Origin of the sequence: Polynucleobacter sp. AP-Titi-500A-B4 (assembly GCF_018688095.1) — a bacterium.
GTDB lineage: Bacteria > Pseudomonadota > Gammaproteobacteria > Burkholderiales > Burkholderiaceae > Polynucleobacter.
In genome coordinates this window covers 778,890-836,560 of the sequence record NZ_CP061311.1, presented here as the reverse complement: position 1 = coordinate 836,560, position 57,671 = coordinate 778,890, and the positions used below count along the sequence as shown (strand labels likewise).

Below are 57,671 nucleotides of genomic sequence, written 5' to 3'. Positions count from 1 at the left end.
TAAAGTTTGCCCAGGTTTAACGATGACCTTTTGGGCGTCACCGATTAATAAGGTAAATGTTTTAGTAATGCTGCCGCTAGCCCAATTCAGATTCACCAAGAGATCTAAGAATGGATCATCCGTCATGGGAACTGAGTTCACCGTTTCAACCAGGACCACGAGTTGTTCAGCGCGATTGCGATACACCATCGCCTGAGGATTAAGATCCAGAATCTTTTGTGAGGCACCTAAACGCTCATAAGCAGCTTTATTGGGTAATGCGACTTTGAGGGAATCTAGAGCGCCCTGCTCATCTGCACTGATGCGAATCGGTATCTCTACTCGCAACGGTTCACCAGGGCGAGACTGTAGTTGAGGCGAGCCGAGTGATACTGCCCAGGCTGTGCATGCCGAACTTAGCCAAACAAAGCAAAGCGCTTTTAAGAAGCGAAGTTGGGTGGCGCGCAACATCAGTGGGTTTTAGCTCTCGAGCAAAATGCGTAGCATGCGACGCAATGGCTCAGCTGCACCCCATAACAATTGATCGCCAACCGTAAATGCACCAAGGTACTCAGGGCCCATTGCCAATTTATGCAAACGACCAATAGGCACAGTCAATGTCCCGCTCACTGCCGCGGGTGACAAGTCACGCTCGGTCGTTTCACGATCGTTTGGCACTACCTTGACCCACTGGTTATCGTTAGCCAAGATCGTTTCAATTTCCTTAAGTGAGATATCTTTCTTGAGCTTCACAGTTAAACCTTGTGAGTGGCAGCGCATTGCACCAACACGCACACAGAGACCATCAATTGGAATGCTGCCAGGGGTACGGAATGCCGGACGACCCAAGATCTTATTGAACTCAGCGCCACCCTTCCATTCTTCTTTGGTTTGGCCATTTTCAACTGGCACATCGATCCATGGGATCAGGCTGCCAGCCAAAGCGGTGTTACGGAAATTCTTTTTCGGAAAATCAGGAGAACGCAATGTCTCAGTGACTTTACGATCAATATCTAAAATCCAAGAAGAAGGATCCGCTAACTCTGTAGCAACGCTGTCACGCAATGCGCCCATTTGCAAAAGCAACTCACGCATATTCTGCGCACCAGCACCAGAAGCCGCTTGGTAAGTCATCGCGCTAATCCACTCAACCATGTCAGCCTTTACCAGGCCACCCATCGCCATCATCATCAAACTGACTGTGCAGTTACTACCAATCCAGTTCTTACCACCAGCAGCCAAGGCTTTATCAATCACTGGTCGATTGACCGGATCCAGAATTAATACTGCATCGTCTTTCATGCGTAATGCGCTCGCAGCATCAATCCAGTGACCAGCCCAACCTGCTGCACGCAGCTTAGGGAAGATCTCATTGGTGTAGTCGCCGCCTTGGCAAGTCAAAATAATGTCACAGCGGGACAATGCCTTGATGTCATTCGCATCTTGCAAAGTGCTTTCACTCTTGGTGACTTTTTTGCCGTTGAGTAAAGGTACTTCACCACCTGCTTGACTGGTGCTAAAGAAAACAGGCTCAATCAGATCAAAATCTTTCTCGGCGAGCATGCGCTCCATGAGAACGCTACCAACCATTCCACGCCAGCCAACTAAACCTACCAATGGTGTCTTTGTATTTGCCATGATTTAACTATTTAATGAATATATTTACGAAATGATTAAGCAAGTGCCGCAACTACTGCATCACCCATTTGTACTGTAGATACCTTTTGGGTGCCCTCGGTATAAATATCAGCAGTTCGCAACCCTTGTGCCAATACCTTTTGGACCGCTTGTTCAATACGATCTGCTTCTGCAGGCATGCCTAAGGAATAACGCAACATCATTGCTGCAGACAGAATCGTTGCCAAAGGATTCGCAATCCCTTTACCAGCGATATCCGGTGCCGAACCGTGGCTCGGCTCATACAAACCTTTGTTGTTCTTATCCAATGAAGCAGAAGGCAACATACCGATGGAACCAGTCAGCATCGCCGCCTCATCAGACAAGATGTCGCCAAAAAGATTGCCAGTCACCACAACATCAAACGCCTTAGGCGCTTTAACCAATTGCATTGCTGCGTTATCCACATACATATGGGATAACTCTACATCTGGATAGTCTTTGGATACTCGAATCATCACCTCACGCCAAAGCTGTGAAGTCTCTAAGACATTAGCCTTATCGACGCTACATACTTTTTTACCCCGCTTGCGGGCCGCTTCAAAGGCAACATGACCAATGCGCTCTACTTCTGGCTCGCTATAGTGCATGGTGTCAAAACCCTCTCGAGCACCTTTGAACAATGGCAACTCTGAAGTGCGAATACCACGTGGTTGACCAAAGTAAATATCACCGTTCAGTTCACGTACGATCAAAATATCTAAGCCGCCAATAATTTCTGGTTTCAGGCTTGAGGCTGAGGTGAGTTCTGGATAGCAAATGGCTGGTCTAAAGTTGGCAAACAACTCTAAGTGTTTGCGCAGCCCTAAGATGGCCTGCTCAGGACGCAGCTCACGAGCCAAGGTGTCATATTTCCAGTCGCCGACTGCGCCAAACAAAATGGCGTCTGCTTTTTTAGCTAACTCTAGAGTTGCTGGTGGCAATGGGTGACCAGCCACGTCATAAGCAGCCCCACCAACGGGGGCCTCTTCTAAATCAAACTTTGGGCCAAGCGCTTGAAGTATGCGAACGGCTTGAGCAACGATTTCCGGGCCGATCCCATCGCCCGGGAGAACTGCAATTTTCATGAAAGGCCTTTAAATCTACAAAATTACGGCAATTGAGTTGCAAGCCAAGGCATCTTGAGGATGCGCTCAGCTTCATAAGCCTTAATTTTATCTGCATGACGCAGAGTTAAGCCAATATCGTCCAGACCATTGAGGAGGCAATACTTCCTAAATGGGGCTACATCGAAGCTATAAGCCGTGCCATCGGGGGTGATGACCTGCTGTGCCTCCAGGTCAATAGTCAACTGATAGCCATTAAATGCCATGGTTTCATTGAAAAGGTGGTCAACCTGAATTTCCGTCAAAACGATCGGTAAAAGGCCGTTTTTGAAACAGTTGTTGTAGAAAATGTCAGCAAAACTCGGAGCAATTACCGCTCTAAAGCCAAACTGATCCAATGCCCAAGGGGCATGTTCACGGGAACTTCCGCAACCAAAATTTTTGCGGGCCAAAAGAATGCCGGCACCTTTATAGCGAGGCTGATTCAGCACGAAGTCAGGATTAATTGGGCGATTACTGCAATCTTGACCAGGCTCGCCATGATCTAAGTAACGCCATTCATCAAATAAGTTTTGACCAAAACCTGTCTTCTTAATCGACTTCAAAAACTGTTTTGGGATGATGGCGTCGGTATCCACGTTCTCACGATTTAACGGAGCAACCAAACCTTTGTATACCGTAAATTTTTCCATGATTCTGCTTTGACTCTAAATGTACTGTTGGTTTACTTCACAGGAGTAACGACAACGTCCTTACCCTTCGTTTGAGATTGATTCTGCTGAGTTGAATTTGCACCAGATCCGCCCATCGCATTACCCATGGTTTGCAAATCTTTTCCCATACCCTCCATAGTGCTAGTGCATGCAGAAATAATCAAACCTACAATAGCAACAAGGGCTAATCTAGAAATCAATGAGACTGAAGAAAATTTCATCTTGCTTACCTTTATGAAATCTTGCGAATGTCAACAAAGTGACCTTCAATTGCAGCGGCGGCTGCCATTGCTGGACTCACCAAATGGGTACGACCGCCATTACCTTGGCGACCTTCAAAGTTCCGGTTAGAAGTGGACGCACAACGCTCACCAGGTTCTAATCGATCGGCATTCATCGCCAAACACATGGAGCAACCAGGCTCACGCCATTCAAAGCCAGCGGCCTTAAAAATGCGATCTAAACCTTCACGCTCAGCTTGGGCTTTGACCAAACCAGAGCCAGGCACTACTAATGCCAACTTCACATTAGCCGCTACCTTTTTACCAATGCGATCCACCACTTTGGCAGCAGCACGAATATCTTCAATCCGACTATTTGTACATGAGCCAATAAATACTTTGTCTACAGAGATACTACTCAGCGGTGTATTTGGAATGAGATTCATATACTCCAAAGCACGCTCCATAGCTGAACGTTTATTTGGATCGCGCTCTTTTTCTGGATCAGGAACACGGTCACTGATCGAAAGTACCATCTCAGGAGATGTTCCCCAAGTTACTTGTGGCGCAATTTCTTCTGCGCGCAATTCGACTACAGCATCAAACTTCGCGTCCGCATCAGAATGCAAGGTTCTCCAGTACTGCATTGCTTGCAATAGCGCTGGGCCTTTCGGTGCATATGGACGACCTTGAATGTATTCAATTGTGGTTTCATCAACTGCGACTAAGCCAGAACGTGCGCCCGCTTCAATCGCCATGTTGCAGAGGGTCATGCGACCTTCCATAGATAAATTACGAATCGCTTCACCAGCAAACTCAATGGTGTAACCCGTTCCGCCTGCAGTTCCAATCTTGCCGATGACCGCTAAGACAATATCTTTTGCAGTAGAACCTGGCTGCAAACGACCGTCTACGCGTACCAACATATTTTTGCTCTTTTTCATGAGCAATGTTTGGGTTGCTAGAACATGCTCAACTTCCGATGTTCCAATACCAAAAGCCAAAGCACCGAAAGCACCGTGTGTGCTGGTATGCGAATCACCACAAACCACAGTCATACCAGGCAAGGTCGCACCCTGCTCTGGTCCGATGACGTGAACAATCCCTTGGCGGGTATCGTTCATCTTGTATTGCGTAATACCGAATGCATCGCAGTTTTGATCCAAGGTATCAACTTGCAACTTTGATATAGGATCCGCAATACCCTCTGAGCGATCTGTTGTTGGTACGTTGTGATCAGACACTGCCAAGTTGGCAGAGATACGCCAAACTGGACGACCAGCCAAATTTAAACCCTCAAATGCCTGAGGGCTGGTTACCTCGTGGAGCAACTGACGGTCGATATAGATCGTGGCTGTGCCATCCTCTTCGGAGTAAACAACGTGGTCATCCCACAATTTGTCATAAAGCGTACGAGACATGCGTGTCCTTAAAACCCTTATTTACGAACGGAAATATTGGGAACCTTACGTGTGGTTTCACCAACATACAACTGACGCGGACGTCCAATCTTGTACTCAGAATCGGTAATCATTTCTTCCCACTGAGCAATCCAGCCTACTGTTCTTGCCAAAGCGAAGATGCAGGTAAACATTTCGGTTGGAATGCCAAGCGCGCGCTGAACGATACCAGAGTAGAAGTCTACGTTTGGATAGAGTTTACGGCTAACGAAGTATTCGTCTTCCAAAGCAATCTTTTCAAGTGTCATTGCCAATTTAAACAATGGATCATCTTGCAGACCAAGTTCGTTCAATACTTCATAGCAAGTTTCACGCATGAGTTTTGCACGTGGATCAAAGTTCTTATAGACGCGGTGACCAAAGCCCATTAAGCGAACACTAGAGTTCTTATCTTTGACTTGAGCGATGAACTCACCAATTTTCTCCACTCCTCCATTTGCTTGGATTTGATTCAACATATCTAAGCAAGCTTCGTTTGCACCACCGTGGGCTGGGCCCCAAAGGCAAGCGATACCAGCAGAGATTGCCGCAAATGGGTTTGTGCCAGAAGAGCCACACAAACGGACGGTTGAAGTAGAAGCATTCTGTTCATGGTCAGCATGCAAAATAAAGATGCGATCCAATGCGCGAACCAATACTGGATTTACTTTGTAAGGCTCACACGGCGTTGCGAACATCATGCGCATAAAGTTAGCGGTGTATGACAAAGAATTATCAGGGTAGATAAATGGTTGTCCTACTGAATACTTGTAAGACATGGCTACCAAGGTAGGCATCTTTGCGATTAAACGAATTTGCGCCACTTCACGAGCATGTGGATCGCTGTAGTCAATTTCATCGTGGTAGAAAGCTGCCATTGCGCCCACTAAGCCTGTCAATACAGACATTGGATGCGCATCACGACGGAAACCACGCAAGAAGAATTGCATTTGCTCATGAACCATGGTGTGGTGCATGACCATATTTTCAAAATCTTTTTTCTCAGTCGCGTTTGGTAACTCGCCATTGATCAAGAGATAGCAAGTTTCCAAGAAGTCGCAGTTGTGCGCTAAGTCTTCAATGGGATAGCCTCGATAGAGCAACTCACCCTTATCGCCATCGATGTAGGTAATTTTGCTATTGCATGAGGCAGTAGAAAGGAAACCGGAGTCATAAGTGAACTTACCAGTCTGACCATAGAGCTTACGAATGTCGATTACATCAGGACCGACTGTCCCTTTGTAAATTGGCAGATCAATATCTGGTGTTCCATCCGAAAACGAGAGTTTTGCCTTGATGTCCGATTCAATCATTTCTAATCCTTAGTCATTCAAAATTATGATTACAACGCTATTCGATCACATACCTGCGCTACTAATGCACCAAAAGGCTGAATTACTTCTCTCTCAGCTTTTGTAAAACTGTTTTAAAGGAGTCAGACTGCATCTCCTTCTCCTGCCCTGCCACAGATTCCTTGCGGCCAATCAACAAATCCATCAGGTCATTGTCATCTAAGGCCAATAACTGACTTAATACTTTTCCTTCTTCTGCGCTTAACTGAGCGCCATAACGCTCAAAAAAACGTTGCAGAATCAAATCGTTCTCCAGTAAGCCCCTGCGGGCATCACTCTTTAAACGATATAACTCTGCGTTACCGAGGGTCATACTGCCCTACGAACCATCAGCTCCTTGATCTTGCCAATCGCCTTCGTTGGGTTCAAATGCTTAGGACATACATCCACGCAATTCATGATGGTATGGCAACGGAACAAACGATACGGATCTTCTAAGTTGTCCAAGCGTTGATTGGTTTCTTCGTCGCGGCTATCAGCAATAAAACGATAGGCCTGCAATAAACCGGCTGGGCCAACAAACTTATCAGGGTTCCACCAGAATGATGGGCATGAAGTTGAGCAAGATGCGCACAAGATGCACTCATACAAGCCATTTAACTCTTCACGCTCTTCAGGACTCTGGAGTCGCTCTTTTTCTGGAGGTGGATTGTCATTCACCAAGTAAGGCTTGATAGACAGGTATTGTTTGAAGAACAAAGTCATGTCAACGATCAAATCACGCACGACTGGCAAGCCAGGTAGCGGGCGCAATGTGATGACCTTAGGCAATGTCAACATATTGGTCAAGCAAGCCAAGCCATTTTTACCATTGATGTTCATCGCATCTGAACCGCAGACACCTTCACGGCATGAACGACGATAAGAAATCGTTTCGTCTTGTTTCTTCAAAGAAATCAACGCATCTAACAACATACGCTCGCCAGTAAGCTCTAATTCATAGCGCTGCATGCGTGGAGCTGCATCGACGTCTGGATCGTAGCGGTAAATTTCAAATATACGGATATCACTCATTCTCTATCTCTCTTGCTTAGAAAGTACGTTCTTTTGGAGGAACTGAATCAACAGTCAATGGTTTCAGTTGAACTGGTTTGTAGTCCAAACGATTGCCTTCGCTATACCAAAGAGTGTGTTTCATCCAGTTGTCATCATCACGATGTGGGTGATCATCGTGTGAGTGAGCACCACGACTTTCTTTACGAGCTGCCGCAGAAATCATCGTTGCATTTGCAGTCTCAACTAAGTTAGCCACTTCCAAAGCTTCAATACGGGCAGTATTGAAAATCTCTGACTTATCTTTAACCCACAAGTTCTTCGCACGCTCAGTCAACTTCGCCATTTGACGAACACCTTCATCCATCAACTCTTGATTACGGAACACGCCAGCGTATTTCTGCATGCACTTACGGATATCGTTTGCAACGTCTTGTGCGTATTCGCCAGAAGTCGAGTTATCCAACTTCGCAATACGCTCCAAGGTTTGCTGACCAGCATTCTTTGGCAATGGTTTGAATTCGCGATTCTTGAGATTCAAGCCAACAATATGATTACCTGCAGCACGACCAAACACCAAGAGGTCGAGCAAGGAGTTTGTACCTAAGCGGTTTGCACCGTGCACAGATACACATGAGCACTCACCAATGGCATATAAGCCATTGACGATTTCATTGGGCTTACCGTTGCCTGGGACAACCACTTGACCATTGATATTGGTTGGAATGCCGCCCATCTGATAGTGGATTGTTGGCACAACTGGAATTGGCTCTTTGGTCACGTCAACGTTTGCAAAGTTAATACCAATTTCATACACAGAAGGCAAACGCTTCATGATGGTTTCAGCACCAATGTGTGTCAGATCGAGCACCACATAGTCACCATTAGGACCGCACCCGCGCCCTTCTTTAATCTCTTGGTCCATTGAGCGAGAGACGAAATCGCGTGGGGCCAAATCTTTTAAGGTTGGTGCATAACGCTCCATGAAACGCTCGCCATCTTTATTACGCAAGATACCGCCTTCACCGCGGCAACCTTCTGTCAATAAGACACCAGCACCAGCCACGCCAGTTGGGTGGAACTGCCAGAACTCCATGTCTTCTAATGGAATGCCTGCACGAGCTGCAAGGCCCATACCGTCACCAGTATTAATAAATGCGTTAGTGGATGCATCCCAAATACGACCTGCACCACCGGTAGCCATCATCACAATCTTGGCTTCCAAGATATACACCTGACCGGTTTCCATTTCGAGAGCAGTCACACCAACAACATCACCCTCATCATCACGGATTAAATCGAGTGCTAACCACTCAACAAAGAAATTGGTTTTGGCGCGCACGTTACGCTGATACAAGGTATGCAACATCGCGTGGCCAGTACGGTCTGCTGCAGCACAAGCGCGTTGTACTGGCTTCTCGCCATAGTTTGCAGTGTGGCCGCCGAATGGACGCTGATAAATCGTGCCATCTGGGTTACGGTCAAACGGCATACCGAAATGCTCTAACTCATAAACAACTTTTGGAGCTTCGCGACACATGAATTCGATCACGTCTTGGTCGCCTAACCAGTCAGATCCTTTGATGGTGTCATAAAAGTGATAGTGCCAATTATCTTCACTCATATTGCCCAATGAAGCACCGATACCACCTTGCGCAGCAACTGTATGTGAACGTGTTGGAAATACCTTTGTTAATACGGCAACGTTCAAGCCAGCCTCAGCTAACTGCAGTGAAGCACGCATACCTGAACCACCCGCACCAACAATCACCGCATCAAAACGGCGGCGTGGCAATGATTTTTGAATCGCAGTCATCGAATTACACTTTCCACAAAATTTGAACGGCATAAGCCGCACAGGCTACGAGATACAAAACGGTTAACACTTGTAGTGTTAGACGAATACTGACTGGCTTGATGTAATCCATCCAGATGTCACGCACGCCAATCCAAGCGTGGTAGAACAAGCTAAAGAAAGCCAAGAAAGTCAGCAACTTCATGAACTGGTTACTAAAGAGACCAGCCCAACCTTCGTAAGTAGCGCTGCCGGCAATGCAATAGTCAACCAACAAGACGATCGTAAAGACCACCATCACAATTGCAGTAACGCGTTGAATGATCCACTCTTTAAGACCGTAATGAGCACCTACTACTAAGCGCTTTGGTCCGATTTGATAAATAGGCATGAAATTTCCTTCAGTGATGTGCGCTTAGTACAAGCCAAATAATTTAAGACCGACTACTGCAGTCAGTGCGATGCCAACTACTAATACGATGATGGCTGAACGATTGGACTCGGACTTCTCTACGCCGATTTCTAGATCAAGCAGGAGATAACGGATACCAGCACAAAAGTGGTGCAAGAAAGACCAGATCAAACCAAGGCAGATTATTTTTACCAAGACATTGCTAGTGAATGCTTGGAATTTTTGATAGCTCATCTCAGAGGCAAGGCTCTGATCGAAGAGATACAAGATAAATGGCAGTAAGAGGAACAAAACCGCCCCACTGATGCGGTGAAGAATTGAAACTTTTCCAGCCCAAGGAAGGCGGTACTTAATCAACTGGGCTAGACCAATGTTGCGGTAAACCGGTCTATCTTTTTTTACATTTTGCTGTGCTTCAACCATGGGTAATCTCTATCTTTGGGTGGAGGTTCAGTTTGATTTTGTTGTGTCGCAACATATTCTATTGGAAACCTTGAGGCTAGTGGGGGTTTTTAAGGGTTTATAGGGGTTATAAAGGGGTTTTACGGATAAGTTCAGTCAATTTCATCAGTTCAATTTGTTTTCATAATGCTGCTCAGAAGTGTCGTATCTAGCATGCCGAATTTCTACTGGTTTATTCCCGTAGGTAAAGGCCACCCGCTCTACTGAGAGCAAAGGTGCGCCTACTGTCAATTGGAGGTGGTTGGCCAATACTTCATCAGCAGCTACTGCTTTGATTTTTTCCTCTGCACGCACCATGTGGGTGGCGTACTGGCTCTCATATAAGGCGTAGACTGGACCATGCCAGTCATTTAGAGTCTCTAGATCGAGACCCTTAAAACGCGTACCAGGAAGCCAAATCTCTTCAAAAACAATGGGTTGCCCAGCAAAGCTCTGAACACGGTCAATATAGATAACGGGGTCACCTGCCTTTAATTTCAGCAAGTTAGCAACGTAGGTGCTTGCCTTGGTCTTTTGGCAAACCAAGAAACGGTTGATAAGGTGGAATTTTTCACCAGAATCAGGGGCGAGTCGAAGAAAGCGGTACTGCCAATCATCTTCTTGGTGAGTCGCAACAAAAGTGCCTTTACCCTGCCTTCTGACTAGGAGATTTTGAGCTGCAAGTTCATCAATTGCCTTGCGAACCGTGCCTTGGCTTACGGCATAACGGGCCGCAAGCTCCATTTCACTGGGAATAGCGGCGCCTGGAAGCCACTCAGAGGCCTGTAGGCTTGCCAAAATCATCGCCTTAATCTGTTCATACAGAGGGCTAAATGAGGCAATAGGCAAATTTACTTCTGACAAATTAACTCCACGGGAATGCAATTGGATAAAATTCAGTGTAATTCTAGTCTTATATAAGACAGCATTGACAGTGTAAAGCTAAAGTCCCTACACTTGAATGGATAATAGAAAAGTTTTCATTAATCAACCCTCTTAACCTTCCTCTGGAGTTATTAGTAATGGCAAAAGCCCCAATGCGTGTCGCCGTAACCGGTGCAGCCGGTCAAATCGGTTATTCCCTTCTATTCCGCATCGCCAATGGCGACCTTTTGGGCAAGGATCAGCCCGTGATTCTGCAATTGCTTGAAATTCCAGACGAAAAAGCTCAAAAAGCCCTTGCCGGCGTGATCATGGAGTTAGAGGACTGCGCATTCCCATTATTGGCTGGCGTTACAGCTCACTCTGATCCATTGACCGCATTTAAAGATATCGATGTTGCCCTCTTGGTTGGCGCACGTCCACGCGGTCCTGGCATGGAACGCAAAGATTTGCTCTCCGCTAATGCCCAAATCTTCACCGCTCAAGGTAAAGCATTAAATGCCGTTGCGAAAAAGACTGTCAAAGTCCTAGTTGTTGGTAACCCAGCAAACACCAACGCTTACATCGCCATGAAATCTGCTCCAGATATTCCTGCGAAAAACTTTACCGCGATGTTACGTCTTGACCACAACCGTGCGCTCTCACAATTGGCTACGAAGTTGAATAAACCTGTTGCTGGCATTGAGAAGTTAGTTGTTTGGGGCAACCACAGCCCAACAATGTACCCTGACTATCGTTTTGCTACTGTTGACGGCAAGTCTGTTAAAGACTCCATCAATGATGCCGCATGGAACAAGGATGTCTTCATTCCTACCGTTGGTAAGCGTGGTGCAGCAATCATCGATGCGCGTGGTTTGTCCTCTGCTGCTTCTGCAGCGAATGCAGCAATCGACCACGTACATGATTGGGTTCTTGGAACCAATGGCAAATGGGTCACCATGGGCATTCCTTCTAAAGGGGAATACGGCATTCCAGCAGAAGTGATTTATGGCTTCCCTGTAACATGTGAAAACGGTGAGTACAAAATGATCGAAGGCTTAGAGATCGATGAGTTCTCACGTGAGCGCATGACACATACTTTGAATGAATTGCTTGAAGAGCAAGCTGGCGTTAAGCACTTACTCCCTTAATCCATTTAGGAAAACTTGTACATGAATAAATCTCTTCTCACTATTAGCCTTGCAGTTGCTTCCCTTTTGGGCGCCGCAAATGCGAGCGCTAATGAGGAAGTATTTACTTGGACTTGCAGTGAAAGCAAACAGTTCAAAACAACTGGCACTCTCGAGAAAGTTCGCTTAACTTGGGAGGCGAAGACGTATGATTTGGATCGTCAAACTTCATTGCCTGGTAGCTTGCGCTACAAAAATACCAACACTGGTCACGACCTGGTAGTGCTTGGTAACAAAGCAATGCTGTTCAACATTAAGACGGGTAATCGCCTGGCGGATTTCTGCCAAACAGCGGAAATGAAGGCTGGTAAGTTGCCTCACCTATTTGCTGGCGCAGAGCCATTTATTCAAAACTAAGTTTCAGCAATACTCAATAAAAAAGCCGAGAGATTCTCGGCTTTTTTATTTCTTGTCATTTATTAATGAAACAGGGGCTGTTGGGTTGGAGTGTCCTCTGGCATCTCTGCGTGCACTGCTTCACCAGATCGATCCGGAAATAACGGTGCGCCACAATCATCACAGAGCTCTGGATCAAACAGCATCGCATGACGGAAGACATCCTCTACACCCGCATCATGCAAGGCATCGCAAATCTTTTTAATCGGACTCTCGTCATCTGATAAATCATTCAGTGCATCACTTGCGACACTTTCACGATCGTACAAAGGCCAGATCACACCATACATGACTTCTGAACTACCTTTTGCGCTAAAAGAGATGCGGTATTCATCGGCCTGCTCTTCGCCAAAGGCACCAACCACGCAAGATAAGCCTGCTGGCAGAATGCCTAGCGTACTTTCTAGAAAGTTCACTGCAGCACGAATACTTAATGGGCGCACATGTTTATCAGCCAAACGGCAGTTCGTGAAATACGCCTCGGGCAAGAGAAGTTCGAATTCACAACCGGGCAACATCGATGCAATAGGCTCTTGCATGGCATTTTGCCAACCAATTAAACTCACGCCCCGCTCTTGTCGTGCCGGCGATTCTTCTTGCCATTTAAAGATTGGTGTACCACTAGGGGCGCTCAACGCAGCAATAATAAAACGCGGATCAGCCAGTACTGCAATGGTTTCAGACATGTCGCGCAACTCTAGCTTGACGTCTTTTCCTGAAATTGCAGCAGTCGCCAATGCTTCGGTTAAGAGGCGCGTTTGGCAATGCGAATGTGGCATCTGATCAATACTGTAGAGCCACGGAATAATCGCCAATCGGGTTTCAGTCGCGGCAATAGAGGAGTTCAGTGCACCCGCTGTCGCCTCAATGATGCCCGATGGCAAGGGGCCAGATGGGATCTGATAACGAGTGTGGGCAACAATCGGCATCGCTAGTAACACGACATCCCAGTTCTGTCCTTCATGCTCCATCTTGAGAGATTCAGCAAGGGTTTCAGCGATGTCGGCCAATACTTCGAATGCTACGGTATTAATTCGGAAGGTTTGATCCAACGCCGCATCAATCACATTTTGATTTTGACTTTTGAGTAAACGCATTAAGCGAACATTCAAACGCTCTTCCCAAAAGCGATCTTCAACTTGACTACCGGAAGCAGCTAAAGAAATAGCATCGGCCACCAATTTTTCAACTTCCGGTGAGCTGCGTTGCGAGGGTTTAGTGCGATGTACGGCCATTATTTTTTCTCTGCCCGTCTAAAAATAGGTTTGTCTGGTTTTGATTCTGCAGCATAGTACTTGTAACCATCCAAATGAAAGCCTTTTAAATCTGCCGGATCGGTAATACGGTTCTCCACGACATATCGCGCCATTAAGCCACGAGCACGCTTGGCGTAAAAAGAAATAATTTTGTACTTCCCATCCTTACCATCCTGAAAGACTGGCGCAATGACCTGGCAACCTAATTCTTTGGGCTGTAAGACCTTGAAATACTCCTCAGAAGCCAAGTTCAGCAAAACAGGCTTCTTTTGTTTATCCAAAACCTTTTTTAGAGAATCGGTCACCCTACTACCCCAAAATGCATAAAGATCTTTTCCTCTGGCATTTTTCAGTGATGTGCCCATCTCCAAACGATAGGCCTGCATTAAATCGAGAGGCCTTAAGGCACCATACAGACCAGACAAGATCCGCACATGATCTTGGGCAAAGTCAACCGCCTTGGTATTAAGGGTTTTGACATCAAACCCATCGTAAACATCCCCATCGAATGCATAGATTGCTGGCTTGCTGTTTTCTTGAGTGAACTTTTTGGACCAATCCCGATAGCGCCCCACATTCAAGGTCGCCAGTTGGTCTGATAAACCCATCAGCTTAGCAACGTCCTGAGGGGCTAATTTCTTGAGATCGGCAATGAGCTTGGCAGATTCCGAGACAAACTCAGGCAAGGTAGGCGCCTTGACCTTAACAGGGGTCTTGTAATCTAGGGATTTAGCGGGAGAAAGTACGATCAGCATGGCACAATTTGTATATGTATTTCTTCCATTCTAGCGACTACCGAATTTATCCGCCCAAAAGCCCAACGAGGCTCTGTTAGGCTTATTTCTAAGCCCCTTCTTTAAACCATGAGCGTCCATCACAACACACCCTCTTTCCCGAGTCGATTGCCAAATGTTGGTACGACGATTTTTACGGTGATGTCTGCTCTGGCCACTAAGCATGAAGCCATTAATTTAGGACAAGGTTTTCCTGACTTTCCCTGCGATCGTCATTTGATCTCTCAAGTAAATGAAGCGATGTTGGCTAATCACAATCAATACCCGCCAATGATTGGAATTGTCGAACTTCGCAAAGGCATTGGTCAAAAGATTCAAAACTTATATGGTCATCAATATGATCCTGAATCTGAGATCACTATCACTGCTGGCGGTACACAAGGAATTCTCACCACGATTCTTGCTTGCGTGAGTCCAGGCGATGAAGTGGTCATCATTGAGCCTGCTTACGATAGCTACAGACCTTCGATTGAATTGGCCGGCGGTAAGACGATTGCCGTTTCTCTAGAGGCAGTGCGTGATGCAAATGGTCAAGTAGCTTCCTACAACATCCCATGGGATGCTCTATCAAAGGCGATCAATTCTAAAACTCGCCTACTCATCATCAATACACCCCATAACCCGACAGGCATGGTGTGGCAAAAGACAGACTTAAATCGCCTGGCTGACTTATTGAGAAATACCTCGACACTAATCTTGAGCGATGAAGTCTATGAGCACATGGTTTACGACGGCGCTCACCATCATAGCGTTGCCTCTCATCCTGAATTGGCCGCACGCAGCTTTTTAATCTCTAGTTTTGGCAAAACTTATCACGTCACCGGCTGGAAGGTAGGTTATGTAGCTGCACCTGCCTCACTAACAGCTGAGTTTCGCAAGGTTCATCAGTTCAATGTCTTCACTGTGAACACACCCATGCAATACGGTTTAGCATCCTACCTTTCTGATGCATCACACTACTTAAATCTGCCTGCCTTTTATCAAGCAAAGCGTGATTTTTTCAGAGCAGGATTAGAGAAAACAAAATTTAAGTTATTGCCAAGCCCTGGTACTTACTTTCAATGTGCGGATTACTCTGCGCTGAACATACCTGAAGCAAAATTACCTGAAGCAGATTTTTGTAAATGGCTTACCAGTGAAGTAGGTGTCGCTGCGATTCCTGTTTCTGCCTTTTATGAGCAAGTCACTGAATCTGGTGTGATTCGTTTTTGCTTTGCTAAACAAGAACAAACACTATCAACCGCCCTGCAACGTTTGCAGGGTTTATAACAAGTTAGGGGTATATGACTACTAAAAAATCAAATGCAAAAAAAGATGTTATTGATGTCTATAGTTGGCCCACTCCCAATGGTCATAAAGTGCACATCATGCTCGAAGAGTGTGGCTATCAACTAGGTCGCGATTGGATTGCACATCCAATTGATATTGGCGCGGGCGATCAATTTGATAAAGCCTTTTTGAAAATCAGCCCCAATAATAAGATTCCAGCATTAGTCGATCCCAATGGGCCAGATGGCAAGCACATTAGCATCTTTGAGTCTGGCGCAATCTTGCTGTACTTGGCAGCCAAGACAGGCAAATTTTTACCCAAGACAACACGCGGCAAGTATGAGGTCTTGCAATGGCTCATGTTCCAAATGGGTGGCCTAGGTCCAATGCTTGGTCAAAACCACCATTTCAGACTCTACGCTCCCGAGAAAATTGAGTATGCCGTCAATCGTTATACCAATGAGGCAAAGCGTCTTTATGGGGTGCTCGATGCACAACTGAAAGATAATCTCTATATTGCTGGTAAATCGTATTCGATTGCCGATATGGCGATTTATCCTTGGACGCGCAATTGGAAGAATCAAGGTATCGAGATTAACGATTACCCAAATTTCAAACGCTGGTTTGAAATGATAGGCAAACGTCCTGCAGTACAACGTGGGTGTGAAGTATTAACCGCATTACGCAAACCCTTGCACGATGACAAGGCTAGAGAGCAGTTGTTTGGATCAACCCAGTATCAAAGAAGGAAATAAGATGAAGATTCAGTCGGTAGGTGTGATTGGTGCAGGCACCATGGGTAATGGCATTGCGCAAGTCTGTGCAGTTGCTGGTCTAGATGTAGTGATGGTGGATATCAATGACGCTGCTGTTCAACGTGGTCTTGATCAAATTAGCAAAAGCTTAGACCGCCTCGTTAAAAAAGAAACCCTCACCGCTGAAGCGAAAGATGCAGCGCTGAAGCGTATCAAAGGCAGCACCTCTTATGCCGACTTCAAAGGTCTTGGTCTAGTGATTGAGGCTGCGACAGAGAACCAAGCCATTAAAGAAAAAATTCTTAAGCAAGTCGATGAGATTGTGAGCAAAGACACCATCATCGCCACTAATACTTCATCCCTTTCCATTACCAAGTTAGCAGCGCTAGATTCCAACCCAGCGCGCTTTATTGGTATGCACTTCTTCAACCCACCGCCCTTGATGGCATTGGTTGAAGTGATTCGCGGTCTACAAACTAGTGATGCAACGCATGCTGCGATTATTGAGATGGCAAAGCGGGTTGGCAAAGAGCCAATTACTGTAAAGAACTCACCAGGATTTGTGGTGAACCGTATCTTGCTACCAATGATTAATGAAGCCTTTTTTGTCTTATCTGAAGGTTTAGCAAGTCCGGAAGATATTGATGCCGGCATGAAGTTGGGTTGCAACCAACCTATCGGTCCGCTTGCTTTGGCTGATCTCATAGGTTTGGATACTTGCCTGGCAGTGATGGAAGTCTATTTTGAAAACTTTAGCGATTCTAAATATCGCCCTTGCCCACTGCTTCGTGAAATGGTTGCAGCGGGCTACTTAGGCCGTAAAACTGGTCGTGGCGTTTACACCTACGACAAATAATATTTGCTTTATGCATTTTCAACTCTTAATCTAAAACACCCGTGAACCCAACTGCTAATCCAATTCCACCACTTGTACTCAAACTTGGCTACGCTGGCTTGATTCCTTTTGTGGGTCTAGCCCTGTTGGTGCAGTTGGCGCCCACGCCCTTAAATTATTTAAGCGCAGAGTCATTGGCTGGCTATGGTGCGGTCATCACCTCATTCATGGGTGCATTGCATTGGGGTGCTAGCTTACACACCCTAGGCAAAGCGCCTACTGGTGATCGCTGGATTGACCGTAATGTTTGGATTTGGGGCGTCATTCCAGCATTAGTAGCTTGGGTGGCGCTACATATCTATATTCCAGTTGGTTTATTAATCATGGCATCCACCCTGATCATCCAGCGCAATATCGATCAGAACACATATCGTTACTATTTTTCAGATGATGCTGCTCGCTTGGCATTTATGGCCATGCGTAATCGCTTAACGTATGTTGCCGCTGCTTGCCTAACTTGGGCAGCCATTGTGATTCTTTTTATCCAAGCTTAATGGAATGAGCGGTCTTTTTGATAGCACTCCACCGCCACCCTTAGCGGAAGCGCTACGCCCAAAATCCATCGATGAAGTGATTGGGCAGACCCATTTACTAGCCGCAGGTAAACCACTCAATTTAGCTTTTGCCTCTGGCAAGCCCCACTCCATGATTCTGTGGGGGCCGCCAGGTGTTGGTAAGACAACGCTGGCGCGTTTATCTGCCAAGGCATTTGATCGTGAATTCATTGCCATCTCAGCCGTACTAGCAGGTGTTAAAGAAATTCGGGAGGCCCTCGAGCAAGCCCAACAAAATATAGCGCAATACGGTAAACAAACGATTTTGTTTGTTGACGAGATTCATCGTTTTAATAAAAGTCAGCAAGATGCTTTGTTACCCCATGTTGAGTCAGGCCTATTTACCTTTATTGGAGCCACCACTGAGAACCCTTCGTTTGAGGTGAACTCTGCACTGCTCTCCCGTGCGCAGGTTTATGTTCTTAAATCTTTAAGTGCCGATGAGCTAAAGAAGCTATTTGAGCGTGCGCAGCAGCATGCGATGCCTGACATTCAGTTTGATCCTGCCGCGATCGATATCCTCATTAATCATGCTGATGGTGATGCCCGTCGTTTACTGAACTTGGTCGAGCAAGTACGCAATGCAGTTCTTACTCCTGATTCTGAAGTGAAGGTGGTCAATCAAGCCTTTCTTGAAAATGCAATGACGGTGCAAGCGCGTCGCTTTGATAAAGGTGGTGACCAGTTTTATGACCAGATCTCTGCTTTGCATAAATCGGTTAGAGGCTCCGACCCAGATGCTGCGCTCTATTGGTTTTGCCGCATGCTCGATGGTGGTGCTGACCCCCGCTACCTAGCGCGTCGCATCATTCGTATGGCTTGGGAAGATATTGGTTTAGCTGATCCTCGTGCAATGCAATTGGCGAATGATGCTGCCTTGACCTTTGAAAGACTGGGATCGCCCGAAGGAGAGTTGGCTTTAGGCCAAGCCGTCGTGTATTTAGCAGTGGCATCAAAAAGTAATGCGAGCTACAAAGCCTTCAATGCGGCTCGCGCCTATGTTGCCAATGATCAATCTAAACCAGTACCCAATCATTTGCGCAATGCACCTACCAAACTCATGAAAGAGCTTGGTCACGGCAAAGAGTATCGCTACGCGCATGATGAACCCCATGGCTACGCCGCTGGTGAATCCTACTTACCTGAAGGGATGTCACAACCCCACTGGTATGAGCCTGTTGAGCGGGGCTTAGAGGGTCAAATTAAAGAAAAGATGGCATTTTTACGCCAACTCGATGCCGAGTATCAAAAGAAGTAATTCTGAGGAGCGAAAATACTCATGACTTCAAAGATTCCAGCGACCTTTTTCTACGACATCATTTCTCCCTTTGCCTACTTCTATGTGAAGCAAAGAAAGCGCCTCGAAGACAAACTCGATATCACTCCCATACCGGTTTTATTGGGCGGCTTACTCAGAGCAACAGAGAACGTGGGTCCAGGCGAGGTAGCTGCTAAGCGTCCTCATACTTATCAGTTTTGTGTTTGGCAAGCGGAGCGTCTCGGAATTCCATTTCGCTTTCCGGAGCACCACCCTTTTCTCACTGTTGCGCCTCAACGCTTACTCTTGCAAGAGAAAGCGGATTGGCAAATGGTAGAGCGCGCCTTTGATTATGTTTGGATTGAAGGTAAGGACCCGAACCTATCTTGGTCAGAGTTTTGTGCCTACTTGGGTTTGCCGGCAGATACTGCAAAACCAAACAGCCCAGAAATCAAAGCACAACTGACAGCAAACGGTCTGCAAGCAAAAGCAGCTGGAGCATTTGGCGTACCTGCTCTGGTCGTGAATCAGAAGTGCTTTTGGGGCGTTGATACGATTGACTGGGTACTCGACTACTTGGCTAGACCAGGCATGTTTGAAGAAGCTTCTTACGCCTATGCAGGAAGCATCCCTAACGGCTTACTTCCCTAGCAATACAATCAGATGCATCACTATTAACGAAGTCAGGAGCCAATATGCGCAAGTTGTTTACCAGCCTCATTCTTATCGCCAGCTGCTTTGCTTGTCAGGTGGCCATTGCTGGACCCAAAGTTGAATTCAAGACTACGATGGGTAATTTTGTAGTGGAGCTAGACGATGTCAAAGCACCTAAAACTACTGCGAACTTTTTAAATTATGTGAAGAGTGGTTTTTATAACGGCACGATCTTTCATCGCGTGATTGATGGCTTCATGATTCAAGGTGGTGGCTTTACTCCCGACCTCATGCAAAAGCCAACAGATGCCCCCGTTGCTTCAGAAGCGAACAATGGCCTGAAGAACAATACTTACACCATTGCCATGGCACGTACTTCAGATCCCGACTCCGCAACTGCGCAATTTTTCATTAACGTCAAAGACAATGAAGGTTTGAACTTTCCGAATGCGATGGGCAATGGTTACACCGTATTTGGTAAGGTCATCTCTGGAATGCAAACTATTGATGCCATCCGTAAAGTGCCTACGATGGTTGCACCTGCGCCACGCATGGGCAGAATGGCTGATGTCCCGACCAAGACAGTCGTGATTGAATCTGCCACCATCCTCAAGTAAACGGTCAAGTCGCCATGATTTTGCTCGATGATGCGCAAAGCACGGCGACCAATCCTAGCAGTCGGCTTTATGACGCACCATTGCAGTATTGGCGCGTACTACCTAGCGGCAATCAAGCAGATGATCGCAAGGCCATACAAGATTGTTTAACTCAAATATCACACTCTCTTAGCCAGGGGGAGTATGTGGTAGCTGCCTTTGCTTATGAGATGGGTCGATCCATTCATAAGTTGGCTCATCGACAAATCACATCTACTCCGCACCCCCTCATTGAGGCTTGGTCATTTCAGAATTTCAAGAAACTTTCTAAAGAAGAGTTAGATCAACATATCACCCAACAGATAAACAAGCTTGATCAGTCTCAACACATTGCTGGCGTCCTCGATGTACAAGAATCCATCACTAAAAAGCAATTCTCTGCCGATATTGCCAAGATTCAGGAATATATTCGCAATGGTGATAGCTACCAAATTAATCACACCTATCGCATTACTGGCAAGACCTATGGTGCTCCTCTAGCTCTATATAACCGGCTTCGAGAGCGTCAGCCTGGTAGGTTCGGAGCTTTTATCGAGCAGGGTTCTCGCTACTTATTGTCGCAATCGCCCGAACTCTTCATTGAGCGTAAAGGCGACATTCTCAAGGCGATGCCGATGAAAGGCACGGCTAGCGCCCTATCGGAAGTTGCCAGCGCTTTATCAGATGACCCTAAAAATCAAGCCGAGAACGTCATGATTGTGGATCTCTTACGCAATGACTTGAGTCGCGTATCCCTACCCAATAGTGTCAGCGTACCAAACTTGTTTGCCGTTACCAGGCACGGTGATGTTCTACAGATGACATCTACTGTGCAAGGTCAAGCTAAGCCTGATGTCACCCTGAGCGATATTTTGAATGCTGTCTTCCCTTGTGGCTCTGTCACAGGCGCTCCCAAGAAGCGCAGCATGGAAATTATTCAAGAGCTAGAGCCTGAAGACCGCGGCTATTATTGTGGCGCCTTAGGTTGGCTCGATCCAAATGGTGACTTTGCTTTTAGTGTGCCGATTAGAACCGTTGAGATTGAAAAGAACGAGGGCTCAGCACCCACCTTTACCCTCGGAGTTGGTGCCGGCATCACGATTGACTCTGATGCTAATCAAGAGTGGCAAGAATGTCGTATTAAGTCCGCATTCTTAATCAATCTCCCTAGTGCTACAGGATTATTTGAAACGATGGCCATCATCAATGGTGGGCCACAACGATTAGAGCAACACTTAGATCGAATGCAAGCTTCGGCACAGGCTCTAGGCATTCCCTTTAATCGAGATAATGCAAAAGCAAGCGTCTTCAATACTTGCGCATCGTTAGCTCAGCATTCCACTTTGAGATTACGTCTTGATCTTGCTGTGAATGGCGAACTATCCACAACTACTGGCGCACTTGAACCCTTGGCAGAATCAGTCACAATTTTCTGGGCTAAAGACATTCTGCCCACTGATTGCACAATGTTCTCTGGTGATCCCCTATTGCGCCACAAGATTAGCTATCGCGATCTTTATGATGCTGCATGGCAAGCCGCAGTCAAATTGGGTGGCTTTGATGCCTTATTTGTGAACGAACAAGGCTTTGTCACTGAAGGTGGCAGAACCAGTATTTTTATCAAGCCCAAAGGCAGTAATGAATGGCTTACTCCCCCCGTATCTGCAGGCCTGTTACCTGGTGTGATGCGAGCCGCGCTCCTAAGCGATCCCCTCATAAATGCCCGTGAAGCTAACCTGACTATTAAAGATGTTTCAATGGCTGATGAGATTATGCTTAGCAATGCCTTGCGAGGCGCTATCAAAGCCCATTTTTAGAAAGTCTGCATGAAGTATTGCCCCAACTGCGCAGCGACCTTAACTGTCAAAATTCCGGCAGATGATTCTCGTGAGCGCTTTGTGTGTGAATCCTGTGGCAGCATTCATTATCAAAATCCTCGGAACGTTGTAGGCAGCATTCCGGTGTATGGCGAGCAGGTGTTATTGTGCCGCCGGGCGATTGCACCGCGTCATGGTTATTGGACACTGCCTGCAGGCTTTATGGAGCTAGGTGAAAGTACCAGTCACGGCGCCGCTAGAGAAACACTCGAAGAAGCAGGTGCAGTGGTTGAAGTTGGACCACTCTACTCTTTACTCAATGTGCCCCATGCTGAACAAGTCCATTTGTTTTATCTCGCCACTATGACTTCAGCAAAATTTTCAGCAGGCGAAGAAAGTCTTGAGGTCGCACTCTTTCATGAACATGAAATTCCCTGGGATGAATTGGCCTTTCCAACCGTGAAACAGACCCTTGAATGGTTCTTTGCAGATCGTGCAGCTGGCGTATTGGATGGTGAGTTTCATGTGCGCAGTCGTGATGTGTTGCCATCAGAGAGAATTTAATTAGCCCTTATGAGTCAAATTTGTTGGCTTGGACCGCACGACTCCTTTCCAAATCCACTACTGGGTACCGATCCGGACCCCAGTGTTCCAGGTCTCATCGCCGTTAGCGAGCGAATTTATCCAGACCAGCTACTACAAGCCTACCAACTCGGTATCTTTCCTTGGTACTCGGACGAACAACCGGTGTTGTGGTGGTCACCCGATCCTCGCATGATTCTCAAGCCAGAGAACTTTAAATGTAGTGAATCCTTAAGAAAAAATATTCGCTTGTATTGCCAGGATGTTCAGAGCGAACTCTTGGTAGATGCCGATTTTGGCGCAGTCATTCGAGCTTGCGCTACGAGTTCGCGTAAAGATCAAGATGGCACCTGGATTACCCATGAAATTATGGATGCCTATACGACCATTCACGAACAAGGTCATGCACACAGTATTGCTCTGGTAGAACAAGGTGAGTTGATTGGCGGCTTGTATTGCGTCGCACTAGGGGGCATGGTATTTGGGGAGTCCATGTTTAGCCGCAAACCCAATGCCTCGAAAATGGCATTAGCCGCCCTGAGTGCTTGGTGCATCCAAAACCAGGTGGCGATGATTGACTGCCAGCAGGAAACCGCCCACCTAAGCTCATTGGGGGCAGCGCCGATATCCAGGGATGATTTTTTGCAGCAACTGCGAATATCATTAAATCAATCTAATATTGAAATACCTTGGAAATTTGATAAGAACATCCTGACCCACTGGCTATGACTCGGCTTAAAGAACTTCCCTTAACCGCTCTGCAGTTTTATGCAACCGCGCCCTATCCCTGCAGTTACCTGCCGAACAAAACTGCGCGCTCGCAAGTTGCCACACCATCTCACCTGATTCATGCGGATGTGTATAACGAACTCTTAAATGCTGGCTTTCGTCGTAGTGGCTTATATACCTATCGCCCTTATTGTGATGAATGCAAAGCCTGCATTGCTACGCGTATTTTGGTGGATCAATTTACACCGACTCGTAGTCAACGGCGCGCTTGGAAAAAACATTTGGGCTTGCAAGCCTTTGTTCTCAATTTAGGTTATCAAGAAGAGCATTACCAACTGTATCAACGCTATCAAAATGAGCGTCATGCAGGTAGCGATATGGATAACGATGATCAAGATCAGTACATGCAATTTTTATTACAAAGTCGGGTCAACTCTCGGATTGTTGAATTTAGAGACGGCCCACATGACGCTCATCCAGGGCGGCTGCGCATGGTGAGCATGATTGATATTCTGGAACAAGGAATCTCCTCGGTATATACCTTCTACGATACCTCTGATAGGGGTGCGAGCTTTGGTGGCTACAGCATTCTGTGGCAGATTGAACAGGCTCGGATACTCAACTTACCTTACCTCTATCTCGGCTACTATATTCAAGATAGTGAAAAGATGTCCTATAAAGCGAAGTATCAACCCATGGAAGGCTTAATTGACGATCACTGGCAGCCCTTGAGTAGATTAGCTGGTTCATAATATCTACCCATGATCGATCGTTATTCACTCTTGCGTCCTTGGCTGTTTTGCCTAGACCCTGAACAAGCCCACAATCTCACACTCACGAATTTAGATCGTGCTCAACGCTGGGGCCTACTCAAAAAGTTTCTTAGTAAACCTATTGCAGACCCGCATACTCTTTGCGGCATCTCCTTTCCGAATCCAGTAGGACTTGCAGCTGGTTTAGATAAAGATGGCAAACATATTGATGCGCTGGCTGCATTAGGTTTTGGCTTTTTAGAAATCGGTACGGTTACACCCCGCCCCCAGCCCGGCAACCCCAAGCCACGCATGTTCAGACTGTCCGAAGCCCAAGCAATCATTAATCGCATGGGCTTTAACAATGATGGCGTTGAAGCCTGTGTAGCGAGAGCGCGTCGCTCACGCTTTTGGCAAAACGGAGGTGTATTGGGCTTGAATATTGGCAAGAATGCAAGCACGCCAATTGAAGATGCGGCCAGCGACTATGTCCTGGCGATGGAAGCTGTTTATGAAATCGCCACCTACATCACAGTCAATATCTCGTCACCTAATACTCAAAACCTGCGTGCCTTGCAAGGAGAGGAGATGCTGCGTGCATTACTCGATAGCTTGGACGATGCTCGCAAGCGCTTAAGCGATCGCTTTGGAGTTCGTAAGCCACTCTTTCTAAAAATTGCACCCGATCTAGATCAAGGCGATATCAATCTGATTGCGGATCTCTTAATGGAATTTGGGATTGACGCAGTCATTGCTACGAATACAACCATTGCTCGCGATGCCGTTCAGGGAATGGAACACGGTCAGGAAGCAGGTGGTTTATCTGGAGCGCCGGTTCGCAATGCATCTAATATCGTCATCAAGGCCCTCAAAGCTAGACTTGGAAACACGCTCCCTATTATTGGAGTTGGCGGTATTTTGAGTGGCGCTGATGCTAGAGAAAAGATCATGGCAGGCGCCAGCCTGGTTCAGTTGTACAGTGGCTTGATTTATCGAGGCCCCGATCTAGTAAACGAGTGCGCCAAAGCACTCAGACACCCCTAAATTAGTCTTTTCCACTTCATGTAGGCCTTGGAATGCCCTAAGCAGGGGTAATTGCTCAAATCCTTTTTAAAATCGCATTTCATAATATGCAATATGACCTGAAATCGCTACAATATGAGGTATGAGCACAAGCAAAACTGTCAAAACCTCTAAAAATACCGGGGAAGTTGCTAAAACAGCAATTCAAGTGGTGGAGCGCATGATGAACTTGCTCGATGCACTAGCGATCCACGAAGAATCCAGCAGTCTCAAGAATCTGGCTGAAGAAACAGGCCTTCACCCCTCTACTGCTCACCGCATTCTGAATGACATGGTTGCCTGCCGATTGGTTGAGCGTGGCGATGGCGGTACCTATCGACTCGGATTGAAGCTCTTAGAGCTAGGTAACTTAGTTAAAGCACGACTATCTGTTCGAGAAGCAGCTCAAGTCCCCATGCGCACCCTACACAAAATCACTGGCGAGACGGTTAATCTTTCAGTACGCCAGGGTGATGAGATTGTGTATATCGATCGTGCCTATAGCGAACGTTCCGGCATGCAAGTGGTTCGCGCGATCGGTGGTCGTGCACCCTTGCACCTCACCTCTGTTGGCAAATTATTCCTAGCCAGTGATGATGCCAATCAAGTGCGTGCCTACGTTACCCGTACGGGCCTCTCTGGCCATACCCGAAACAGCATTACTGACTTAGCGAAGTTAGAGTCTGAATTGAATCACGTTCGTAGAGTCGGCAGTGCACGGGATGATGAAGAACTAGAGCTTGGAGTGAGCTGTTTAGCCGCTGCCATCTTAGACGACACTGGCAAACTGGTAGCAGGTCTATCGCTGAGCGCTCCAACAGATCGTATTCAGGCAGATTGGCTGAGATCATTACAAGATACGGCCCTGCAGATCTCCAAAGGAATGGGCTACAAGCCCAAGTCTGCTGAGCCAGGCACTACCGCCTAACTCAAGAAAGCTACATTAAGCGACGAATCGGTTGCGCGCCTGGCGGCATGCGCTCATACCAATCACGCACACGCACTGCATCTGCAAAACGAGACTGTGTTCCAACTGAGTCTAAGAAGACGAGCAATAGTGGCGTATTGTTTACACGCGCTTGCATCACCAAACATTTTCCAGCCGCATTAATAAAGCCGGTTTTTTGTAAGCCAATATCCATATCACCTGAACGTACCAAACGATTAGTGTTTAAGAATTTTTGTGGTCGCTTAGCAATGACCATAGTTAAATCTGGCCAAGTTGAGTACTCACGAATGAGCTTGTATTGGTATGCGGCGCTGAGCATGCGGGTCAAATCTTCAGCAGTAGCGACGTTATCACTGAGCAAACCTGTTGGATCAGCAAAATGCGAATGATCCATATTCAACTCTTTTGCTTTGCGATTCATAGCATCCACAAATGCCGGAACACCGCCTGGGTAATTTCTGCCTAAGGTATATGCAGCACGGTTCTCAGAGGACATCAACGCTAATAACAATGCCTCCTGCCGAGTTAATACTGTTCCACCCGCTAGACGTGAGGTGCGATAGATATGCACATCATCTGCATTAATAACGAGGGTTTCATCAAGAGGTAATTTGGAATCTAACACCACCATTGCCGTCATCAACTTTGTAATGGATGCAATTGGCAAGCTGACTGTTGGATTTTTTTCGAAGTAGACTTCTTTGGTATCTTGATTAACAACCATCGCCACACTGGACTTCAGACTCAAGTCATCATGTTGGCCACGTAATCCAAGTGCAGTTGCCAACGATGGAGGCGCTGCGACTACTGGACCTGCAGAACGGGTAACTGTGACGCGAACAGTTTTGGGTTTCTTGGCAGACTTAACAACCACCTTAGTCGTTTTGGTTTGCTTTTCTTTATCTTTGCTGGCGGCTATTGACGGTGCAATTTGAAGTGCGCCGCAGGCAAAAACCAAGGTTACGGCAATGAGCCAAAAACGATTCAAACGCATCCAAAAATACCTTCCAAAACTTTCAACATACGGAATGATAATTAATTTCCAAAGGAGGACTGGATTTCTACGCCCCATCTTGGTTAAACCATCCCACTTTTTACCCGCCTACTCCGCAATGGTGGCTACAGTATTTGCCTGCCGAGCATTCACCAGCATCACCCCCGTCATTGTCAAACATAGACCTAAAGCCATCATGAGCGTAAATGGCTCATCAAATAAGAGCCAAGCCATTAAAGCTGTTGTCGGTGGAGTGAGATACAGCAAGCTTGTTACTTTTGTCGCAGCACCTTTGCGGATCATCATGAAAAGCAAACTGATTGAGCCGATTGATATTGGGAAAATAGCCCATAACAAGGCACCCACTACGGATGCATTCCAAAACATGACGCCAGTTTCAAAGAAATACATGCAGAAGAAACACAGTACAGCTGAAACACTAAACTGAATCGCTGAGCCGGCGCGCAGATCAAATACAGGGCAAAATTTCTTTTGGTATAGCGTCCCAAAGGTAATAGAAAGTAAGCCAACGAATGCCAGAGCGTAGCTAGCAAGAGGAATATGAGCAAAACCAATCTTTTCAACAACCACCAGAGCAACACCTGCAAAACCAAAACAGAGGCCTATCCATTGGCGTGATGTGACTTTCTCTGAAATCCAAGCGGCAAACCAAGCCGTCAGAATTGGTTGCAGACCAACAATAATGGCTACCAATCCAGCAGTCATTCCTAGGCGGACCGCAAACCAAACACCCAAAAGGTAACCAAATTGCAGCAGCATGCCAGCCACAGCAATATGCTTAATTTGTGACCAACTAGGCCAAGTGATGCGCCACACGAGACTGAGCGCAGCCATCGCAGCAACTACGCCAGCAAAGCGCCAGAACAGAAAAGTGGCAGGCTCTACATAAGGCATCGCCATGCGCGCAATTACAAATCCTGTACTCCAAATCAATACAAATACGGGTGCAATTACGTCGTCTAAGCCTAGCTTCATGGATAACTTACTGAAAATATTGAGATTTTTTATTAATCTCTGATTTTAGGCTTTTTTGAAGACTCACCTGCATTCTTCATAATTAGCCCAATGGTTAATGCTCATGTTGCGTTGCAATATACAAACCATATAATGATGCATGAATCATCCATTGACCTTGAGGGTCAGCGAGATCATAGTGAACACAGCGAACCCACAGAAAGGGATTGAGATGAACCTAACGCCAGAACAAATCGCAGCCGCTCAAAAAGCCAATTTAGAAACTTTGAGTGGTCTGACTAATCAAGCACTCCAAAGTATTGAGAAATTAGTGGAGCTCAATTTAGCCATTGCTAAACAAAGTTTGAGCGACAGCGTGAACAATGCCAAGAAAGCATTGGAAGTAAAAGATATTCAACAACTTCTCGCCCACCAAGCAGAGACCGTTCAGCCAATTGCAGAGAAGATTATTTCTTACAGCCGCCATTTGTATGAGCTAGCCCACGAAACTCAGGACAGCTTTACCAAGTCCGCCGAGAAAGAGTTTGCTGCCGGCCAAAAGAAAATGAATGCCTTGGTGGAAGAGTGGACCAAGAATGCGCCTGCTGGTTCTGATGCTGCCGTTCAAGCACTTAAGCATGCAATTGCTTCTGCCAACAATGTTTTTGAGACTAGCCAAAAAGCTGTCAAGCATGCTGTTGATGTTGCGCAAACGAATATGAATACAGCAGCTGATGCTGTAGCAAAGACTGCTGGCGCTGCAACGAAAGCCTCTAAGAAAAAATAATTATCCCCTAACCCGTTAATGCAAAAGCCCCGATCTCTCGGGGCTTTTTGTTTACTTATTAAATTGGAACAAAAGATTCATTCCGCCTCGGAAGGGGTAAACCTTGCTGCTCAACCAGCTCCGATAAACGCTTCAGGAAGTTAAGTTGGCTCAGCGCACCTAAATCATAGACCTCCATCCAAGTTTCCCTACCCTCCTCATCCGGCTGAGGCCGCTTTAATAGATCACAGGTTAATGAAGTGAACTCGGTCGTCAATTGCGATTGAATGGACCTAACGTGAACGGCAAGCTCGGGGAAAGCAGAAGGAATTATTTTGTAATAAACGTAAATAATCATTTATTGGCTTCCATGCCGGACCATCTTGTTACCAGTTGATTATCAAGCTCAAACAAATCTAAACATCTTCCAACCGTATGATTTACCATCTCATCGAGTGATTTTGGCATGGCATAAAATGCGGGTACGGGAGGCATGATGATTGCACCACATTCTGTAACTTGAGACATAGAGCGCAAATGTCCAGCATGCAACGGCGTCTCTCTTACCATCAAGACTAAGCGGCGCCGCTCTTTAAGCACAACATCTGCAGCCCTAGATACCAAACTACTTGTTACCCCAGTTGCAATCTCGGACAGGGTGCGAATAGAGCATGGGGCAATGACCATTCCCAAACTTTTGAATGAACCCGAGGAAATTGAGGCTCCTACATTTTTTGCTGAATGCACAACATCAGCCAAGGCTTCAACTTGGGCAGGTTTGTAATTGGTTTCTGCAGACATGGTTAGCTTAGCTGAGTCACTCATCACTAAATGAGACTCAACACCGATTTCTCTCAAAGCCTCCAGAATTCGAATTCCATAGATTGTCCCGGATGCTCCGGTAATGGCCACAATTAACCGTTTATTCATGAAGAGTCCTAATTAATTCAGCTTGAGGATCGAAGAGATAGGAAATTGACGATCTAAAACGACATCTAAATCCACTTCATCTTCACCGGGAATTTTGATCTTAGTGAAAACGTGACCCTCATATACAAGCGGCTTGGTTGCATCAAATCCAAGTTTTGAGCTCATCCCTTGATAGCGGGCAGGAATAACACCATTTTGATCAACAGGAAGACTTACTGTGGTGGATGGATCAAGAACAGAACCCTGTGCATCCTCAATCATCACCAGATCGCGCTTAGCTTGAAAACGGGTTGCGATGGCCCACTCAACTTGAGATGGATCATGCACATCAACATCTTCATCAACGACAACCACATGCTTTACATCATAGTGAGAGCTAAAAGCTCCAGCAATCACATTTTTAGGAATCCCTTCATGCGTTTTCTTAATTTGTACATAAAGATGATATCTACCCACCCCACCAAGAGACAAATGGACATCCAAGACCCCAGGAAAACTTCTGCGCAAATAAGACAGGATCGTTGCCTCCCTTGGAATAGAGCCAAGTAATAAGTGCTCCAACTCCGCTGGAACTATCGTATGAAAGATAGGAGATTTTCTGTGCGTGACCATATCCACCACAATCACTTGACGCTTTTCCTGGGAGCTATAGTATTTTGGATACTCTCCGAAGGGGCCCTCAAGCTCTCTTAACTTAGGGGGAATATGTCCCTCTATAACTATTTCAGCATCTGCTGGTACTCTGACTTCATTGCTTATGCAGCGCACTACATTTAACGCCTCTCCATGCAATGCTCCAGCAATTTCTAGCTCATCAAAGTCAATTGGCGCTATAGCCTGCGATGCCAGCAACGTTAGGGGATCAACGCCAATGACTACTGCTACTGGCAGTGGTTGATTCAGCTCTTCGGCAGCCTGTTGAAATGCGTGGAGATGTCTCGGTAATATCAACACAGCCATGTGATCTTTAGAATTTACTTGAATTCGATTGATAGATACGTTTTGAATTCCTGTTTTAGGATTTCTAGCGATCACCAATCCTGCAGTGATGTAGGGACCACTATCATGTTCACTATGTGTGGGAACAGGCAATAAGGTGCGCATATCGAAATCTTGGTGCCTTACCTCTTGACAGGGGGCATTCTCTACCAACTTACAGGCTATTGGATTATCGGCAGCCTTACGAAACTCATCAAGCAACTTTGCTTCATCAATACCCATTGCCTCAGCGATCCAAGACCTAGATGACATAAAACCCGATACCACTGGAATGTGATGTCCATCAGGATTCGGAAAAAGTGTTGCACTCTTTCCATCAAGCTTCTTTGCAATTGCAGCAAGTTGATGACGTAGCGACACATTCTCATGTGTAGCCACTAAGCGATTTGTCTCAGCCAAATGCGCTAACCAAGAACGCAGTTGCTTGTATTTATTCATCTCAAGGCATCCTAGTAAAAAAACTACTCTGGAGTAATCCCAGCTTGTGCAACTACTTTTTTCCAGATTTCCATCTGCTTGCGAATAAAGACATCAAACTGAGCCGTAGTGCCACCATCGGGTACAACACCTTGCTCGGAAAATGTTCTTCTAATGTCATCATCCTTCAAAATCATATTGATCTGTTTGTTTAACTTATCAACTATTGGTCGAGGCGTACCAGCAGGCACAACAAATCCATGCCAAGATGAAGACTCGTAATTCTTCACTCCAGATTCACTGACTGTTGGGATATCTGGCATGAGACTTGATCTAGATTCGGTTGCAATTGCAATTGGTCTAATTTTTCCCGACTGCAAAAATGGTCGCACATGAGGATAGGCATCAAAGGCCACTTCAACCTGTCCACCAGCCAAATCAGTCAACAAGGGAGTGCTGCCCTTATAGGGCACTTGATTTAAGCTAACTCCGGCCATCATCTCAAACAAAACCATAGACAAATGATTTGATGAGCCTGGACCTGAAGAGCCGTAATTTACAAAACCCGGCTTTGATTTTGCCAAGGCTAAGAATTCACTCATCGTTTTAATTGGTGAATTGGAGTTCACAACCAAAACCATTGGAGACCTGCCCGCCAATACAACTGGAGTAAAGGCCTTTAAAGTGTCATAGGGCAAAGATTTATATAAATAGGGGTTTGCTGCAAAAGGGAATTGCGCAACAAGGATCGTGTATCCATCAGGAGAGGATCTGGCTACAAAATTACTACCAATAGTGGTGCCTGCACCAGGCTTATTTTCTACCACTACATTCACATTCCAGACATCAGAGAGCTTTTTTCCAACTATTCTGCCCAGTGTGTCATTAAATCCACCCGGTGGATAAGGGACAACAATCGTAATTGGTTTATCAGGATAAGAAGTCGGGGCTTGTGCCGATGCCGATCCAATAGCGCCAATGAAAACGCTAGCTATTACAGCAAGGATGATGCTTATTCTGTTAACCTTCATTTGCTTCTCCAATAACTTATCAAACACTAACACGCTTCATTAACTCTGCTCGCTCTTCAGCATCCTGAGAACTTCCCTCTAAAACCACTTTCCCGCGTTCGATAACATAATGTCTATCGCATAAGTGAATCGCTTTATGAATATTTTGCTCAATCAATAGAATAGCAACCCCTTGAGCTTTGAGCTCCTCCATTAATCTAAAGATTTCAGCAACAATCATGGGCGCAAGACCTTCAGTGGGCTCATCAATAAGCAGTAATTTGGGGTTACCAACCAGCACTCTGCCCATTGCCAGCATCTGCTGCTCGCCTCCAGATAAGGTGTTACCAGGTTGAGAGCGCCTCTCTCCCAATCGCGGGAACCTTTTTAAGACCGACTCAAGACGCTCTTTCGCCTTCTCACGTCCTGATGGAGGAACCTGCATCAGGCCAAGCATGAGATTACCCTCAACACTCAGGCCAGGAAATATCCTGCGATCCTCAGGAACTAAGCCAATGCCAAGTCTAGTGATGTCGTTAGGAGGAAGACTATTAATGGATAAGTTTTCAAAACGTATATCACCAGATGAGGGTTTATGCCAGCCAGCAATTGTTTTCACTATAGTTGTCTTGCCAACACCATTTCTACCAAATAGACCAACTGTCTCTCCAGGCTTAATTGAAAGATTAACTCCTTGTAATACGTGAGATAAACCGAGCTTGACATGAACGTCCCGCATTTCTAAGATCATGCCGCCTCCTCACCAAAGTATGCTGCCTGTACAAGCGGGTTAGAGCGAACCTCCTGAGGACTACCCTCTGCCAATTTTTTGCCTTGAGCCATCACAATAACTGCCTTCGATAAATCCATTACCAGGTCAACATCATGCTCAATGAGTAAAACCGTAATTTTTGATCCTAACTTTTTGATAAGCTCAGCTGTTTCTTGCGTGTCCCCTTGAGACATCCCTTGAGTCGGCTCATCTAGCAGTAAAAGCTTTGGTCTCGTGGCAAGAGTTACTGCAATTTCTAGCCGTCTTTGTTGGCCATGCGACAGAGCACCAGCCAGTTGATTTCGAGATTCAAGCAGACCAAACTCTACTAATAATTCATCGGCCCTTGCTAAAGCAATTTCACATTTATTTAATGGTAAATATAGATAGGATCGAGACTGAAGTGCCTGACTAGCTAGACGAAGATTGTCGATGACCGTAAGATCAAAAAAGAGATTGGTAATCTGAAAAGATCTGGCCATGCCTGAAAACAAGCGCTCCTCTGGACTCATACGCGTAACATTTTGATCATTCAATAAAACTGATCCAGAGTCTGGTTTGAATGTTCCGCTGAGTAAATTAAATAATGTGCTTTTACCAGCGCCATTTGGGCCAATAATGGAAGTTACACCAAAAGGGGTTACTTCAAAACTAACATCATCAACGGCTGCTAAGCCTCCAAATCGCTTACTTAAATTAATGGCTTTGAGAATAACTTCGGCCTTATTCATTAGACCCTCCTTTGCCAAAATATTTTGTGAGTAGACCTGCAAGTCCTTTGGGGGCTGAAATCACAATGACGACAAAAATCAACCCAATCACAATGTGATGGTGCGCAGTCCATGTGCCAATAATGGATTTAAAAGACGTTAATAAAACACTGCCCATGATTGGGCCTATTAAAGTGCCGACACCACCTAGAACTACCGTCACTACTGCATTGCCAGAAACGCTAAAAAACATTAACTCAGGGGAAACAAAGCCCCTGAGCATGGGATAAAGTGCTCCAGAGACTGCTGCAACTACTGTAGCCAAAACAAAAGCAACTTGTTTTGGGCCTTTGGATTTGAATCCAACATATGCCAAACGATCTTCATTCGAACGTATGGCATGCCATAGAGAACCCATCGGAGTAGTTAAAAAATACTTCAAGACGGCATAAAGAGCGCCAATAGTAAGCAAGGTAATAATAAAAAAAGTTCCTGGATTGGCAGTGTCGAGCAAACCAAATGGGGTCCAAATACTTAAGATTGGCACTCCCATCATGCCATCTGAAGCGCCAAGACTTCTCGTGTTGTAGACAACTTTGGCTGCTACCTGCGCCAATCCAAAAGTAATCAGAGCAAAGTAGACCCCTTTTGACCTTAAGGCAATAAAACTAGCAACCCATCCAAGCAATGTGGAACACAAAACTACAATACCAATTGCTAATGAGAATGATGGAGCAATCTGCTTGAGAACCAACGCAGATAAATAAGCGCCGAAACCAAAATACAGGGCTTGGCCAAGAGATAGCAAGCCAACAATTCCAAGCAAGAGATCAACAGACATCGCCAAACCACCAAAAATTAATGCTTCTGTTGCCAGCCTCAGAAAAAAGGTGTCACCCAATACGGTTCCGACTACAAACAAAATGAGAGACGAAAATAGTAAAAGCCATTCAATGCAACGAATTGCCTTTGCTTGCGGATTAAGCATTTTTCATGCCCCCATACAAGCCGCTAGGCTTAAACATTAAGACCAATACCATGACGGTAAATACGAGCGGATCAGACCAAACAGGTGATATATATAAAGAAGAAAGGGATTGCAACTGAGTCAATAAAAGTCCGGCAATCACAGCGCCTTTGATGCTACCTAACCCACCAACAATCACAACACTAAATGCCAGCAAGATGAAATCCCGACCCATGGTCGGAAATACAGAATAAATTGGGGCAAGTAATACGCCCGCTAAACCCGCTAGAGCAACTCCAAATGCAAATGTAAGCGCATAGACTCGCATAACTGGTATACCTAATGAAGAACTCATGTCTTTGTCATATGCGGCAGCCCTGACAATTGCACCCAACTGTGTTTTATAAATGAGCATCCAAACAGCAAAAATGAGTACTGCACCAAAGCCCATCAAAAATAATCGATAGTTTGGAAACATCACCCCTAACAATTCGCTTGCACCAGATATTGGGGCGCTAGGTTTGATTGGGTTAGCACCCCAAATAATTTTGTAACCATCCTCTAATACCATAGCAAGACCAAAGGTCAGCAATAAAGTCAGAATATGACGATCTTTGTAATGAAAGACTTTTTGAATCAATAACCTCTCCATCGCAAAACCAATTGGTATCAATAGAATGGGTACGATGAATAAGCAAAGCCAAAAAGAAATACCCATTGCCATCAAGCTCACGCTGATAAATGCACCGGCCGCATAAAACTCACCATGCGACATGTTGATGACATCAAGCAAACCAAAGATAATAGTCAGACCTAAGGCCATCAAGATAACAGCGACGCCAATTGAGAGTCCATTGACTATTTGGGGCGTATAAATATATTGCAAGCTTTCTAGCATGGGAAAAGCATTCCTTTAATTAAAATCAGATCTCATTAAATCCCTACGCCAGTTTGAAGGGCGCAGGGATAGTCACTGATTTATTAAAAACGCGTACAAACATCAGGGCCAATAGCTTGATCGGATGGAACACGTCCTACGATATTGAACTCACCGTTCTCGACGCGCACTGCAAACATATCCTGCATAGCCTGATGATCCCCTGCACGCATCTTTTTCGTGCCTTGTGGTGTCTGCCAGCTAAGATCGTTCATCGCAGTTCTGACTTTATCTGTCTCAGTAGACTTTGCTTTCTCTACAGCGGCCTTATAAAAATATAAGAGTCCATAAGAATCTGCGCCATAAAGATCTGGTAGCTTGTTATAGGCCTTTTGAAAATCTGCAACAAACTTTTTATTGGCTGGATTATCTAATTTAGGCGAATAGCCAACACCCGTTACAAAGCCGTTCGCAGACTTTCCAATTGCGCCCATATTTTGTGAGGTCACAGTGCCTGATGCGCCTACAATCGTGACACCCTTATTTACGCCATACTCATCCATTTGACTAAATAATCGAACCGTATCATTACCGGCCACCGATGTATAAATGACATTTGGCTTAGCAGCTCTCACTTGGCCAAAATAAGGTGAGTAATCTTTGTTATCCAATGGAGCAAATACCTCACCAACATCTTTAGCGCCCTTCTCGGTGGATGCCTTTTTGAATGCGGACACTGTACTACGTCCCATTTCATAATCGGGACCAATAAAGAAAATATTTGCCTTAGGGATCTCTTTGTCGACCCAAGCAGCCAAGGCAGCCGACTGCATTCCAGCACGCGCATTAACGCGGAATACGTTCGGAGAGCACTTATCGCCAGTAATAGAGTCGGCAAATGAAACTGTAGTGGCGATGAGTTTGTTGTTTCGCTCAGCTAACTGTCCAACTGCCAGAGTTGATCCCGAATTAACTGTTCCCGTTAAAAACTCAACCTTTTCTACCTGAAAAAGTTTCTCCGCCTTTTGGGTCGCAACTGCTGGATTTGCTTCCTCGTCTTCATAAATTAGATCAATCTTGCGTCCATTTATGCCGCCTGCAGCATTAATTTCCTTAGCCGCTAAATCTAAACCCATTTTTACTTGCTCACCAATTGGGGTGTATGTTCCCGAGAGAGGCGTGACTACACCGATTTTAATTGGACCGGATTGTGCTAAAGCTAATGAAGCGCCTAAGCTCAATGCGACTGCAATAGCGATTTGCTTTGTTTTAAATTGCTTTTTCATCATTTACGTCTCCTGTAAAAAATTAACGCCCAACAAAATTAGGTTGGCGCTTTCCATGAAAAGCCTCAACCCCTTCTTTAAAATCTTCTGAATTGCGTAAACGGCTATAACAATGACCCTCAACCTCAATTGCAGTAGTTAACAAACAATCTTCAGTTTCGTTGAGCATTTTCTTTGCCGTTCTCTGTGCCATTGGTGAAAATGCCCGTAATTCCTCGACTAACTTGGCAACTGCATTTGCAAGCTCTGCATCTGGAACGCACTCCGTAGCCACTCCCCATTCATATGCCTGCTGACCCTTAATACGCCTAGATCGCATCACTATGTCTTTGGTTCTTGTAATGCCGACCATTTTCTGTAAACGAGCTGATCCGCCTGAGCCGGGAATCTGGCCTAATTTTTGCTCTGGTAATGCATATAAAGTGGATTCGGCAGCAATCCGAAAATCACATGCGAGCGATATTTCAAAGCCGACACCAAAACAATAGCCATGATTAGCAGCAATCACTGGCTTTGTACATCTAGCTGGAGCTGCAATATTCCAAGCCAATTTAGAAACATGTTCAGGCGTAGCCTCTAAAAAGCCCTTAATGTCGCCGCCACTTGAAAAATGCTCCCCTTCTGCTCGCAACACAATGATGCGAACGCGATCATCAGCGTCAAGCGCTTCAAATGCAGCTCGCAATTGATCGCGCTGAGGCATTTGAATGACATTAAATGGTGGTCTTTTAAGGACTATATCGGCCCTTTGATGAGTTTCATCAATCTCGATATAGAAACCATCTAGATTATCTAGAATATTACTAAAAGGATGTTTCAGAATAGTTGCCATACAGTCTTTCTAGTTAAAAAATTACGCTCTTTCATATTCACCTGCGACTAACATGCGCCGCAATACTTTCCCTACTGGTGACTTGGGAATCTCTTTTACAAAAACATATTCACGTGGACGTTTGAAGTTGATTAAATCCGAGCCACGGCAATATTGATCCAATGCATCTGAATCTACCGAACCAGAGGCTCTAATAAACGCCACTACTTTTTGACCGAGACGCTCGTCTTTTAGGCCGGCAACTGCCACCTCTCCAACCGATGGATGTAGCGACAATATAGATTCAATCTCAACTGGAGAAATATTTTCTCCCCCTGAAATAATCATGTCATCCACCCGTCCAGTAACAAATAAATCACCAGCATCATCGTAGTAACCCGTATCGCCAGTAAAATACCAGCCATCACGAATCGTCTTTTGATCAGCATCTGGACGCTTCCAGTACCCTTCAAATGCCTCATCGCCAGACAGGTCGCAAATGATTTGCCCCTCTTCGCCATTTGCTGCTAACTCTGTTGGTTTCGTTTGTTGATTGCCTTGATCTAATTTGGCAACCCTAATACGGGCATTTAAACCGGCTTTACCAGCACACCCTGGTTTCTTTACAGCATCCTGATTGATGGTGTAAGTGTAGATCTCACTAGATCCATAGTGATTTACAAATAGTTGCGGGTTAAAAGCTTCATTTAATTTCAATAGAAGCGCATCATGCATCGGTGCCCCTGCAAATCCTAGCTTTCTGACTGACCTTACTCGATGGGAATTGAACTTTGAAGACTGCAGCATGTCATGGTAGAGCGTGGGAACGAGGTATAGATGTGTTACTCCTTCAGACTCAATAAAATCCAACGCCTTTTCTACCTCCCAACGAGGTACGGCAACATAGGTTCCGTTCACAATACATAATGACAGTAAGGTGCGCACTCCCATCGTGTGATAGAGCGGCATTACACCAAGCGTTACTTCGCCCATCGCATATTGGTTTTGTGCCACATGGGCTATTCCTGCCGCTCTTTCTGCGCGCTGCTTTCTTGGTACCCCTTTAGGCTTTCCAGTAGTACCGGATGTAAACAGCATGACCGAAATATCTTCTATATGTCCGTTTGCAATAGGATCTGTTTTATTTTGAACAATTTGGTCAAAATAAATATGTTGAGATGAAGACGATTGATCAGCACATAAGATTACTGAGACTGATTTACTAGTCTCAGAATCTAGATAATTTTGAAGCGATATCTCTTCTACAAATGCTAACTTCACGTCAGCATTTTGAGCGCAATAATCAATCTCCTCAGACTTCGATCTCCAGTTCAAGGGAACTATAGCTATTCCCGCCATCTGACAAGCCCAATGAATTGTTGCTGCCTCATAGCGATTTTGCAAAATTGTCAGAATTCGATCGCCTCGACTTAAGCCTTGCTCATAAAAAAACTGTTGGATAGCACCAATATGACGTGACCACTCCTGGTAGGAATATCGCTTTTGACCATCAACAATTGCTAGCCTGGATGGCTCGCGCTCAACTGCCTGCAAAAATGTTCTGCCTAGATCAAGCATGCTGACCTCCATTTGCTTGCGCTCTGAACGATGCAACTTCTAAAACTGCCTCAACAATTCCTACGTATCCAGTACAACGACATAAATTACCAGACAAGCCTTCGCGTACCTCCTGCTCCGTGGGGTGCGGATTCTTCCTTAATAAATCTTCTGCAGACATCAAAAATCCTGGGGTACAAAAGCCACACTGCAATGCATGATGCTTTCTAAAAGCAATTTGCAAATCAGACATGCTCTCGTTATTAGCAATGCCTTCAACGGTTTTAATAGTTGCACCCTCTGCTTGGCATGCAAACATGAGACAAGAGCGCACAATTTGACCATTAAGTTCCACAGTACAGGCGCCGCAGACTCCGTGCTCACATCCCGAATGTGTCCCTGTGGCCCCAAGGTCATGGCGAATGAAATCTAATAATGTCGTCCGTGAGTCACAGCCAGCCTCACGAGTCATTCCATTTAAGGTTAATTTGATTAAATGATCTTTCATACCATCACATCATTTCTAAATTCAAAAGCTTGTTGACATGAACTTCTACCTAAAGTCCTCATGAGATGCCGGCGCAAACCCGACGTTGCAGTTGGATCCTCCCTAACCTCAAGAGTCGAAGCAAGTTGATCGATTGCCTGGCATGCATCATCAAATGAATCAGCAGAAAAACGATGAACCTTAACCGTGTCATCTATGCCACCAAATCCGATAGTCCAATGACTTCCCTCTTTGATCGAGGCTACGGCTACAACGGCAAAGTCCCCATGACGATAGCCAAACTCAGAGAATCCATAGCCAACCCTATCGGTCTTGATTGGAAACTGAACTGATGTAATCAATTCATCAGAATGGCGATCGGTCTGAAGAGCGCCCAAGAAAAAATCATTTGCTTTTACGGTTCGCTTTCTTTGCTTACTTACTAGATGGACCGAACCACCTAGGGTGGCTAGAGCCAATACCAATTCAGCACTAGGATCGGCATGAGCTATCGATCCACAAATAGTCCCACGATTACGGATCGGAGTGTGTGCAATCCATGGAAACATCATTTTCAATAAGGGTTGAACCGCTGAAAGATCACGCCAATCTTCTAGCTCCGACTGTCTCACGCCAGCACCCACATGAAGAGCTCCGTTAATGACGTGATAACGCTTAAACTCTTCAATTTGATTGATGTCAATTAGGTGTTTTGGATTGGCAACTCGCATTGCCAATACTGGCACCAAGGTTTGTCCACCAGCCAGAATCCGGGCATCCTCTCCGTGCAGATCTAGAAGCTTGAGAACTTCATCCTGCGATTGTGCAAAGTGCATTTGAAATGGAGCCGGCTTCATTTATGAGCTCCAAATAAACTTCTAAAGAAATTTTGTATGTATGTCAGAAGCCCCTCCGGTTTGGCGCCTGCTTCTTTTGCAAGCGCTCGGAATAGCTGATCTAATACCAAGCGAATTGCTCCCTCAAGCAAACGACTGCCGATGGCGGCCAACTTACCTGAAACTTGAGCTTGATAGTCATATTTCAATACCGTCATACCAGCTTCGCTTCTTAGCACAACTTCGCCGATACCAAGAGCCATTCCTAGTGGACCCCGACCCTCCCCACCAAGAGAAAAGCTAGTAGGTCTTTTGATATTCGTTAAATTAACAACTGCATTAAATTTTGCTTTTGCTACCCCAATGCGGACTACTGCAATGCAATCAAAACGAATTCCGTCTGGAATAGTGGATTCAGTAATAGATTCGCAACCAGGTATTACCTTTTGTAAACGAGCACGATTTAACAAGACATTAAAAATTTCTTCTGGGGCAACATTTAGCTTCACCTCACCTTGAGCTTTAAGTGGGTAATCCGAGTTCGACTCGAGTGAAGATGTTGTATGCGCTACATTGTCTTTTGGAAGATCGCCCTTAGATACTAGTAGCGCATGAATTCGGCTAGGAGTTGCAGGCAATACGATATCTTCAATATTCAAGGCGTCTGAGATAGCATTAGCTATACAAACTGGGGTGCTCATACTATTTCCCTCGCCGATGCCTTTAGAGCCCAATGGCGTAAACGGACTTGGCGATTCTTGGTGGTAAATTTTTGGAGCAACAACGTCACTGGCAGTTGGTAAACGATAGTCAGCAAATGTACCTGATAAGAAATTACCATCACTGCTATAAACAAACTCTTCTAAAAGTGCAGCGCCAACAGCCTGAGCAAAAGCTCCATACACCTGCCCATCCGCCAATGCGGGATTAAGAATTTTCCCAGCATCATGGACTGAAATATATCCATCAATCTTAGGTGAGCAACTCAATGGATCAATCTCTATACCGCAGGCATCTAAAGCAAAGCCATAGGCAGCAGAAGTATTAATTCGATCGTTTTCATCTGGCGCCTGCAATACATCAGCACTCCAAAATTGGGTTTCTTGAAGCGCTAAAAGCACATCCTTACCAAGCGCCTCTTGGACCAGACCCGGGGACCAATGAAAGTTTCCACAGATTCTGGAAAATGGAATTGCATCATTTTCTCGACCAATGACTGAGATATGGCCATTGGCAAATATCAATTGATCAGGCTTGACCTTGAGAACGTGTGCAGCGTAAGCCGCAATCCGTACTTTCAGTTTTTCTGCCGCCAAAAAAACGGTTCCCGCAACTGCCCCAGCAAACCGACTCGAATAATTACCAGCTGCAATAGACCAGGCATCTTTTGCAGTATCAAAATCAACATTGACTTGGATTTGGGATGGAGAGACTCCAAATACATCCGCCAATAATTGACCTATCACCGTTTGATGCCCCTGCCCGGCTGGGGCTGAGGCGATATTTGCAGAGATATTGCCAGATGGATCAACACTTACAGTTGCTGAAGTGATTGCGCCATTTTTTGGGCCTGCTTTTGCTCTTTGCTCAGGCGTTAACACTGTAGTGATATACCCCATATTGGATACTGATGGCTCTACGATAGACGCAATGCCAATACCATACATACGCCCTTCTTTGCGAGCCTGTTCCCTGCGACTCAGAAGCCTTTTGAATTCAGGCGAAGCTTGAAGAGTGTCGAGAGCTTTTTGATAATCTCCGGAATCCAATAGCGCACCAGCTGCTGCTCGATATGGAAATTGATCTTTTTGCACATAATTTAATGAAGCGATTTCTTGATGAGTTTTGCCCAACTGCTTTGCAATCTTATGTACTAAACGTTCAAGCGCAAAATATACTTGCGGGCCACCAAAACCACGAACCAATCCAGTTGGCGTCTTATTAATTAGCACTACGCGATTACGAATTTTTAAATTGCCAATCTGATATGGGCCAGTTACACAGCCGTGCATACGATAAAGCGTTGCAGGTTCTGGAGCGCGTAGATAAGCACCACAATCCTCAATCTGGTCATAATCTAAGGCTAATATTTTTCCATTAGCATCTACAGCGGCTCGCAGATGAGTATGCCTTGATGTTGCTGAGGTGGCAGCCTGCAAATGTTCGAGTCGATCTTCAATAAACTTCACTGGAGCACCTACCTTGCGAGATGCTAGACAGCAAAGAATGACGTATGGAAGGACTGATTGTTTGACGCCGAAACTTCCACCCGAATCAAGGGGGACATGATGGCGTAATTTTGTTCCTGGCACCTTCAGGGCCGCTGCCATCACTACATGGAGTGAAAATGGGCCCATAAAATTTGAAGTAACCTCATAACTACCATCTGCTGGACGCCACTGCGCCACTACCCCGCCAGTCTCTAGCGGCGTGCAAGAATTACGAGGGTAACGAATATCAACCTCTATAACATTTGCTGCCGCTTGAAATGCACCATCGGGATCACCATAAGAAAACGAACGGTCAGATACACAATTATTGGCAATATCTTTATGCAAAATGACGGAATCACTTTTGAGCGCCTCATCTACATCAACGACTGCTGGCAATGGTTTTACGTTAAGGACAACACTTTCTACACCATCTTCTGCAAGAGCTCTAGATTCTGCAATCACTATTGCAATTGGCTCACCTACATATCGCACAAACTCACTTGCCAAAACCCAGGGACGCATTGGTGATTTGACGGCAACCACCAATGGGTTTGACCAAGCCTGCACATCCTCAATCGTTAGAACACCCCGCACCCCTTTAATCTTCAATGCTGGCGATACATCGATAGATAAAATCTTTCCATGAGCGATGGGAGATCGAACTACAGCGGCATATAGGGTGCCGACTGGCAAAGGAAGGTCATCCAGAAAGCGGCCACCGCCCGTTAGCAGTGCAGAATCCTCTACACGCTGGCTGGCTTTTCCTAAATGATGTGTTGTTTGTTCCAAGGGTTTCTTTTCAGCAAAATATGAAGCAACAAAAGCTGAAAGAAGCTTAATAAGGCCTTGCCTAGAACGCTTACCTGAGAGTCCAGCGACTTACCTTAGAGTCTGATTTTGTGCATCAGGTAAACCCTAGGAGTCTAGTTTTGGGGCCTTCTCAACCTGCTGACGATAAAGACTTGGAGTTACCCCTTGATGCTGCTTAAAGAAACGCGTGAAGTGACCTTGAGCAGAAAATCCTAATTCATCCCCAATGTGAATCAAGCTCTCGTCTTTATCGGCGAGAGCATCAAATGCGAATTCCATTCTCAGTACATTGGCAAAAACTACTGGTGATAAACCTGTACAGCGTCGAAATAGCTCAAAAAAATGAGAGCGTGACAAATTAACGCTTTGGGCTACCGTTGCAATATCAGTAAATCCCTGTGGGGACGTACGCATAAGATGAATCGCCTTACGAATGCGAGGATCCATAAAAGCCAAGGTATTACCAGTATTTCTTAAGTCGCCAGATGTGAGCACATCAGCGCTTTCCATAAAACCAAGCGTTAACTCTAGCAGCATGGACTCAAGCTGTTCATGTGTGATCTGATCCGACCACCACAATTCCATTGATATCTTTTCTAAAGCCTGCTTTTGATGCGCACCCAATGTAGATAGATTGTTCATGAAAAAACGGGGGTGACTACTAGCCAAGAATTTTTTACTAAATGAAGCTAGCCACTTTGGCTCTAGATATAGGGCCAGTAAAACAGGATTGCTACCGCCTACTGGCAAATGGAGATACGAATGCTCTTCCCAGGCATTGATCAGTACCGCATTGTCGTTAGTCAAAGGGCAATTTTTGCCTCTGACCTGAAAAGCGGTATCTGGACCACCTACCTTACACAGAATATGGCAATGATGATGGGCATGCGTGACTAAAGGCGCATCCATTTCTAGAAGCGCGACGCGACCAAACTCACCGTGTAGAAGTCGAATTACCTTAGACATATCTCAAATCATCTCACAGACCAGAAATTTGAGAGAGGCAGTTTATATTGCAGCGCAAAAGAAATTCGCTTATGCCCGAAAGCCTATTCTGCAGTCGCACCAGACTGCTTCACAAGAAGCTCCCAATAGGGAATCTCTTTCTTTACAAAGGCAGCAAATTGCTCTGGTGTTTGCTCGCTATTTAAAGACCCCATCTTTGATAGGCTCTCTGCAACATCGCCTGTTGCTAATATTTTATTAATCTCTTTGTTAAGCTGATTAACCAGTGCTGTGGGCGTTTTTGCTGGGACAAAAATTCCATACCAATTCTCAACAACAAATTTAGAGTAGCCAAGTTCTTTCATTGTAGGGACGTCTGGCAAATTTTTTGCTCTTACTGCCCCTGTAGTGGCAAGCGCCCTTACCTTGCCACTATTTAGATGGGGAACCATTGCGCCGGTAGACTCAAAAGCCATTGGTACTTGCCCTGCCAGCACATCTGCAATTGCTGGACCAGACCCTCGGTATGGGATATGAGTCATATCCAGCTTTTGCTCCAACTTGAGTAATTCACCTAAAAGATGGTGCGTGCTCCCGCTACCAGGTGAAGCAAAACTATATTTACCTGGCTCTTTCTTAATCAATGCAATTAACTCTGCTACCGAATTAGCAGGTACAGACGAGTTTACATAGAGCACCATCGGCACCGCAGCCACCTCAGCAACCGGCCTCAAACTAGTAATGGGGTCATTGCGAAGTTTGTAAAGATTTCGGTTGATCACAATACCAGTGCTATTGCCTAGCAGTAAGGTACAACCATCACCAGTAGCACTACTCACAAAATCAGTACCGATATTGCCACTAGCTCCTGTTTTATTTTCTACAATGACGGTGGTATTTAATTGCTTAGATAGGCCTGGAACTAGCATTCTTGCTAGAACATCACTGGCTCCGCCTGGCGGATAAGGAGAAATGATTTTAATCACCGAGCATGGATATTGGGCGTATGCTAATTGAGCGCTTAGTCCAAAATAGATCAAGCAAAGGGTTTTAAAAATTATTCCTCTAAAGATGTATATCAAACTCATATCGTCACCTAACCTTTTAACATTTGCTCGTAATTAAATTGCTTATCCACATCAATGATTGACTGTCCTGCCCTTAAAGCCTCAACCATCGCCAACTCTTTAGCAGCAATACCCTCTGCTGCATCAAGCACCTCTTGAAGCTTACTAGCGGGAATCGCCACCACTCCATTAATATCAGCAACAATCACATCACCTGGTATAACGGGAATATTTCCGATCCGAATGGGGATATTCCAAGCCTCTTGGACAATTCGACCTCGAGCAGTAATAGGAACCGTACCCCTTGCATGCACTGGAAAGCCAAATTCTTCACAGGTATCGACGTCACGCACTGCACCGTCCACCACCACACCAGAAATCTTTTTCTGCAAAGAGCCCATTGAAAGAATTTCACCCCAGCAGTTGTTATTAAGATCGCCACGATTATCAATCACGATCACATCACCTGGAGAGGCTGAGAATATTGCATCTACACCGAGGTGAGCCTTACTTTGTGCAGCGCCTGCCGCAATCATTCGAATCGTAATTGCTCTGCCGATCACTTTAGTTTTGCCCCATTGCGGAATAATCCCAATCACTGCAGCTGCAATTCCAAGTTTATCCAGGGCATCACTTAAGTTTGAGGTCGCCAACTTCTCCAGTCGGCCCCTATATAAGCGATCAAATTCTTGAGATGTCATCGTATACCCCGCTTACTTAGGAATTCTGTTATTAATTCTAGAAAATACTTTACGTGCATTGCCTTCGAAGATCATGCTCTTCTCTTGACTACTTAATCCATCCACAGCATTGAGATAGCGACGGGTGTCATCAAAATAAAATCCGGTATCAGGATCGATATCTTTCACAGCACCAAAAGTTTCAGATGCAAACAGAATATTTTTTGCAGGAATTACCTCCGTTAAGAGGTTGATGCCTGGCTGGTGATACACACAGGTGTCAAAGTAAATATTATTCAGAAGCTTTTGGTTAATGTCAGGAATATTCATATCTTTTGCTAATCCTCTAAAGCGCCCCCAATGGTATGGAACAGCTCCACCGCCATGAGGAATCAAGAAGCGCAAAGCTGGGAACTGGCTAAATAACTCAGAGGTCAAGCACTGCATAAAAGCTGTTGTATCTGCATTTAGATAATGTGCGCCAGTAGTATGGAAACAATCATTGCAGCTCGTACTCACATGAATCATTGCTGGTACATCTAAAGCAATCATCTCCTGATAGATTGGATGCCAATAAGAGTCACTTAATGGGGGATCGCGCCAATGACCGCCAGAAGGATCAGGATTTAGGTTAATGCCCACAAACCCGTACTCATTAATACATTTACGCATTTCAGGCAGACAGGTGCTGGTATCCACACCGGGTGACTGTGGCAGCATTGCGGCACCCACAAAGTTTTTAGGAAACAACTGCGTCACCCGAAAACAAAGCTCATTACAAAGTGCAGCCCAAGTTGCTGAGGTATTGAAGTCACCAATATGATGAGTCATAAAACTCGCCTGAGGAGAAAAGATGGTGACATCGATGCCCCGCTCTTTCATTCTAGCGAGTTGATTTAACTCTATCGACTCACAAATCTCATCGTCACTGATTTTTAAATCAGATACCTTAGGCCCTAACTCAGGGGTATTTAAATTGGCAACCTGGGCGTCACGCCATGCCTTTAATGCTTTTGGCGCGGTAGTGTAGTGGCCATGACAATCAATAATCATCTAATACCCCTTTTGATAGGATGAAGTGTTTAGTTTGGTGCCAGGCCTTGAATGCCTGAGCGCTGTATGTATTCATTGAGCTTACCTGTTGCAACCATGTGATCTACGAAATGATTGAGAAATTGAGCTGAGCCTTGACGATTTATTGGCGTACCCAAGGCCAGATTCTCATAGCCAATAACATCAGGTAGCACTCTTGACCCCGGCACTGAGGGGGCCATCTCAAACAAAATAGCTTTGTTTGTTGAAAATCCATCAATCCCCCCTATTTTCAACATTGCAATAGCCTGCTTAGTTGAGCTAGTTTGTACCAAATTAGCCTTGGGAATAAGCATTGGTAGCTCGGCTTGAGAATTACTGCCTACGCTATACCCAATTTTAATTTTTGGGTCATTCACTTCTGCTTGCGACTGAACTGTGCTTTTAGGGCTGATTAAAAATCCCTTCTCGATTCGAATTACGGATTTTGAAAACTGAATATATTGAGCCCGATCTGCGCTGGCGTTCGTAAAGACCAAATCTACTTCGTTATTCTTAACTGCAGCCAATACATCCGCATTCTTTTCAAATACCACTGGGATGAACTGTGCATCGATTTGGGCGGCTAAACTCTGCCCTAGCTCATAGCCAATACCACGCGTAGGTTTTGAACCATCGCCCGGGAGAATGGATGTAGGGCTTCCCTTGTACAAACCCATTCTTAAGGCTCCCTGTGGGGCAAGTATATTGTTTGAAGTAGTGGTACAAGCTACTAGCGCTAAGCAAATCAGTAACGATAGAATTAGCTTACAGCTATACCAAAATTTCATTACCTAGCCTCAATCCGGCTGAATATTGGCTTCGCGTACCAACTTCTCGTAGCGCTTACGCTCTGAATTTAAATAAGCAGTAAATTGTGCAGTTGTTCCGGGACTCACTTCTCCGCCTACAGAGCCCAATCGCTCCGTCATCTCTTTGGATTGCAATGCTTTCTCCACTTGAGCATGAAGCGTCTTCACGATGGCAGCCGGAGTTTTAGCAGGCGCAATTAAGCTATACCAAACAGATGCTTCAAAACCTGGGAAACCAGATTCTGCGACCGTCGGTACATCCGGAAATAATGGGGAACGCTTCGAACTCATCACAGCAATAATCTTTAGCTTGCCGCTTTTAACGTGAGGAGCAACCTCCAACATATTTACCGCAACCAAATCTAACTGGCCACCTATCAAATCCGTAATCGCAGGAGCTCCGCCCTTATAGGGAACGTGCTTTAAGGACATTCCAGCAGCTTGTTCGAAAAATTTCATTGCCATATGCGGTGTCGCGCCATTACCAGGCGTACCATAGGTAATGTAATCGGGATTTGCTTTTGCAGCCTTTATCAAATCAGATAATTTTTGATACTTACCATCGGCAGAAGTGGCAATAACTACGGGAACACGCCCAATCATGGCAATCGGCGTAATGTCTTTATCAATATCAAAGGGTTGTGGCTTATACAAAGACATATTGGCTGCCAAGGCATTTGCTGCAACCATCAAGGTATAGCCATCGGGCGGACTATCAATCAACTGCTTCACGGCGATATTAGTACCAGCACCCGGTTTGTTTTCAATCAGAATGGGCTGCCCCATTGAGGCGGACAAACTTTGACCCAAGGTTCTGGCAACTAAGTCAACGGCGCCACCGGGAGCATAGCCTACCAAAAACTTCATCGGTTTATTTGGATAATCCTGAGCCATAACATTGCTACCAAATAATAAATTGATCGCAACCAGAAAGCTGAAGATGATTTTATGCATGACAATCACTCTTTAGGTGCTCCTGACATATTTACAATCCCCTCGTAGCGCTTGATTTCAGACTGCGAGAACTTGGTAAATTCCGCAACAGATCCTCCATCTACCTGAGCACCAATTCCCTGAAGGCTTTTTTGAACTTCGGGATCTTTCAGGACTTTATTGAATGCCTTATTCAGTTTTTCAGTAACGTCTTTTGGAGCGCTAGCTGGCAACATCACACCATACCAAGCATTGGCCACCATGGGTGCGCCAGCTTCTTTCATGGTTGGCACATTGGGCAACTCAGGAATACGCTTCTCTGATGCAACACCTAAAGCCTTTAACTTGCCACCTTTAATGTTGGCCATTGACCCTGTATCCATCATCATGTCGATATGACCTGCCATCAGATCTAAGGCTGCTGGACCGCTACCTTTATAAGGGACATGTCGAATATCCAAACCGGTCACTGTTTTAAATTGGGCTCCCGCTAGATGCTGTGAGGCGCCAATACCCGCAGACCCATAAGTAAACTTACCTGGATTCTGTTTTGCATCATTCATTAAGTCTTTGAGACTATTCCATGGTGAAGAGGCTGGCACAACCATGATGTTTGGAATCGTACAAACCAATACCACTGGAGTGAAGTCTTTGGCAGGATCAAAACCCTGATTTGCAAACAAGTGTGGACCAGCTGCATTCGTAGAGCTTGTAGCCATCAGAATGGAATAACCATCGGGCTTATCTTGCAAAAATGCTTGAGTACCAATATTGCCACCAGCGCCACCTTTGTTTTCAACAAATACAGATACGCCCAACTCTTTTGTGAGGGGCTGCACCAAAAGGCGAGCCACTTGATCGGTTGCACCACCAGGCGGCCAGGGCACTAGGAATTTGATTGATTTATCGGGATAAGCAGCGAATGTATTGAAAGCAATTACGCTCAGCAAGCTGGCAACTAAGCTTCTCAACATCATATGACACCCTTTTGTTTTAGCGTTACATCTATCCATGCGTCATCGTACTTGCCATCATGAATGGATTGGATCGTTTTGCGCTCTACAGCTTCTTTTTCTTTGCCTAGGCGTGCACCCTCTAGCGCAACTTCAGGAGATAACGCGATGATGCCATCACAGTCACCCAAGATAACATCACCAGGATGAATCACCATCCCGCCGATTGATACAGGAACATTAATACTGCCAGGACCATCTTTAAACGGGCCACGCATATTGACTCCGCGTGCCCAACAAGGGAATTGATGTCTCTCGAATGCTTCCACATCTCGAATCGCCGCATCCAAAACTGCGCCAATGGCGCCTCTTGATTTGGCAACCGTCATCATGATTTCACCAAACAAGGCACGTGAAATATCGCCGCCACCATCCACAACCAAAACATCGCCTGGTTTGAGAATTTGCAATGCCTTATGAATCATCAAATTATCACCAGCCCGAACGCAGACAGTGACAGCATTGCCACAGACTGACACGGGTGACTTATTGACCGGCAAGATATCTACTGCCCCAATGGTTCGCCCAAGAACATCACTCACTATGGAAGTGGCTAGTCCAGTTAAGGCAGCAATGCCCTCTTTAAAGGCTTCTTTTCTTGGGTTGATTTCATAACCATTATTCATTTTGATTCCTCTTCAAGTATTTAATCGACTGTCGCGCCTGTGCGCTTGACCAAAGACTCCCAATAAGGAATCTCTTTATTAATAAATTGTGTAAATTGTTCGGGGGTTCCTGCGACATCACTTGAGCCCATCTTATTGAGACTGGCTGATACCTCCGGCTCCTTCATCACTGCATTAATCGCTTTATTTAATCTAGCAATCAGAACGGATGGAGTTTTAGCTGCCACAAATACGCCGTACCAGTTTTCAATCACAAAGCTGTTAAAGCCAAGCTCTTTCATCGTAGGTACGTTGGGAAAGTTTTTTGGTCTGACGGCACCAGTGGTTGCCAGCACTCGGATGCGTCCAGAGGATATCTGAGCCGCAATCGTTGTAGTTGTTTCAAATGCAATCGGCACCTGACCGGCGAGCACATCAGCCATTGCAGGGCCTTGACCCCTATAGGGTATGTGGGTGAGATCCAATTGCTTTTCTACTTTCAGCATTTCACCCATGAGATGCTGCGGGCTTCCACTACCTCCTGAGGCATAACTATATTTACCTGGATTATTTTTGATGAGCTCAATGAGCTCACCCACGTTATTCGCCGGTACCGCAGAGTTAACATAAAGCACCAAAGGAACTGATGCAATTTCGGCAACAGCAGCCAAATCTTTTGAGGGGTTAATCTTTAGCTTATATAAGTTTTGGTTAATTACTACACCCGTGTTGTTGCCCAGCAATAAAGTGCAACCATCCGAAGCAGAATTAGCAACATACTCCGTTCCAATATTGCTGCTCGCTCCACCTTTGTTTTCAACAATTACATTGGTTCCAAGTTGCTTTGCCAATCCTGGAGCTAGCATTCTTGCCAAAATATCCGTTGTGCCCCCTGGTGGATAGGGAGAAACGAATTTCACTGTTGGACAAGGATAGGCGCCTTGCGCGTTTGCATTTAGCATGGATAGCGCCAAACAAAGTCCTGCCCCTAGAAATAGCTGTCTCTTCATTATTGATATTCTCTCTTTATTCGCCTATCCGTATAGGGCATAAGCTAAGATCTATTCTTTAGTAAAAATATACCTTACTCAGCGCCCTTTTATATAAATTTCTTGAAATGACCAAAAGCCTCAATAGAGACGAATTGCTATCGATTGCAAAGTCTTTTGACTCTAAAGAAAAGTGTCCTGACTGTCAGTCTCTAAGCTGCGCTGGCTGGGAAAGCGTCCCTGGAGGCTTCATGACAAATACTCTAGAGTGCCTCGGGACCTTAAGGGTGGAAGATGCCCCGGAATGCTGGGAAGAAGATCACCCCAATGGCACTGATATGTGGTCCAAAGATGCCCCTATCTCAATCTCTTTTCACCCCTACAACAAGTCTGACGTATATGAGTGCATGCATTGTGGATGCAAATACCTTCGTTACACCGAATGTGGCGGATATTACGTAGATGAACGCATTCGGCAGCTCAATAGCGATCTCATTTCATAAAGCGTATTTTCATCTGCCTTAAAAATTCAAAAGCCCCGAACTCTCGGGGCTTTTTCTTTTACAGTATTGCAAAGTACTGCTTATGCTTTCTTCTTCACTGGTGGCAAGTCAGTACAGTGGCCATGAGCTGCCTCTGCTGCCAAACCAACAGACTCCCCTAGTGTGGGGTGTGGATGAATAGTTTTGCCGATATCGACTGCATCAGCGCCCATTTCAATTGCCAGGCAGACTTCACCAATGAGATCGCCAGCATGTGTGCCTACAATGCCGCCACCAATAATGCGATGGGTTTTGGCATCAAAGATTAACTTCGTGAAGCCTTCGTCACGACCGTTAGCAATCGCGCGACCACTCGCTGCCCATGGAAATAAACCTTTCTCATAAGCAATGCCTTGTGCTTTGCACTGCTCTTCAGTCAAGCCCGCCCAAGCAACTTCCGGATCGGTATAGGCGACTGATGGAATCTGCTTAGCGTCGAAGTAAGACTTCTCGCCCGCTGCAGCCTCGGCAGCAACGTGACCTTCATGCACCGCCTTATGTGCCAACATTGGCTGACCAACTAAGTCGCCAATCGCGAAGATGTTGGGAACATTAGTGCGCATTTGTTTATCAACTGGAATAAAGCTGCGCTCATCAACTTGAACGCCTGCTTTATCAGCAGCAATCTTCTTACCATTTGGCGTGCGTCCAACCGCTACGAGGACCAAGTCATAGGTCTGCGGATCTGCTGGTGCATTCTCACCTTCAAAGCTCACTTGAATGCCATCGGGCTTCACTTCTGCTTTTGCAGCACGAGTCTTTAGCATGATCTTTTCAAAACGTCCGGCATTGAACTTCTCCCAGACCTTCTCTAAATCACGATCAGCACCAGCCATCAGGCCATCCATCATCTCGGCAATATCAATACGCGAGCCTAATGTGCTGTAGACCGTTGCCATCTCTAAGCCAATAATGCCGCCACCGATGACCAACATTCTTTTTGGAATACTCTTGAGTAATAAGGCGCCAGTGCTATCGACAATACGCGGATCTTCTGGCAAGAACGGCAACTTCACGGGCTGACTACCAGCCGCGATGATTGCTTTCTGAAAGCGGATGACTTCTTTTTGCCCATTAAGATCTTGGCCATCACCACTCGTTAACTGAACTTCAACGTGATTTGCATCTAAGAAGTGGCCTAGACCGCGTACGACTTTGACTTTACGTGCTTTAGCCATACCCGCTAAACCACCAGTAAGTTTTGCAATCACAGATTCTTTGTAGCCACGCAATTGATCAATCTCAATCTTTGGCGCACCAAAGGTAATGCCATGCTTTGCCATGGTTTTTACTTCATCCATAACGGCAGTAGTATGTAATAACGCTTTAGACGGAATACAGCCGACGTTCAAGCACACACCACCTAAAGTGGCATAACGTTCTACTAATACGGTATTCATACCCAAATCAGCGCTACGGAATGCCGCACTATAACCACCAGGGCCGGCACCAAGTACCAATACTTCACATTCATGATCTACCTTACCGCTGTACTGCCCTGCTTTTGGGGCTGGAGCAATAGCGGCAGGAGCTGCTGCAGGTGTTGGAGCAGATACAGTCGCTGGCTTTGCAGCAGGCGCTGCTGTTGCAGTACTTGCTTCAATCTCTGCAATCACTGTTCCCTTGCTCACTTTGTCGCCCAGCTTGACTGAGATGCTAATGATCGTCCCAGCGGCATCCGCAGGAACCTCCATCGTGGCTTTATCTGACTCGAGTACGAGCAAGGGTTGCTCTTTCTCAATCACATCACCCACTTTGACCAATACTTCAATTACTGGCACATCTGCGTAGTCGCCAATATCCGGAACGAGAATCGTTTGCTTAGCCATAGACCCTCCTTACAGAGAAGCGCGACGGAAGTCGGCTAAGAGTTGAGCGATATACACATTAAAGCGTGTCGCCAACGCACCATCAATTACACGGTGATCTGCAGAGAGTGATAATGGGCAAATGAGGCGTGGCACAAATTGCTTGCCATCCCAGACGGGCTTCATCGCTGCTTTGCTGACGCCCAAAATAGCGACTTCAGGTGCATTAACGATGGGTGAGAAGTAGGTTCCACCAATACCGCCCAATGAAGAAATCGTGAAGCTAGCGCCTTGCATTTGATCTGGCTTCAATTTGCCATCACGAGCAAGCGCTGCCAACTCAGAAGTTTCCTTGGCGAGTTCAAAGATACCTTTTTTGTCAGCATCCTTAATGACTGGCACCACCAAGCCTGTTGGAGTGTCAGCAGCAAAGCCAATATTGAAATACTTCTTCAAAATCAAGTCATCGCCATCCAGAGAACTATTGAACTCAGGATGCTTCTTCAATGCCGCTACCGCAGCCTTCATTAAGAAAGCGAGCATCGTAATCTTGACACCCTTTTTCTCATTATCTTTATTCGTTTGAACGCGGAATGCTTCTAAGTCGGTAATGTCTGCGTCTTCGTGATACGTCACAGCAGGAATCATTACCCAGTTGCGGCCCAAATTAGCAGCAGTGAGTTTCTTAATACGATTGAGTGGTTGACGCTCAATCTCACCAAATTTCGTGAAATCAACCTTCGGCCATGGAATCAAATTGAGGCCGCCCAAGCTACCGCCACTAGAGGCTGCTGCAGGACTGCCTGCACCACCGCTCATTGCCGCTTTAACAAATGCTTGCACGTCTTCTTGAGTAATACGTCCTTTAGGGCCAGAACCCTTAACCTGAGTAATCGTGACACCCAATTCACGAGCAAATTTACGCACTGATGGGCTAGCGTGACTTAATGTAGCGTCTACCGCTGGAGGTGGGGTATTGCTAATTGGAGGTGGTGCTGGCGCTCTTGGAATTGGTGGTTCGACTGCCTTCGCTACGGGCGCTGCTGATGCAGATACCGCAGCTACAGGAGTGGATGCAGAACCAGATCCACCTTCCAAAATAACAACTACCGAACCTTCAGAAAGATTGTCACCCACTTTAACTTTGACTTCTTTAACAATGCCGGAGTGTGAGGATGGCACATCCATCGTCGCTTTATCAGACTCAAGCACTACGATAGATTGCTCTTTTTCAACGGTATCGCCGGCTTTAACGAGAACCTCGATGACTGGCACATCTTTATAGTCGCCAATATCGGGTACTTTGATTTCAATCGGCGCCCCACCAGAACTTGATGCTGGAGCTGCTGGCGCCGGTGTAGCGGAAGCTATTGGAGTAGGTACAGATGTAGCAGCTTCTTCTAAAGTAATGACGACTGAACCTTCGGAAAGGTTATCACCGACTTTGACTTTAACGTCTTTCACCACACCAGAGTGTGATGAAGGTACATCCATCGTAGCCTTATCGGATTCCAGAACAACAATTGATTGCTCTTTTTCAACGGTATCGCCGGCTTTAACGAGAACCTCGATAACTGGTACATCTTTATAGTCACCAATATCCGGTACTTTGATTTCAATAATTTGACTCATGAATTAATCTCGCTTAAACCGTCATTGGGTTTGGTTTAGTAGTGTCGATACCATACTTCTGAATAGCCTCGGCCAATTTCTGACGATCAAGCTGACCTGCATCAACCAAAGATCTCAAAGCAGTGATCACTACCCAGCGACGATCAACTTCAAAGAAGTCGCGGAGTTTTTCACGGGTATCGGAGCGACCAAAGCCATCGGTACCCAAGACCTCATAACGACGGCCCAGATGCTGAATTGCCGGACGAATTTGTTCAGCAAACATACGAACATAGTCAGTAGCGGCAATGATTGGACCTGAGGTATCTTTCAAACACTTCTCTACATGAGAAAGTGTTGGTGCTGCCGTTGGGTTGAGCAAGTTGGCGCGGTGAACCGCATTCCAATCGCGACCAAGCTCAGTGAAACTTGGGCAACCCCATAAATCAGAAGCAATACCCCAATCTTTTTGCAACATCTCAGCCGCTTCTATCACTTCGCGGAAGATGGTGCCAGAACCGAGTAGCTGAACACGTAACTTGGCATTGCTATCACCAACAGACTTCAGCTTATACATGCCCTTGATGATGTCTTTTTCAGCGCCTTTTGGCATTGCTGGATGAGCGTAGTTTTCGTTCATCAAAGTCACGTAGTAGTACACATCCTCCTGAACTTCGAGCATACGACGCATACCGTCTTGAATTACCACTGCCAACTCAAATGCAAAAGTTGGGTCATAGCTAATACAGTTAGGTACTGCAGCGCTCCATAAATGGCTGTGACCATCTTCGTGCTGTAGACCTTCACCGTTCAAAGTGGTTCTACCTGCAGTGCCGCCGAGCAAGAAGCCACGGCTACGCATATCTCCCGCCGCCCAAGCTAAGTCACCAATCCGTTGGAAACCAAACATGGAATAGAAAATATAGAACGGCAACATAGGTACGCCATGAGTGGAGTAAGAAGTTGCAGCGGCGATCCAATCGCACATACCACCAGCTTCGTTAATACCCTCTTGCAAGATCTGGCCAGTCTTGTCCTCTTTATAGAACATCAATTGATCATGGTCTTCTGGGGTGTAAAGCTGACCCAACTGATTCCAAATACCCAATTGACGGAACATACCCTCCATACCAAAGGTGCGGGACTCGTCTGGAACGATCGGCACCACACGCTTTCCAATCGTCTTATCGCGCACGACAGTATTGAGCATACGTACAAAGGCCATCGTTGTTGAAATCTCACGACCTTCACTGGTAGCCTCTAGCAATGGAGCAAATGCATCCAATGCTGGCACTGGCAAGCTTTCTGCCTTAGCGCGACGTTGTGGCAGATAACCACCCAATTCTTGACGACGCGCTTTCATATACTCAAGCTCAGGACTACCTTCAGCAAACTTCACCAAAGGCATCTCATCGAGTTGCTCATCTTTAACTGGAATCTCAAAACGGTCACGGAAACGGCGGACATCATCGTCATTCATTTTCTTGGCTTGGTGTGCAATATTCATCGCCTCACCAGAACCACCCATACCGTAACCCTTAATGGTGTGAGCCAAAATCACGGTTGGTTGATCTTTATGATTTACCGCTGCGTGAAATGCTGCATACACTTTATGGGGATCATGACCACCACGATTGAGCTGCCAAATCTCTTCGTCACTCCAATCACTCACTAGGGCTTTGAGTTCTGGTGTATTGAATAC

Annotated in this window: 60 protein-coding genes (2 of these 60 cut by a window edge); 17 read left to right on the top strand and 43 right to left on the bottom strand. The window is 45.7% G+C overall.

The window, feature by feature from the left end; translation table 11 throughout:
* From FD968_RS04345 to FD968_RS04285, 13 genes are all read right to left on the bottom strand, one after another.
* Positions 1-450: the 5' portion of a FimV/HubP family polar landmark protein gene (locus FD968_RS04345; RefSeq protein WP_215367546.1), read on the bottom strand. Its footprint begins 936 nt before the window's first position; 450 of the gene's 1,386 nt are visible here — the first part of the coding sequence; it begins with the start codon at positions 448-450; its stop codon lies off the left edge, out of view.
* A gap of 9 nt (positions 451-459) precedes the next feature.
* Positions 460-1,617, bottom strand: coding sequence for an aspartate-semialdehyde dehydrogenase (gene asd / locus FD968_RS04340; protein ID WP_215367545.1), 1,158 nt, complete (start codon positions 1,615-1,617; stop codon positions 460-462).
* A gap of 35 nt (positions 1,618-1,652) precedes the next feature.
* Positions 1,653-2,723: a 3-isopropylmalate dehydrogenase gene (gene leuB / locus FD968_RS04335; RefSeq protein ID WP_215367544.1), complete on the bottom strand. Its 1,071-nt coding sequence runs from the start codon at positions 2,721-2,723 to the stop codon at positions 1,653-1,655.
* Positions 2,724-2,746: 23 nt separating this feature from the next.
* Positions 2,747-3,394, bottom strand: a complete 648-nt coding sequence (gene leuD, locus FD968_RS04330) for a 3-isopropylmalate dehydratase small subunit (protein WP_068948406.1) — start codon at positions 3,392-3,394, stop codon at positions 2,747-2,749.
* 32 nt (positions 3,395-3,426) lie between these two features.
* Entirely contained in the window at positions 3,427-3,636 is a 210-nt protein-coding gene (locus FD968_RS04325) for a hypothetical protein (protein WP_215367543.1), read from the bottom strand.
* Between the two features lie 11 nt (positions 3,637-3,647).
* The gene (gene leuC / locus FD968_RS04320; RefSeq protein WP_215367542.1) at positions 3,648-5,057 is read right to left on the bottom strand and encodes a 3-isopropylmalate dehydratase large subunit; all 1,410 of its coding nucleotides are present in this window, start codon (positions 5,055-5,057) and stop codon (positions 3,648-3,650) included.
* Positions 5,058-5,074: 17 nt separating this feature from the next.
* Positions 5,075-6,388: a citrate synthase gene (gltA, locus tag FD968_RS04315; protein ID WP_215367541.1), complete on the bottom strand. Its 1,314-nt coding sequence runs from the start codon at positions 6,386-6,388 to the stop codon at positions 5,075-5,077.
* 82 nt (positions 6,389-6,470) lie between these two features.
* A complete protein-coding gene (locus FD968_RS04310; protein WP_215367540.1) occupies positions 6,471-6,740 on the bottom strand; it encodes a succinate dehydrogenase assembly factor 2 in 270 nt (89 codons plus the stop codon).
* Positions 6,737-7,441 carry a succinate dehydrogenase iron-sulfur subunit gene (locus FD968_RS04305; protein ID WP_068948401.1) on the bottom strand — a complete coding sequence of 235 codons (705 nt, stop codon included), beginning with the start codon at positions 7,439-7,441 and terminating at the stop codon, positions 6,737-6,739. The genes FD968_RS04310 and FD968_RS04305 overlap by 4 nt, the downstream gene beginning before the upstream one ends.
* A gap of 16 nt (positions 7,442-7,457) precedes the next feature.
* Positions 7,458-9,236, bottom strand: coding sequence for a succinate dehydrogenase flavoprotein subunit (gene sdhA / locus FD968_RS04300; protein ID WP_215367539.1), 1,779 nt, complete (start codon positions 9,234-9,236; stop codon positions 7,458-7,460).
* 4 nt (positions 9,237-9,240) lie between these two features.
* The gene (gene sdhD / locus FD968_RS04295) at positions 9,241-9,606 is read right to left on the bottom strand and encodes a succinate dehydrogenase, hydrophobic membrane anchor protein (protein ID WP_215367538.1); all 366 of its coding nucleotides are present in this window, start codon (positions 9,604-9,606) and stop codon (positions 9,241-9,243) included.
* Positions 9,607-9,630: 24 nt separating this feature from the next.
* On the bottom strand, positions 9,631-10,050 hold the full coding sequence (gene sdhC, locus FD968_RS04290; protein WP_215367537.1) for a succinate dehydrogenase, cytochrome b556 subunit: 420 nt from the start codon (positions 10,048-10,050) through the stop codon (positions 9,631-9,633).
* A 144-nt stretch (positions 10,051-10,194) separates the two neighbouring features.
* On the bottom strand, positions 10,195-10,932 hold the full coding sequence (locus FD968_RS04285) for a GntR family transcriptional regulator (protein ID WP_215367536.1): 738 nt from the start codon (positions 10,930-10,932) through the stop codon (positions 10,195-10,197).
* 158 nt (positions 10,933-11,090) lie between these two features.
* Between FD968_RS04285 and FD968_RS04280 the strand changes: the two genes are divergently transcribed.
* Together FD968_RS04280 and FD968_RS04275 are read left to right on the top strand one after the other, a co-directional pair.
* Complete coding sequence (locus FD968_RS04280) at positions 11,091-12,080, top strand: malate dehydrogenase (protein ID WP_215367535.1); 990 nt, start codon at positions 11,091-11,093, stop codon at positions 12,078-12,080.
* Positions 12,081-12,101: 21 nt separating this feature from the next.
* Positions 12,102-12,476 (top strand): hypothetical protein, encoded by a 375-nt coding sequence (locus FD968_RS04275; RefSeq protein ID WP_215367534.1) that lies wholly within the window; start codon positions 12,102-12,104, stop codon positions 12,474-12,476.
* Positions 12,477-12,538: 62 nt separating this feature from the next.
* Here FD968_RS04275 and FD968_RS04270 read toward each other — a convergent pair whose 3' ends face one another.
* Positions 12,539-13,750 carry a DUF2863 family protein gene (locus tag FD968_RS04270; RefSeq protein ID WP_215367533.1) on the bottom strand — a complete coding sequence of 404 codons (1,212 nt, stop codon included), beginning with the start codon at positions 13,748-13,750 and terminating at the stop codon, positions 12,539-12,541.
* Entirely contained in the window at positions 13,750-14,526 is a 777-nt protein-coding gene (gene yaaA / locus FD968_RS04265; RefSeq protein WP_215367532.1) for a peroxide stress protein YaaA, read from the bottom strand. Before yaaA ends, FD968_RS04270 begins: the two co-directional genes overlap by 1 nt.
* A 108-nt stretch (positions 14,527-14,634) precedes the next feature.
* On the opposite strand from yaaA, the gene FD968_RS04260 reads away from it, so the two are divergent.
* The 13 genes from FD968_RS04260 to FD968_RS04200 all read left to right on the top strand — a co-directional run bounded on the left by FD968_RS04260 (position 14,635) and on the right by FD968_RS04200 (position 26,455).
* Complete coding sequence (locus FD968_RS04260; protein WP_215367531.1) at positions 14,635-15,834, top strand: pyridoxal phosphate-dependent aminotransferase; 1,200 nt, start codon at positions 14,635-14,637, stop codon at positions 15,832-15,834.
* A 14-nt stretch (positions 15,835-15,848) separates the two neighbouring features.
* Positions 15,849-16,589 (top strand): glutathione binding-like protein, encoded by a 741-nt coding sequence (locus FD968_RS04255; RefSeq protein WP_215367530.1) that lies wholly within the window; start codon positions 15,849-15,851, stop codon positions 16,587-16,589.
* Position 16,590: 1 nt separating this feature from the next.
* Positions 16,591-17,445 carry a 3-hydroxybutyryl-CoA dehydrogenase gene (locus FD968_RS04250; protein ID WP_215367529.1) on the top strand — a complete coding sequence of 285 codons (855 nt, stop codon included), beginning with the start codon at positions 16,591-16,593 and terminating at the stop codon, positions 17,443-17,445.
* Between the two features lie 41 nt (positions 17,446-17,486).
* Positions 17,487-17,978, top strand: a complete 492-nt coding sequence (locus tag FD968_RS04245; RefSeq protein ID WP_251367636.1) for a DUF3429 domain-containing protein — start codon at positions 17,487-17,489, stop codon at positions 17,976-17,978.
* Between the two features lie 4 nt (positions 17,979-17,982).
* Complete coding sequence (locus FD968_RS04240; RefSeq protein WP_215367528.1) at positions 17,983-19,296, top strand: replication-associated recombination protein A; 1,314 nt, start codon at positions 17,983-17,985, stop codon at positions 19,294-19,296.
* Between the two features lie 21 nt (positions 19,297-19,317).
* Positions 19,318-19,947, top strand: coding sequence for a 2-hydroxychromene-2-carboxylate isomerase (locus tag FD968_RS04235; protein WP_215367527.1), 630 nt, complete (start codon positions 19,318-19,320; stop codon positions 19,945-19,947).
* A gap of 44 nt (positions 19,948-19,991) precedes the next feature.
* Positions 19,992-20,567 (top strand): peptidylprolyl isomerase, encoded by a 576-nt coding sequence (locus tag FD968_RS04230; protein WP_215367526.1) that lies wholly within the window; start codon positions 19,992-19,994, stop codon positions 20,565-20,567.
* 14 nt (positions 20,568-20,581) lie between these two features.
* Positions 20,582-22,402, top strand: coding sequence for a chorismate-binding protein (locus FD968_RS04225; protein WP_215367525.1), 1,821 nt, complete (start codon positions 20,582-20,584; stop codon positions 22,400-22,402).
* A 9-nt stretch (positions 22,403-22,411) separates the two neighbouring features.
* Entirely contained in the window at positions 22,412-22,966 is a 555-nt protein-coding gene (locus FD968_RS04220) for an NUDIX hydrolase (protein ID WP_215367524.1), read from the top strand.
* 9 nt (positions 22,967-22,975) lie between these two features.
* Positions 22,976-23,713, top strand: coding sequence for a leucyl/phenylalanyl-tRNA--protein transferase (gene aat, locus FD968_RS04215; RefSeq protein ID WP_215367523.1), 738 nt, complete (start codon positions 22,976-22,978; stop codon positions 23,711-23,713).
* Positions 23,710-24,465, top strand: a complete 756-nt coding sequence (locus tag FD968_RS04210) for an arginyltransferase (protein ID WP_215367522.1) — start codon at positions 23,710-23,712, stop codon at positions 24,463-24,465. Before aat ends, FD968_RS04210 begins: the two co-directional genes overlap by 4 nt.
* Before the next feature lie 9 nt (positions 24,466-24,474).
* Positions 24,475-25,509: a quinone-dependent dihydroorotate dehydrogenase gene (locus tag FD968_RS04205; protein WP_215367521.1), complete on the top strand. Its 1,035-nt coding sequence runs from the start codon at positions 24,475-24,477 to the stop codon at positions 25,507-25,509.
* Between the two features lie 121 nt (positions 25,510-25,630).
* Positions 25,631-26,455 carry an IclR family transcriptional regulator gene (locus FD968_RS04200; protein WP_215367520.1) on the top strand — a complete coding sequence of 275 codons (825 nt, stop codon included), beginning with the start codon at positions 25,631-25,633 and terminating at the stop codon, positions 26,453-26,455.
* A gap of 10 nt (positions 26,456-26,465) precedes the next feature.
* Here FD968_RS04200 and FD968_RS04195 read toward each other — a convergent pair whose 3' ends face one another.
* Together FD968_RS04195 and FD968_RS04190 are read right to left on the bottom strand one after the other, a co-directional pair.
* Complete coding sequence (locus FD968_RS04195) at positions 26,466-27,470, bottom strand: serine hydrolase (protein WP_215367519.1); 1,005 nt, start codon at positions 27,468-27,470, stop codon at positions 26,466-26,468.
* Between the two features lie 108 nt (positions 27,471-27,578).
* On the bottom strand, positions 27,579-28,466 hold the full coding sequence (locus FD968_RS04190) for a DMT family transporter (protein ID WP_215367518.1): 888 nt from the start codon (positions 28,464-28,466) through the stop codon (positions 27,579-27,581).
* Between the two features lie 211 nt (positions 28,467-28,677).
* Here FD968_RS04190 and FD968_RS04185 point away from each other — a divergent pair, with 211 nt between their 5' ends.
* On the top strand, positions 28,678-29,232 hold the full coding sequence (locus FD968_RS04185) for a phasin family protein (RefSeq protein WP_215367517.1): 555 nt from the start codon (positions 28,678-28,680) through the stop codon (positions 29,230-29,232).
* 58 nt (positions 29,233-29,290) lie between these two features.
* Here FD968_RS04185 and FD968_RS10610 read toward each other — a convergent pair whose 3' ends face one another.
* The 23 genes from FD968_RS10610 to FD968_RS04070 form a co-directional block, all read right to left on the bottom strand.
* The gene (locus FD968_RS10610; RefSeq protein WP_215367516.1) at positions 29,291-29,569 is read right to left on the bottom strand and encodes a DUF4936 family protein; all 279 of its coding nucleotides are present in this window, start codon (positions 29,567-29,569) and stop codon (positions 29,291-29,293) included.
* Complete coding sequence (locus FD968_RS04175; RefSeq protein ID WP_215367515.1) at positions 29,566-30,141, bottom strand: UbiX family flavin prenyltransferase; 576 nt, start codon at positions 30,139-30,141, stop codon at positions 29,566-29,568. Before FD968_RS04175 ends, FD968_RS10610 begins: the two co-directional genes overlap by 4 nt.
* A gap of 12 nt (positions 30,142-30,153) precedes the next feature.
* Positions 30,154-31,578 carry a UbiD family decarboxylase gene (locus tag FD968_RS04170; protein ID WP_215367514.1) on the bottom strand — a complete coding sequence of 475 codons (1,425 nt, stop codon included), beginning with the start codon at positions 31,576-31,578 and terminating at the stop codon, positions 30,154-30,156.
* A gap of 23 nt (positions 31,579-31,601) precedes the next feature.
* Positions 31,602-32,588, bottom strand: a complete 987-nt coding sequence (locus FD968_RS04165) for a tripartite tricarboxylate transporter substrate binding protein (protein WP_215367513.1) — start codon at positions 32,586-32,588, stop codon at positions 31,602-31,604.
* A 19-nt stretch (positions 32,589-32,607) separates the two neighbouring features.
* A complete protein-coding gene (locus FD968_RS04160) occupies positions 32,608-33,318 on the bottom strand; it encodes an ABC transporter ATP-binding protein (RefSeq protein WP_215367512.1) in 711 nt (236 codons plus the stop codon).
* The gene (locus tag FD968_RS04155) at positions 33,315-34,070 is read right to left on the bottom strand and encodes an ABC transporter ATP-binding protein (RefSeq protein ID WP_215367511.1); all 756 of its coding nucleotides are present in this window, start codon (positions 34,068-34,070) and stop codon (positions 33,315-33,317) included. The genes FD968_RS04160 and FD968_RS04155 overlap by 4 nt, the downstream gene beginning before the upstream one ends.
* Positions 34,063-35,037 carry a branched-chain amino acid ABC transporter permease gene (locus FD968_RS04150; protein WP_215367510.1) on the bottom strand — a complete coding sequence of 325 codons (975 nt, stop codon included), beginning with the start codon at positions 35,035-35,037 and terminating at the stop codon, positions 34,063-34,065. Before FD968_RS04150 ends, FD968_RS04155 begins: the two co-directional genes overlap by 8 nt.
* Positions 35,030-35,914 carry a branched-chain amino acid ABC transporter permease gene (locus FD968_RS04145; RefSeq protein ID WP_215367509.1) on the bottom strand — a complete coding sequence of 295 codons (885 nt, stop codon included), beginning with the start codon at positions 35,912-35,914 and terminating at the stop codon, positions 35,030-35,032. The genes FD968_RS04150 and FD968_RS04145 overlap by 8 nt, the downstream gene beginning before the upstream one ends.
* Before the next feature lie 83 nt (positions 35,915-35,997).
* Positions 35,998-37,182 carry an ABC transporter substrate-binding protein gene (locus tag FD968_RS04140; protein WP_251367635.1) on the bottom strand — a complete coding sequence of 395 codons (1,185 nt, stop codon included), beginning with the start codon at positions 37,180-37,182 and terminating at the stop codon, positions 35,998-36,000.
* 19 nt (positions 37,183-37,201) lie between these two features.
* Positions 37,202-38,011, bottom strand: a complete 810-nt coding sequence (locus FD968_RS04135) for an enoyl-CoA hydratase/isomerase family protein (protein WP_215367508.1) — start codon at positions 38,009-38,011, stop codon at positions 37,202-37,204.
* A 21-nt stretch (positions 38,012-38,032) separates the two neighbouring features.
* Positions 38,033-39,568 carry an AMP-binding protein gene (locus FD968_RS04130; protein WP_215367507.1) on the bottom strand — a complete coding sequence of 512 codons (1,536 nt, stop codon included), beginning with the start codon at positions 39,566-39,568 and terminating at the stop codon, positions 38,033-38,035.
* Positions 39,561-40,055: a (2Fe-2S)-binding protein gene (locus tag FD968_RS04125; RefSeq protein ID WP_215367506.1), complete on the bottom strand. Its 495-nt coding sequence runs from the start codon at positions 40,053-40,055 to the stop codon at positions 39,561-39,563. Before FD968_RS04125 ends, FD968_RS04130 begins: the two co-directional genes overlap by 8 nt.
* Positions 40,052-40,891, bottom strand: coding sequence for a xanthine dehydrogenase family protein subunit M (locus tag FD968_RS04120; RefSeq protein WP_215367505.1), 840 nt, complete (start codon positions 40,889-40,891; stop codon positions 40,052-40,054). The genes FD968_RS04125 and FD968_RS04120 overlap by 4 nt, the downstream gene beginning before the upstream one ends.
* Positions 40,888-43,872: a molybdopterin cofactor-binding domain-containing protein gene (locus FD968_RS04115; protein WP_251367634.1), complete on the bottom strand. Its 2,985-nt coding sequence runs from the start codon at positions 43,870-43,872 to the stop codon at positions 40,888-40,890. Before FD968_RS04115 ends, FD968_RS04120 begins: the two co-directional genes overlap by 4 nt.
* 126 nt (positions 43,873-43,998) lie before the next feature.
* Positions 43,999-44,859 carry an AraC family transcriptional regulator gene (locus tag FD968_RS04110; RefSeq protein ID WP_215367504.1) on the bottom strand — a complete coding sequence of 287 codons (861 nt, stop codon included), beginning with the start codon at positions 44,857-44,859 and terminating at the stop codon, positions 43,999-44,001.
* Between the two features lie 83 nt (positions 44,860-44,942).
* Entirely contained in the window at positions 44,943-45,824 is an 882-nt protein-coding gene (locus FD968_RS04105; RefSeq protein ID WP_251367633.1) for a tripartite tricarboxylate transporter substrate binding protein, read from the bottom strand.
* A gap of 110 nt (positions 45,825-45,934) precedes the next feature.
* On the bottom strand, positions 45,935-46,606 hold the full coding sequence (locus FD968_RS04100) for an RraA family protein (RefSeq protein ID WP_215367502.1): 672 nt from the start codon (positions 46,604-46,606) through the stop codon (positions 45,935-45,937).
* 12 nt (positions 46,607-46,618) lie between these two features.
* The gene (locus tag FD968_RS04095; protein ID WP_215367501.1) at positions 46,619-47,638 is read right to left on the bottom strand and encodes an amidohydrolase family protein; all 1,020 of its coding nucleotides are present in this window, start codon (positions 47,636-47,638) and stop codon (positions 46,619-46,621) included.
* Between the two features lie 29 nt (positions 47,639-47,667).
* Complete coding sequence (locus tag FD968_RS04090) at positions 47,668-48,336, bottom strand: transporter substrate-binding domain-containing protein (RefSeq protein ID WP_215367500.1); 669 nt, start codon at positions 48,334-48,336, stop codon at positions 47,668-47,670.
* 120 nt (positions 48,337-48,456) lie between these two features.
* Positions 48,457-49,422: a tripartite tricarboxylate transporter substrate binding protein gene (locus FD968_RS04085; RefSeq protein ID WP_215367499.1), complete on the bottom strand. Its 966-nt coding sequence runs from the start codon at positions 49,420-49,422 to the stop codon at positions 48,457-48,459.
* A gap of 5 nt (positions 49,423-49,427) precedes the next feature.
* Positions 49,428-50,378, bottom strand: coding sequence for a tripartite tricarboxylate transporter substrate binding protein (locus FD968_RS04080; RefSeq protein WP_215367498.1), 951 nt, complete (start codon positions 50,376-50,378; stop codon positions 49,428-49,430).
* Positions 50,375-51,040, bottom strand: coding sequence for an RraA family protein (locus FD968_RS04075; protein WP_215367497.1), 666 nt, complete (start codon positions 51,038-51,040; stop codon positions 50,375-50,377). The genes FD968_RS04080 and FD968_RS04075 overlap by 4 nt, the downstream gene beginning before the upstream one ends.
* 20 nt (positions 51,041-51,060) lie before the next feature.
* Positions 51,061-52,029, bottom strand: a complete 969-nt coding sequence (locus FD968_RS04070) for a tripartite tricarboxylate transporter substrate binding protein (RefSeq protein ID WP_215367496.1) — start codon at positions 52,027-52,029, stop codon at positions 51,061-51,063.
* 107 nt (positions 52,030-52,136) lie between these two features.
* Between FD968_RS04070 and FD968_RS04065 the strand changes: the two genes are divergently transcribed.
* Entirely contained in the window at positions 52,137-52,511 is a 375-nt protein-coding gene (locus FD968_RS04065; RefSeq protein ID WP_215367495.1) for a hypothetical protein, read from the top strand.
* Between the two features lie 80 nt (positions 52,512-52,591).
* Here the strand turns inward: FD968_RS04065 and lpdA are convergent, their stop codons facing one another.
* The 3 genes in view from lpdA to aceE are tightly spaced (at most 13 nt apart) and all read right to left on the bottom strand, a layout consistent with a single transcriptional unit that may run on beyond the window.
* Entirely contained in the window at positions 52,592-54,379 is a 1,788-nt protein-coding gene (lpdA, locus tag FD968_RS04060) for a dihydrolipoyl dehydrogenase (protein WP_215367494.1), read from the bottom strand.
* Positions 54,380-54,388: 9 nt separating this feature from the next.
* Positions 54,389-55,990 carry a dihydrolipoyllysine-residue acetyltransferase gene (aceF, locus tag FD968_RS04055; RefSeq protein WP_215367493.1) on the bottom strand — a complete coding sequence of 534 codons (1,602 nt, stop codon included), beginning with the start codon at positions 55,988-55,990 and terminating at the stop codon, positions 54,389-54,391.
* A 13-nt stretch (positions 55,991-56,003) separates the two neighbouring features.
* A protein-coding gene (gene aceE / locus FD968_RS04050) for a pyruvate dehydrogenase (acetyl-transferring), homodimeric type (protein ID WP_215367492.1) crosses the window boundary here: on the bottom strand, positions 56,004-57,671 show its 3' portion. The gene runs 1,029 nt beyond the window's last position; only the last 1,668 of its 2,697 coding nucleotides appear in the window; its start codon lies beyond the right edge, outside the window — the gene reads right to left on this strand; its stop codon occupies positions 56,004-56,006.

What these genes read in the sequence shown, in the direction of transcription:
- FD968_RS04210 (WP_215367522.1), top strand. Translation starts at nt 23,710, where the DNA reads ATGACTCGGCTTAAAGAACTTCCCTTAACCGCTCTGCAGTTTTATGCA.
- FD968_RS04135 (WP_215367508.1), bottom strand. Translation starts at nt 38,011, where the DNA reads ATGGCAACTATTCTGAAACATCCTTTTAGTAATATTCTAGATAATCTA.
- sdhC (WP_215367537.1), bottom strand. Translation starts at nt 10,050, where the DNA reads ATGGTTGAAGCACAGCAAAATGTAAAAAAAGATAGACCGGTTTACCGC.
- FD968_RS04070 (WP_215367496.1), bottom strand. Translation starts at nt 52,029, where the DNA reads ATGAAGAGACAGCTATTTCTAGGGGCAGGACTTTGTTTGGCGCTATCC.
- FD968_RS04140 (WP_251367635.1), bottom strand. Translation starts at nt 37,182, where the DNA reads ATGATGAAAAAGCAATTTAAAACAAAGCAAATCGCTATTGCAGTCGCA.
- leuB (WP_215367544.1), bottom strand. Translation starts at nt 2,723, where the DNA reads ATGAAAATTGCAGTTCTCCCGGGCGATGGGATCGGCCCGGAAATCGTT.
- aat (WP_215367523.1), top strand. Translation starts at nt 22,976, where the DNA reads ATGAGTCAAATTTGTTGGCTTGGACCGCACGACTCCTTTCCAAATCCA.
- FD968_RS04175 (WP_215367515.1), bottom strand. Translation starts at nt 30,141, where the DNA reads ATGAATAAACGGTTAATTGTGGCCATTACCGGAGCATCCGGGACAATC.
- FD968_RS04230 (WP_215367526.1), top strand. Translation starts at nt 19,992, where the DNA reads ATGCGCAAGTTGTTTACCAGCCTCATTCTTATCGCCAGCTGCTTTGCT.
- FD968_RS04100 (WP_215367502.1), bottom strand. Translation starts at nt 46,606, where the DNA reads ATGACATCTCAAGAATTTGATCGCTTATATAGGGGCCGACTGGAGAAG.
- FD968_RS04155 (WP_215367511.1), bottom strand. Translation starts at nt 34,070, where the DNA reads ATGAATAAGGCCGAAGTTATTCTCAAAGCCATTAATTTAAGTAAGCGA.
- FD968_RS04280 (WP_215367535.1), top strand. Translation starts at nt 11,091, where the DNA reads ATGGCAAAAGCCCCAATGCGTGTCGCCGTAACCGGTGCAGCCGGTCAA.
- lpdA (WP_215367494.1), bottom strand. Translation starts at nt 54,379, where the DNA reads ATGGCTAAGCAAACGATTCTCGTTCCGGATATTGGCGACTACGCAGAT.
- FD968_RS04260 (WP_215367531.1), top strand. Translation starts at nt 14,635, where the DNA reads ATGAGCGTCCATCACAACACACCCTCTTTCCCGAGTCGATTGCCAAAT.
- FD968_RS04195 (WP_215367519.1), bottom strand. Translation starts at nt 27,470, where the DNA reads ATGCGTTTGAATCGTTTTTGGCTCATTGCCGTAACCTTGGTTTTTGCC.
- FD968_RS04305 (WP_068948401.1), bottom strand. Translation starts at nt 7,441, where the DNA reads ATGAGTGATATCCGTATATTTGAAATTTACCGCTACGATCCAGACGTC.
- gltA (WP_215367541.1), bottom strand. Translation starts at nt 6,388, where the DNA reads ATGATTGAATCGGACATCAAGGCAAAACTCTCGTTTTCGGATGGAACA.
- FD968_RS04270 (WP_215367533.1), bottom strand. Translation starts at nt 13,750, where the DNA reads ATGGCCGTACATCGCACTAAACCCTCGCAACGCAGCTCACCGGAAGTT.
- leuD (WP_068948406.1), bottom strand. Translation starts at nt 3,394, where the DNA reads ATGGAAAAATTTACGGTATACAAAGGTTTGGTTGCTCCGTTAAATCGT.
- FD968_RS04085 (WP_215367499.1), bottom strand. Translation starts at nt 49,422, where the DNA reads ATGCATAAAATCATCTTCAGCTTTCTGGTTGCGATCAATTTATTATTT.
- FD968_RS04325 (WP_215367543.1), bottom strand. Translation starts at nt 3,636, where the DNA reads ATGAAATTTTCTTCAGTCTCATTGATTTCTAGATTAGCCCTTGTTGCT.
- FD968_RS04150 (WP_215367510.1), bottom strand. Translation starts at nt 35,037, where the DNA reads ATGCTTAATCCGCAAGCAAAGGCAATTCGTTGCATTGAATGGCTTTTA.
- FD968_RS04165 (WP_215367513.1), bottom strand. Translation starts at nt 32,588, where the DNA reads ATGAAGGTTAACAGAATAAGCATCATCCTTGCTGTAATAGCTAGCGTT.
- FD968_RS04225 (WP_215367525.1), top strand. Translation starts at nt 20,582, where the DNA reads ATGATTTTGCTCGATGATGCGCAAAGCACGGCGACCAATCCTAGCAGT.
- FD968_RS04090 (WP_215367500.1), bottom strand. Translation starts at nt 48,336, where the DNA reads ATGGGTTTGTACAAGGGAAGCCCTACATCCATTCTCCCGGGCGATGGT.
- FD968_RS04205 (WP_215367521.1), top strand. Translation starts at nt 24,475, where the DNA reads ATGATCGATCGTTATTCACTCTTGCGTCCTTGGCTGTTTTGCCTAGAC.
- FD968_RS04145 (WP_215367509.1), bottom strand. Translation starts at nt 35,914, where the DNA reads ATGCTAGAAAGCTTGCAATATATTTATACGCCCCAAATAGTCAATGGA.
- FD968_RS04275 (WP_215367534.1), top strand. Translation starts at nt 12,102, where the DNA reads ATGAATAAATCTCTTCTCACTATTAGCCTTGCAGTTGCTTCCCTTTTG.
- leuC (WP_215367542.1), bottom strand. Translation starts at nt 5,057, where the DNA reads ATGTCTCGTACGCTTTATGACAAATTGTGGGATGACCACGTTGTTTAC.
- FD968_RS04160 (WP_215367512.1), bottom strand. Translation starts at nt 33,318, where the DNA reads ATGATCTTAGAAATGCGGGACGTTCATGTCAAGCTCGGTTTATCTCAC.
- FD968_RS04235 (WP_215367527.1), top strand. Translation starts at nt 19,318, where the DNA reads ATGACTTCAAAGATTCCAGCGACCTTTTTCTACGACATCATTTCTCCC.
- sdhD (WP_215367538.1), bottom strand. Translation starts at nt 9,606, where the DNA reads ATGCCTATTTATCAAATCGGACCAAAGCGCTTAGTAGTAGGTGCTCAT.
- FD968_RS04185 (WP_215367517.1), top strand. Translation starts at nt 28,678, where the DNA reads ATGAACCTAACGCCAGAACAAATCGCAGCCGCTCAAAAAGCCAATTTA.
- FD968_RS04075 (WP_215367497.1), bottom strand. Translation starts at nt 51,040, where the DNA reads ATGAATAATGGTTATGAAATCAACCCAAGAAAAGAAGCCTTTAAAGAG.
- FD968_RS04190 (WP_215367518.1), bottom strand. Translation starts at nt 28,466, where the DNA reads ATGAAGCTAGGCTTAGACGACGTAATTGCACCCGTATTTGTATTGATT.
- FD968_RS04170 (WP_215367514.1), bottom strand. Translation starts at nt 31,578, where the DNA reads ATGAATAAATACAAGCAACTGCGTTCTTGGTTAGCGCATTTGGCTGAG.
- FD968_RS04065 (WP_215367495.1), top strand. Translation starts at nt 52,137, where the DNA reads ATGACCAAAAGCCTCAATAGAGACGAATTGCTATCGATTGCAAAGTCT.
- FD968_RS04130 (WP_215367507.1), bottom strand. Translation starts at nt 39,568, where the DNA reads ATGCTTGATCTAGGCAGAACATTTTTGCAGGCAGTTGAGCGCGAGCCA.
- FD968_RS04240 (WP_215367528.1), top strand. Translation starts at nt 17,983, where the DNA reads ATGAGCGGTCTTTTTGATAGCACTCCACCGCCACCCTTAGCGGAAGCG.
- FD968_RS04110 (WP_215367504.1), bottom strand. Translation starts at nt 44,859, where the DNA reads ATGTCTAAGGTAATTCGACTTCTACACGGTGAGTTTGGTCGCGTCGCG.
- FD968_RS04220 (WP_215367524.1), top strand. Translation starts at nt 22,412, where the DNA reads ATGAAGTATTGCCCCAACTGCGCAGCGACCTTAACTGTCAAAATTCCG.
- FD968_RS04125 (WP_215367506.1), bottom strand. Translation starts at nt 40,055, where the DNA reads ATGAAAGATCATTTAATCAAATTAACCTTAAATGGAATGACTCGTGAG.
- asd (WP_215367545.1), bottom strand. Translation starts at nt 1,617, where the DNA reads ATGGCAAATACAAAGACACCATTGGTAGGTTTAGTTGGCTGGCGTGGA.
- yaaA (WP_215367532.1), bottom strand. Translation starts at nt 14,526, where the DNA reads ATGCTGATCGTACTTTCTCCCGCTAAATCCCTAGATTACAAGACCCCT.
- FD968_RS04250 (WP_215367529.1), top strand. Translation starts at nt 16,591, where the DNA reads ATGAAGATTCAGTCGGTAGGTGTGATTGGTGCAGGCACCATGGGTAAT.
- FD968_RS04080 (WP_215367498.1), bottom strand. Translation starts at nt 50,378, where the DNA reads ATGATGTTGAGAAGCTTAGTTGCCAGCTTGCTGAGCGTAATTGCTTTC.
- FD968_RS04095 (WP_215367501.1), bottom strand. Translation starts at nt 47,638, where the DNA reads ATGATTATTGATTGTCATGGCCACTACACTACCGCGCCAAAAGCATTA.
- aceF (WP_215367493.1), bottom strand. Translation starts at nt 55,990, where the DNA reads ATGAGTCAAATTATTGAAATCAAAGTACCGGATATTGGTGACTATAAA.
- sdhA (WP_215367539.1), bottom strand. Translation starts at nt 9,236, where the DNA reads ATGACTGCGATTCAAAAATCATTGCCACGCCGCCGTTTTGATGCGGTG.
- FD968_RS04120 (WP_215367505.1), bottom strand. Translation starts at nt 40,891, where the DNA reads ATGAAGCCGGCTCCATTTCAAATGCACTTTGCACAATCGCAGGATGAA.
- FD968_RS04310 (WP_215367540.1), bottom strand. Translation starts at nt 6,740, where the DNA reads ATGACCCTCGGTAACGCAGAGTTATATCGTTTAAAGAGTGATGCCCGC.
- FD968_RS10610 (WP_215367516.1), bottom strand. Translation starts at nt 29,569, where the DNA reads ATGATTATTTACGTTTATTACAAAATAATTCCTTCTGCTTTCCCCGAG.
- FD968_RS04200 (WP_215367520.1), top strand. Translation starts at nt 25,631, where the DNA reads ATGAGCACAAGCAAAACTGTCAAAACCTCTAAAAATACCGGGGAAGTT.
- FD968_RS04255 (WP_215367530.1), top strand. Translation starts at nt 15,849, where the DNA reads ATGACTACTAAAAAATCAAATGCAAAAAAAGATGTTATTGATGTCTAT.